51 protein-coding genes, 2 tRNA genes, 3 rRNA genes, 1 other RNA gene and 2 pseudogenes (1 of these 59 cut by a window edge) are annotated in these 57,671 nt (G+C 49.9%); 42 read left to right on the forward strand and 17 right to left on the reverse strand.

The window, feature by feature from the left end; translation table 11 throughout:
* The 5 genes from H4O27_RS03690 to H4O27_RS03710 all read left to right on the forward strand — a co-directional run.
* Positions 1 to 62, forward strand: partial view of an OsmC family protein gene (locus H4O27_RS03690; protein ID WP_165009551.1) — the 3' end only. 484 nt of this gene lie to the left of the window's left edge; only the last 62 of its 546 coding nucleotides appear in the window; its start codon lies beyond the left edge, outside the window; its stop codon occupies positions 60 to 62.
* Positions 63 to 72: 10 nt separating this feature from the next.
* The gene (locus H4O27_RS03695) at positions 73 to 858 is read left to right on the forward strand and encodes an SDR family NAD(P)-dependent oxidoreductase (protein WP_165009549.1); all 786 of its coding nucleotides are present in this window, start codon (positions 73 to 75) and stop codon (positions 856 to 858) included.
* A 112-nt stretch (positions 859 to 970) separates the two neighbouring features.
* Complete coding sequence (locus H4O27_RS03700) at positions 971 to 1,993, forward strand: NAD(P)H-dependent flavin oxidoreductase (protein WP_206224758.1); 1,023 nt, start codon at positions 971 to 973, stop codon at positions 1,991 to 1,993.
* Between the two features lie 83 nt (positions 1,994 to 2,076).
* Entirely contained in the window at positions 2,077 to 2,760 is a 684-nt protein-coding gene (locus H4O27_RS03705; RefSeq protein ID WP_165009547.1) for a DsbA family oxidoreductase, read from the forward strand.
* A 54-nt stretch (positions 2,761 to 2,814) separates the two neighbouring features.
* Entirely contained in the window at positions 2,815 to 3,141 is a 327-nt protein-coding gene (locus H4O27_RS03710) for a thioredoxin family protein (protein ID WP_165009545.1), read from the forward strand.
* A gap of 43 nt (positions 3,142 to 3,184) precedes the next feature.
* Here H4O27_RS03710 and H4O27_RS03715 read toward each other — a convergent pair whose 3' ends face one another.
* The gene (locus tag H4O27_RS03715) at positions 3,185 to 3,337 is read right to left on the reverse strand and encodes a winged helix-turn-helix transcriptional regulator (protein ID WP_206222761.1); all 153 of its coding nucleotides are present in this window, start codon (positions 3,335 to 3,337) and stop codon (positions 3,185 to 3,187) included.
* 210 nt (positions 3,338 to 3,547) lie between these two features.
* Between H4O27_RS03715 and H4O27_RS03720 the strand changes: the two genes are divergently transcribed.
* Positions 3,548 to 4,018 carry an arginase family protein gene (locus H4O27_RS03720; protein WP_165009543.1) on the forward strand — a complete coding sequence of 157 codons (471 nt, stop codon included), beginning with the start codon at positions 3,548 to 3,550 and terminating at the stop codon, positions 4,016 to 4,018.
* A 113-nt stretch (positions 4,019 to 4,131) separates the two neighbouring features.
* Entirely contained in the window at positions 4,132 to 4,404 is a 273-nt protein-coding gene (locus tag H4O27_RS03725) for a hypothetical protein (RefSeq protein ID WP_193004332.1), read from the forward strand.
* Here H4O27_RS03725 and H4O27_RS12945 read toward each other — a convergent pair.
* Positions 4,405 to 5,258 (reverse strand): annotated as a pseudogene (locus H4O27_RS12945) (IS630 family transposase).
* 58 nt (positions 5,259 to 5,316) lie between these two features.
* On the opposite strand from H4O27_RS12945, the gene H4O27_RS03740 reads away from it, so the two are divergent.
* A complete protein-coding gene (locus H4O27_RS03740) occupies positions 5,317 to 6,402 on the forward strand; it encodes an NtaA/DmoA family FMN-dependent monooxygenase (RefSeq protein ID WP_226883496.1) in 1,086 nt (361 codons plus the stop codon).
* A 63-nt stretch (positions 6,403 to 6,465) separates the two neighbouring features.
* Here the strand turns inward: H4O27_RS03740 and H4O27_RS03745 are convergent, their stop codons facing one another.
* Positions 6,466 to 6,810: a hypothetical protein gene (locus H4O27_RS03745; RefSeq protein ID WP_165010704.1), complete on the reverse strand. Its 345-nt coding sequence runs from the start codon at positions 6,808 to 6,810 to the stop codon at positions 6,466 to 6,468.
* 140 nt (positions 6,811 to 6,950) lie between these two features.
* Here H4O27_RS03745 and H4O27_RS03750 point away from each other — a divergent pair, with 140 nt between their 5' ends.
* From H4O27_RS03750 to H4O27_RS03775, 6 genes are all read left to right on the forward strand, one after another.
* On the forward strand, positions 6,951 to 7,901 hold the full coding sequence (locus tag H4O27_RS03750) for an NAD(P)H-dependent flavin oxidoreductase (RefSeq protein ID WP_165010703.1): 951 nt from the start codon (positions 6,951 to 6,953) through the stop codon (positions 7,899 to 7,901).
* A gap of 84 nt (positions 7,902 to 7,985) precedes the next feature.
* Positions 7,986 to 8,567: a class I SAM-dependent methyltransferase gene (locus H4O27_RS03755; protein ID WP_165010701.1), complete on the forward strand. Its 582-nt coding sequence runs from the start codon at positions 7,986 to 7,988 to the stop codon at positions 8,565 to 8,567.
* 148 nt (positions 8,568 to 8,715) lie between these two features.
* A complete protein-coding gene (locus tag H4O27_RS03760) occupies positions 8,716 to 8,859 on the forward strand; it encodes a hypothetical protein (protein ID WP_193004334.1) in 144 nt (47 codons plus the stop codon).
* A 102-nt stretch (positions 8,860 to 8,961) separates the two neighbouring features.
* Positions 8,962 to 9,849 carry a DMT family transporter gene (locus H4O27_RS03765; protein ID WP_165010699.1) on the forward strand — a complete coding sequence of 296 codons (888 nt, stop codon included), beginning with the start codon at positions 8,962 to 8,964 and terminating at the stop codon, positions 9,847 to 9,849.
* 15 nt (positions 9,850 to 9,864) lie between these two features.
* Complete coding sequence (locus H4O27_RS03770) at positions 9,865 to 10,221, forward strand: SpoIIAA family protein (protein ID WP_165010697.1); 357 nt, start codon at positions 9,865 to 9,867, stop codon at positions 10,219 to 10,221.
* A 160-nt stretch (positions 10,222 to 10,381) separates the two neighbouring features.
* Positions 10,382 to 11,188 (forward strand): aldo/keto reductase, encoded by an 807-nt coding sequence (locus H4O27_RS03775; RefSeq protein ID WP_206224770.1) that lies wholly within the window; start codon positions 10,382 to 10,384, stop codon positions 11,186 to 11,188.
* Positions 11,189 to 11,254: 66 nt separating this feature from the next.
* On the opposite strand, the gene H4O27_RS03780 is transcribed toward H4O27_RS03775, so the two are convergent.
* The 4 genes from H4O27_RS03780 to mnmC1 all read right to left on the reverse strand — a co-directional run bounded on the left by H4O27_RS03780 (position 11,255) and on the right by mnmC1 (position 16,359).
* Entirely contained in the window at positions 11,255 to 11,848 is a 594-nt protein-coding gene (locus tag H4O27_RS03780) for a DUF2238 domain-containing protein (protein WP_165010695.1), read from the reverse strand.
* Between the two features lie 91 nt (positions 11,849 to 11,939).
* A complete protein-coding gene (argS, locus tag H4O27_RS03785) occupies positions 11,940 to 13,658 on the reverse strand; it encodes an arginine--tRNA ligase (protein WP_165010693.1) in 1,719 nt (572 codons plus the stop codon).
* Between the two features lie 233 nt (positions 13,659 to 13,891).
* Complete coding sequence (locus H4O27_RS03790) at positions 13,892 to 14,512, reverse strand: excalibur calcium-binding domain-containing protein (protein WP_165010691.1); 621 nt, start codon at positions 14,510 to 14,512, stop codon at positions 13,892 to 13,894.
* A 251-nt stretch (positions 14,513 to 14,763) separates the two neighbouring features.
* Positions 14,764 to 16,359, reverse strand: a complete 1,596-nt coding sequence (gene mnmC1 / locus H4O27_RS03795) for an FAD-dependent 5-carboxymethylaminomethyl-2-thiouridine(34) oxidoreductase MnmC1 (RefSeq protein WP_165010689.1) — start codon at positions 16,357 to 16,359, stop codon at positions 14,764 to 14,766.
* 137 nt (positions 16,360 to 16,496) lie between these two features.
* Between mnmC1 and H4O27_RS03800 the strand changes: the two genes are divergently transcribed.
* From H4O27_RS03800 to scpB, 11 genes are all read left to right on the forward strand, one after another.
* A complete protein-coding gene (locus H4O27_RS03800; protein ID WP_165010686.1) occupies positions 16,497 to 17,132 on the forward strand; it encodes a phosphoribosylanthranilate isomerase in 636 nt (211 codons plus the stop codon).
* Positions 17,125 to 17,718, forward strand: a complete 594-nt coding sequence (locus H4O27_RS03805; RefSeq protein WP_165010684.1) for a DNA glycosylase — start codon at positions 17,125 to 17,127, stop codon at positions 17,716 to 17,718. Before H4O27_RS03800 ends, H4O27_RS03805 begins: the two co-directional genes overlap by 8 nt.
* A 133-nt stretch (positions 17,719 to 17,851) precedes the next feature.
* Positions 17,852 to 19,054, forward strand: coding sequence for a tryptophan synthase subunit beta (trpB, locus tag H4O27_RS03810; protein WP_165010682.1), 1,203 nt, complete (start codon positions 17,852 to 17,854; stop codon positions 19,052 to 19,054).
* A 602-nt stretch (positions 19,055 to 19,656) separates the two neighbouring features.
* Positions 19,657 to 20,562, forward strand: coding sequence for a 4-hydroxybenzoate octaprenyltransferase (gene ubiA, locus H4O27_RS03815; RefSeq protein ID WP_165010680.1), 906 nt, complete (start codon positions 19,657 to 19,659; stop codon positions 20,560 to 20,562).
* Positions 20,563 to 20,910: 348 nt separating this feature from the next.
* Complete coding sequence (ptsN, locus tag H4O27_RS03820; protein WP_165010678.1) at positions 20,911 to 21,360, forward strand: PTS IIA-like nitrogen regulatory protein PtsN; 450 nt, start codon at positions 20,911 to 20,913, stop codon at positions 21,358 to 21,360.
* 2 nt (positions 21,361 to 21,362) lie between these two features.
* On the forward strand, positions 21,363 to 22,325 hold the full coding sequence (gene hprK, locus H4O27_RS03825) for an HPr(Ser) kinase/phosphatase (RefSeq protein WP_165010676.1): 963 nt from the start codon (positions 21,363 to 21,365) through the stop codon (positions 22,323 to 22,325).
* Positions 22,306 to 23,160 (forward strand): RNase adapter RapZ, encoded by an 855-nt coding sequence (gene rapZ, locus H4O27_RS03830; RefSeq protein WP_165010674.1) that lies wholly within the window; start codon positions 22,306 to 22,308, stop codon positions 23,158 to 23,160. Before hprK ends, rapZ begins: the two co-directional genes overlap by 20 nt.
* Before the next feature lie 34 nt (positions 23,161 to 23,194).
* The gene (locus tag H4O27_RS03835; protein WP_165010672.1) at positions 23,195 to 23,434 is read left to right on the forward strand and encodes a protocatechuate 3,4-dioxygenase; all 240 of its coding nucleotides are present in this window, start codon (positions 23,195 to 23,197) and stop codon (positions 23,432 to 23,434) included.
* Between the two features lie 108 nt (positions 23,435 to 23,542).
* Positions 23,543 to 24,490 (forward strand): ribosome biogenesis GTPase YlqF, encoded by a 948-nt coding sequence (ylqF, locus tag H4O27_RS03840; protein WP_165010671.1) that lies wholly within the window; start codon positions 23,543 to 23,545, stop codon positions 24,488 to 24,490.
* Positions 24,491 to 24,750: 260 nt separating this feature from the next.
* Positions 24,751 to 24,957, forward strand: a complete 207-nt coding sequence (locus H4O27_RS03845) for a hypothetical protein (protein WP_226883427.1) — start codon at positions 24,751 to 24,753, stop codon at positions 24,955 to 24,957.
* A 34-nt stretch (positions 24,958 to 24,991) separates the two neighbouring features.
* Complete coding sequence (gene scpB, locus H4O27_RS03850; protein WP_165010669.1) at positions 24,992 to 25,600, forward strand: SMC-Scp complex subunit ScpB; 609 nt, start codon at positions 24,992 to 24,994, stop codon at positions 25,598 to 25,600.
* 183 nt (positions 25,601 to 25,783) lie between these two features.
* Here scpB and H4O27_RS03855 read toward each other — a convergent pair whose 3' ends face one another.
* Entirely contained in the window at positions 25,784 to 26,128 is a 345-nt protein-coding gene (locus H4O27_RS03855) for a transposase (protein ID WP_226883429.1), read from the reverse strand.
* A 688-nt stretch (positions 26,129 to 26,816) separates the two neighbouring features.
* Here H4O27_RS03855 and H4O27_RS03860 point away from each other — a divergent pair.
* The 7 genes and pseudogenes from H4O27_RS03860 to H4O27_RS03890 all read left to right on the forward strand — a co-directional run bounded on the left by H4O27_RS03860 (position 26,817) and on the right by H4O27_RS03890 (position 33,653).
* Positions 26,817 to 28,357: ribosomal RNA gene (locus H4O27_RS03860) — 16S ribosomal RNA — on the forward strand.
* A 132-nt stretch (positions 28,358 to 28,489) separates the two neighbouring features.
* Positions 28,490 to 28,566, forward strand: a tRNA-Ile gene (locus H4O27_RS03865).
* An 11-nt stretch (positions 28,567 to 28,577) separates the two neighbouring features.
* A tRNA-Ala gene (locus H4O27_RS03870) sits at positions 28,578 to 28,653 on the forward strand.
* 424 nt (positions 28,654 to 29,077) lie between these two features.
* A 23S ribosomal RNA gene (locus H4O27_RS03875) occupies positions 29,078 to 31,965 on the forward strand.
* A gap of 120 nt (positions 31,966 to 32,085) precedes the next feature.
* A 5S ribosomal RNA gene (rrf, locus tag H4O27_RS03880) occupies positions 32,086 to 32,199 on the forward strand.
* The 16S, 23S and 5S rRNA genes sit together here with 2 tRNA genes alongside, the layout of an rRNA operon.
* A gap of 193 nt (positions 32,200 to 32,392) precedes the next feature.
* Entirely contained in the window at positions 32,393 to 32,680 is a 288-nt protein-coding gene (locus tag H4O27_RS03885) for a ComEA family DNA-binding protein (protein ID WP_165008812.1), read from the forward strand.
* Between the two features lie 367 nt (positions 32,681 to 33,047).
* A pseudogene (locus H4O27_RS03890) lies at positions 33,048 to 33,653 on the forward strand (IS1595 family transposase).
* Between the two features lie 90 nt (positions 33,654 to 33,743).
* Here the strand turns inward: H4O27_RS03890 and H4O27_RS03895 are convergent.
* Complete coding sequence (locus H4O27_RS03895) at positions 33,744 to 34,547, reverse strand: outer membrane protein assembly factor BamD (RefSeq protein WP_165009446.1); 804 nt, start codon at positions 34,545 to 34,547, stop codon at positions 33,744 to 33,746.
* Between H4O27_RS03895 and rluD the strand changes: the two genes are divergently transcribed.
* From rluD to H4O27_RS03925, 6 genes are all read left to right on the forward strand, one after another.
* Positions 34,546 to 35,670, forward strand: coding sequence for a 23S rRNA pseudouridine(1911/1915/1917) synthase RluD (gene rluD, locus H4O27_RS03900; RefSeq protein ID WP_165009444.1), 1,125 nt, complete (start codon positions 34,546 to 34,548; stop codon positions 35,668 to 35,670). The two genes, H4O27_RS03895 and rluD, sit on opposite strands and share 2 nt — an antisense overlap.
* 78 nt (positions 35,671 to 35,748) lie before the next feature.
* Positions 35,749 to 36,525: a peptidoglycan editing factor PgeF gene (gene pgeF / locus H4O27_RS03905; protein WP_165009442.1), complete on the forward strand. Its 777-nt coding sequence runs from the start codon at positions 35,749 to 35,751 to the stop codon at positions 36,523 to 36,525.
* 195 nt (positions 36,526 to 36,720) lie between these two features.
* Positions 36,721 to 37,200: an LPS-assembly lipoprotein LptE gene (locus tag H4O27_RS03910; protein ID WP_165009440.1), complete on the forward strand. Its 480-nt coding sequence runs from the start codon at positions 36,721 to 36,723 to the stop codon at positions 37,198 to 37,200.
* Positions 37,201 to 38,202 carry a DNA polymerase III subunit delta gene (gene holA, locus H4O27_RS03915; RefSeq protein ID WP_165009438.1) on the forward strand — a complete coding sequence of 334 codons (1,002 nt, stop codon included), beginning with the start codon at positions 37,201 to 37,203 and terminating at the stop codon, positions 38,200 to 38,202.
* A 151-nt stretch (positions 38,203 to 38,353) separates the two neighbouring features.
* Positions 38,354 to 38,773 (forward strand): hypothetical protein, encoded by a 420-nt coding sequence (locus tag H4O27_RS03920; protein ID WP_165009436.1) that lies wholly within the window; start codon positions 38,354 to 38,356, stop codon positions 38,771 to 38,773.
* A 99-nt stretch (positions 38,774 to 38,872) separates the two neighbouring features.
* Positions 38,873 to 39,394 (forward strand): RDD family protein, encoded by a 522-nt coding sequence (locus tag H4O27_RS03925; protein WP_165009434.1) that lies wholly within the window; start codon positions 38,873 to 38,875, stop codon positions 39,392 to 39,394.
* Between the two features lie 101 nt (positions 39,395 to 39,495).
* Here the strand turns inward: H4O27_RS03925 and gloB are convergent, their stop codons facing one another.
* The 3 genes from gloB to purL all read right to left on the reverse strand — a co-directional run bounded on the left by gloB (position 39,496) and on the right by purL (position 45,318).
* On the reverse strand, positions 39,496 to 40,251 hold the full coding sequence (gene gloB, locus H4O27_RS03930; RefSeq protein WP_165009432.1) for a hydroxyacylglutathione hydrolase: 756 nt from the start codon (positions 40,249 to 40,251) through the stop codon (positions 39,496 to 39,498).
* A gap of 13 nt (positions 40,252 to 40,264) precedes the next feature.
* Complete coding sequence (locus tag H4O27_RS03935) at positions 40,265 to 41,299, reverse strand: DUF4238 domain-containing protein (protein ID WP_165009430.1); 1,035 nt, start codon at positions 41,297 to 41,299, stop codon at positions 40,265 to 40,267.
* Positions 41,300 to 41,424: 125 nt separating this feature from the next.
* On the reverse strand, positions 41,425 to 45,318 hold the full coding sequence (gene purL, locus H4O27_RS03940) for a phosphoribosylformylglycinamidine synthase (protein WP_165009428.1): 3,894 nt from the start codon (positions 45,316 to 45,318) through the stop codon (positions 41,425 to 41,427).
* A 215-nt stretch (positions 45,319 to 45,533) separates the two neighbouring features.
* Here purL and H4O27_RS03945 point away from each other — a divergent pair, with 215 nt between their 5' ends.
* Both H4O27_RS03945 and H4O27_RS03950 read left to right on the forward strand, forming a co-directional pair.
* The gene (locus H4O27_RS03945; RefSeq protein ID WP_165009426.1) at positions 45,534 to 45,872 is read left to right on the forward strand and encodes a P-II family nitrogen regulator; all 339 of its coding nucleotides are present in this window, start codon (positions 45,534 to 45,536) and stop codon (positions 45,870 to 45,872) included.
* Positions 45,873 to 46,004: 132 nt separating this feature from the next.
* A complete protein-coding gene (locus H4O27_RS03950) occupies positions 46,005 to 46,601 on the forward strand; it encodes a hypothetical protein (RefSeq protein ID WP_165009424.1) in 597 nt (198 codons plus the stop codon).
* A 68-nt stretch (positions 46,602 to 46,669) separates the two neighbouring features.
* On the opposite strand, the gene H4O27_RS03955 is transcribed toward H4O27_RS03950, so the two are convergent.
* From H4O27_RS03955 to H4O27_RS03975, 5 genes are all read right to left on the reverse strand, one after another.
* Complete coding sequence (locus H4O27_RS03955; RefSeq protein WP_165009422.1) at positions 46,670 to 47,980, reverse strand: sulfate adenylyltransferase subunit 1; 1,311 nt, start codon at positions 47,978 to 47,980, stop codon at positions 46,670 to 46,672.
* Positions 47,981 to 48,140: 160 nt separating this feature from the next.
* A complete protein-coding gene (locus H4O27_RS03960) occupies positions 48,141 to 49,592 on the reverse strand; it encodes a P-loop ATPase, Sll1717 family (RefSeq protein WP_165009420.1) in 1,452 nt (483 codons plus the stop codon).
* Between the two features lie 117 nt (positions 49,593 to 49,709).
* Positions 49,710 to 50,969, reverse strand: a complete 1,260-nt coding sequence (locus tag H4O27_RS03965) for a glutamate-5-semialdehyde dehydrogenase (RefSeq protein WP_165009418.1) — start codon at positions 50,967 to 50,969, stop codon at positions 49,710 to 49,712.
* Between the two features lie 635 nt (positions 50,970 to 51,604).
* A complete protein-coding gene (gene waaF, locus H4O27_RS03970) occupies positions 51,605 to 52,621 on the reverse strand; it encodes a lipopolysaccharide heptosyltransferase II (RefSeq protein WP_165009456.1) in 1,017 nt (338 codons plus the stop codon).
* A gap of 103 nt (positions 52,622 to 52,724) precedes the next feature.
* Positions 52,725 to 56,555: a DUF3683 domain-containing protein gene (locus tag H4O27_RS03975; protein WP_165009416.1), complete on the reverse strand. Its 3,831-nt coding sequence runs from the start codon at positions 56,553 to 56,555 to the stop codon at positions 52,725 to 52,727.
* Positions 56,556 to 56,839: 284 nt separating this feature from the next.
* Here H4O27_RS03975 and ffs point away from each other — a divergent pair.
* Both ffs and H4O27_RS03985 read left to right on the forward strand, forming a co-directional pair.
* Positions 56,840 to 56,936: signal recognition particle sRNA small type (gene ffs / locus H4O27_RS03980), an RNA gene on the forward strand.
* A 493-nt stretch (positions 56,937 to 57,429) separates the two neighbouring features.
* Entirely contained in the window at positions 57,430 to 57,573 is a 144-nt protein-coding gene (locus H4O27_RS03985; protein ID WP_165009414.1) for a hypothetical protein, read from the forward strand.
* Positions 57,574 to 57,671: the final 98 nt, after the last annotated feature.

The following is a 57,671-nucleotide window of genomic DNA, read 5'->3' on the forward strand; positions in this document are numbered from 1 at the left end:
ATCATTCGCCCATTTATGATTTGTTTACCAATCCGACCCCTGTGGTTAACCGTATTGTTTAAGGAGAGAAAAATGAAACCTTTTGCACAACATAAATTATTGGTGGTCGGCGGTACAAGCGGTGTCGGCTTTGAAGTGGCAAAACTGATTTTAGAACAAGGCGGTTCGGCGGTGATTGTCGGCAACCGACCTGAAAAAGCCGAACAAGCCCGTCAGGAACTCTCCCGAATCGCAGGTGTTGATAAAGTGGTTGCTTTAACGGCAAATCTGCTGGATATGACCAGCGTTAATGCTTTGATTGGCAAATTAAAAGCCGAACACAGCGATGTTGACTTAGTGGTCAATTCGGCGGGCGTATATTTTCCTAACACTTTTTTACAGACTGATGAAAAGGCGTATGACGGTTATTTGGATTTGAATAAGGCAGTATTTTTTATCAATCAGGCGGTCGCCAAAAATTTAATCAACCGCAAAAAATCAGGCTCAATCGTCAATATCACCGCTGCACTTTCGCAATTGCCAGTCAAATCAACACCAATGGCGGCTTATTCAATGGCGAAATTCGGCTTGGAAGCCCTAACAAAAAATGCTGCCGCCGAGCTTGCCGAGCATGGTATCCGTGTCAACGCCTTGCCGATTGGTATTATTGAAACCCGCATTTTTGAGCGTTTTGCAGATGCCGGGCAAGTGGACTCTACTTTGGAAAATTTTAAAAAATATCACGCTTTGGGTAGAAACGGTAGCCCGAGAGACGTTGCCGAAACTGCGGCTTTCTTGCTTTCTGATAAGGCTTCATGGATAACAGGGGCAATTTGGAATGTAGACGGCGGAGCGATGACACGCCGCGATGATGTGTAAGTTATAGCTATCAGGTGGTTATGCCTGATAACAAAGCATATGGAAAGAAACATTTTCTAAACCGATTAAAGGTTTGGTTGTTTTGATAAAGTTTAACCTAAATACAGCCTAGATGGTTTGCCAGCTTGATGTCCATAATAGGCTTTTGATGGAGAACATTATGCAAAATCGTATCACACAGATTTTGGGTACTGAAAAGCCATTGGTACAAGGTCCAATGTCATGGGTAACCAATGCTGAATTTGTGGCGGCAGTAAGTAATGCGGGTGGTTTGGGTGTGTTAGGCCCGAATGCGGGTCAAACTGAAATGACGGCAGATCCGATTGAAACCGCCGAACGTATGCGTCGTGAAATACAAAAAACCAAGGCGTTGACTGATAAGCCTTTTGGTGTCAATCTTGCCCCCAATCCCGATCAAAGCAAAGACCCTTGGACACGTCCTATTTTGGACGTAATCAAACAGGAAAAAGTGTCGGCAGTGGTATGGATGGGAGTGGGCGGTGGCACGGTATTGCCGGACATTTTTGCCGAACTCAAGGAGGCGGGCATTAAAATAATTTTTCGTGCCATTACCCCGACCATAGAAAACACCCGCAAAGCCGAACAGGCAGGGGCAGATATTATTGTTGCTACTGGTTTTGACGAGGGTGGTTTAATGCCCGAAAAAGCAATTGGTACTTTTGCGATTGTGCCGATGATTGTGGATGCAGCCAAAAATGTACCTGTCATGGCAGCGGGAGGCATTGCTGATAGCCGCACTGCCAAGGCAGCTTTCGCATTGGGTGCAGAAGGGATTTTTGTCGGTACCGCTCTGCTTGCCACTATTGAAAACCCTGCTCATGAGCGTGTTAAGCAAGGCATTATCAACAGTAATGCCGATGATTTACTGTTGTTTAAGGCTCCGCCGACTTATGCTCGTTCACTGGCAGGATCATTACCGCAAAAACTGGTAGAAATGACCCAAAACGGAGCTGAAGATGCTGAGTTTGGCAAAGCAATGGCAGGACTTTCAGGTTTTGGTGCAGGCATGATGCAAGGCGATTTTGACAAAGGCTGGGGCTGTATCGGCTTAGGTATCGGCTCAATTCATGAAATAAAAAGTGTCAAAGAAGTGATTGATGACTTATTGGCTTAATTACTTGAAATAAAAGAGCGGCCGATTTTGCAAAAGAATCAGCAAAATCGACTGCTCGTATACTGATTTTAGGAACAGTTCAAATGAAAATTGAAATTTGGTCGGATTATGCCTGCCCGTTTTGTTATGTGGCAAAACGCCATTTTGAGCAGGCCTTAGCCGAATTTGCGGGCAAAGATGACGTTCAAATTGTCCACAAGACTTTTCGCCTTGACCCCAACGCAGGGGATACGCCAAGCTATTCCATGCTTGAAAAATTGCAAAAAAATTATGGTAAAAGCCGTGATGAAGCGGTGTCGATGATGAAGTACATCAATCAAGCAGGAGAGCGGGCCGGCGTAGAGATCAATGTGGAAAACACACAAAATACCAATACCTTAAACGCCCATCGTTTGCTAAAATTTGCCGAAAATCACGGTCTGGGAGAAGCGTTAAACGATAAGCTGTATTTTGCCTATTTTGCCAAAAATCAAAATCTGGCAGATAAATCGGTGCTGGCGGATTTGGCAGAACAAATCGGTCTGAACCGTGATGAATCTATCCGAATGTTGTCGTCTGATGAGTATGTTGATGAATGCTTGGCAGATGAGCAAGAAGCCCGCCAAAAGGGTATCCAAGCCGTGCCGATGTTTGTGTTTGATAAAAAATATGGCGTATCGGGAGCTCAGCCCAGAGAGCTGTTTTTGCAGGCATTGACCCAAAGCTATGACGAACATCAAGCCCAAAATTTGGTAGGGGCAAGCTGCGGTATTGACGGATGCGAATAATTATTTTGCCTAAATTTTTGCCTGAAATTTGCCTAATCCAACAAAAGGATAGTAATGCATACATTTGACACTATAGACGCTGTTTTTGCCTTTATCCGCCAAACCCCCGTAGCAGTACTGTACGTTTCCGCCCCAAATTGTGGCGTTTGCACGGTGATGAAACCTAAAATCGCCCGTATCGTTGATGAATTGGACGGTGTGGCAATGGGAGCGGTGAGCATTGCCGATGTGCCAAGTTTGGCAAGCGAGTATCACGTTCTGACCGCCCCTGCGGTGCTGGTGTTCGCAGGCGGTAAAGAGATTTGGCGTGGGGCAAGGTTTATTGATGTGGAGCAGTTGGAGCAAGCCTTAGCGTCTGCTGAGTTGTATTTACAGGATTGAATAAATGCCGTCTGAAAGTATTTTTTCAGACGGCATTTTATTTTCAGGCAGTTTGAAACTTACCGATACTGCCCGCCCATTTGCACATCACCTGCATAACCGGATACAGCGATTTACCCTTGTCCGACAGGCTGTATTCCACTTTGGGCGGAATTTGCGGGTATTCGGTGCGTATAATCAGTCCGTCTTTTTCCATGTCTTTTAATTGCGTGCTTAGGGTCGGTAAGTGATTGGACCGAGAGCCGTTGCAGTTCATTAAACCGCACGCAATCGCATTCTACAAGCCAATACAAAATAATCAGCCGCCGTTTGCCTTGTATCATACCAAGCGTGTGACCGAAGGGCGTTTGGGTAATGTCGTTAGGATGGCTACACGGGCTTTCACGCAATGGCACTTGCCTAAATATTGGGAAAAGGCGATAAAAACATAACCCACAGCCTGCCTGCTTTTGCCCAACCGCAAAACTGCTTATTGGTCGGTTTACGTTATTTTGTCGAACCTGCCGAAAAGCGCAGAAAAAATTGGCAAATCCCAATGGTGTCTTGCCAAAGTGCCAATCAATCATCAGATGAGGTGATAAATTGGCTTAAAAATAGCAGAAAAACCAAAGTGCTGATTCATTCGGATTTGGACGTGTCAGACCCAAACGAACTCAAATTTGCAGTCGGCACGGATCCGGACGGCATGACCTTGCAAGCGGTAAGCCGCGTGATTAACGGTTTTGCCAAAACCGCCGATATTGTCGGCTTGACTGTTGCCGAACCCATGCCAAGAGAAGTGTTGAAATTAAAAAGCTTGCTCGATAATTTGCCGATGTTTTTTAAGTGTATTGGCTATTTAATTAATACTAATACGGACAGGCCGTCTGAAAATTAAATTTCAGACGGCCTGTCTTTTCATATTTCAAAAATATATTCTCAAAAACAAGCATTCTTTTCTAAAAAATAAAACTCTATACTTAGTTCGTACTTTATTCCGGAGAAGAAAAAATGGCTGATTATCTTGATAATTCCAACAAACAAATCAAACTCGCCCTGCAACTGGTTTCAGGCTACGGCGGAGAATTCCAGTCATGGCGGCTTGCCGACAGTAACGAGCGAGCCTATACCGACATTGATTTTTATGTGGAAATGGCAAAAACTGCCGAACAAGGCAAAATCCACACGCTTTTTATCGCCGATACGCCGTCTTTTGGCGGGGCGGGCGGTGGTACGGACATCAGCACCCGCTCGCCTGCGTTTCCCCTTGAGCCGATGGTATAGTTAATTAAAATAAAAACTACTCATTAATGCAGCCATAAAATTGCCTATTTCAGGCAGCACTTTTCGTAGATGCTTTTTAATGTTCGCCCATGCTTTTTCAATCGGATTAAGCTCTGGCGAATAAGGTGCAAGAGCTAAGATTTTATGCCCCTCTTTTTCTGAAATCTCTGCTAAAACAGACATCCGATGAAAGCGAGCATTATCCATCACAATAACAGATTGTTCAGTTAATTCAGGCAGCAATACGCCTTCAAACCATGCTTCAAATAAACGACTATCCATCGTGCCTGAATAAATCATGGGTGCAATTAGATTACTTTGGTCTTTGATTTGAGCTGCAACCAGTGATGTGCGCTGGTATCGTTTACCACTGATTTGCGCTTTAACTGGAAGCCCTTTTGGTGAATAGGCATAAGGACGGTAGTAAAAAGTATCAAATCCTGTTTCATCAAGGAAAACAACTTGATAATCAGCATATTGATTTAATGCTTGTTGATAAGTGGCTACCTGTTCTGGTTTTTGTTCTTTGTAGCTCGTGGTCTTTTTTTACGCGTAATACCCAATACTTTGAACAAATAACAAATATTAGCCGGCGTACACCCAAAATGAGCTGCAATTTCATGCTGGTATGCATCAGGGTGTTCTTTAACATATTTTATGAGCAGGTTTTTATTGACTTTGGTTGCATTGCCACCTTTGACTTGATGTTCAAATGAACCGGTTTGCTCATAGCGTTTTCTCCAACTTCGAAATGTTTTTGGGTCAATTTGGTATGCTTTGCAAACTTCGCTGGCATTTTTGCATGCCTGATAGTATTGGTATGCTTTTTCTCGTAGTTCTATTGAGTATGACATTTTGGACTCTAAATATTCAGTGTTGATTTGGGAATTCTTATTTTAATATACTATAATACTGTCTGCCGTTGCCTATGCCACGCAAAAAATCGGTATGGTGGCGACCTTTTCCACCACTTACAATCTGCCCTACAATTTGGCTCGCCAATTAAAAACGCTCGACACCCTAAGCGGTGGGCGGGTTGGCTGGAATGCGGTAACGACTGGCACGCCGTTTACCGCCTATAATTTTGGCAACAAGCCCCTGCCTGACACCACAACCCGCTACGAAATGGCACATGAAATGGTGGAAGCGGTGCAAACCTTGTGGGGCGGTTTTGGCGAACATGCCTACATCACGGACAAAGAGTCAGGCGTGTTTGCCGATATGAGCCAAATCAAGCCTGCCAATTACAAAGGCAAACATTACCAAGTCAAAGGGGCATTGCCCATTCCTGCCACACCGCAAGGGCAACCACCGGTTTTTCAGGCAGGCCCAAGCCCCGAAGGCGTTGAGTTGGCAGGGCGTTTTGCCAGTGGCGTGTATGCCAATCCCTTTACGATTGACGAAGCCCGGGCCTACCGCAATGTGCTGAAACAAAGTGCCATACGGCACGGCAGAAACGCTGGCGACATCAATATGTTTTCAGGATTTATGTTCACCATTGGCGATACTTACGAAGAAGCACTCGCTCGCAGAATGCAGTTGATTGATTTTATGAGCGATGAGGAGTTTTACGGACAAATCCGCTATTTATCGGCGATGATTGGCATAGATTTACAGCACTTAGATGTCAATCAACCTTTGCCGAGCCATTTACAAAAGCAAGCCACGCCACATCCGCACGATCCGCGTTCGCCAAGAGCAGTGGAGCTGATTAAACAAGGCTTATCGCCCAAAGAAGCGCTTGCCAACGGCGTGATTAACTATCATCCTGTGGTGGTCGGCACGGCAGAAGATGTCGCCGATTTTATGGAAGAATGGTTTAAAGCAGGGGCGACAGACGGCTTTTCGCTTGCCCCCGACAGTCAAAAAGGCGTGAAAGATTTTGTGGAAAAAGTCGTGCCGATTTTGCAGGAGCGTGGGATTTACCATACCGATTATGAAGGCAGTACCTTGCGTGAGCATTTGGGTGTGCCGTACCAGTATGGATTAAATACATAACCTATGCCGTCTGAAACCTTTCAGACGGCATAGGTTTATTTGCTTGATTCGGATAAAAAGCGTTCAAAGGTCGGATTCATATTGTTCCATAAAGTAATCCATCACCGCCCGTACATTGCGCGGCGGTTTTTGCACATTGGGTAAATCATTGCGATGTGAATGGGCTCGGGGACGGTGAACCATGGGTATTGCGCCAGAATCGGCAGCATTTGCCTTGTTTGACGATTGTATGGACAGCCAATTGGGACGCATGGCAATGCCGATAACGGATTCGGCGGCAGTCAGCAGGCTTTTTCCGCAGTATTGGGAAAAATCAACCCGTCTTCCGTAGGCGATGCCGATCGGGTGTTGCGATAAGCAGCGATGCGTCCAGTGCTTCTTCAAGCCGGCGATGGTGCGGGAAATCATGGAGTCGGAAACCTTTCAGATGGCCTTTTTATGATTTGAAACTTCCAATAATGAAAATTATATTTCGACTTATCGCTATTCTTATTTTTATTTTAGATAAATAAAATACACCCATCCTAATCAAGCAACGAGAAAATATCATGCAAAACCGCATTACCGGAATCCTGAATATCAAATACCCGATTGTGCAAGCGCCGATGTCTTGGCTGACTGATGCGCGCTTGGCGGCGGCGGTGGCTGAAGCCGGCGGTTTGGGCTTTCTGGCGCCACACGCAGGGCAGACCACGAATCCGACTTCCAATGAAGATGTGATTGAGCGCATGCGCAATGAGATTCGCAAAGTGAAGGCGCTGACGGATAAGCCTTTCGGTGTACCGTTTATTTTGTCTTACGATTTTTCGCTGATTCCGCACATGGTGGATTTGTTTATCGAAGAGTGCGTGCCGGTGGTGTTGGACAACGGTTTATTAAACGCAGATATTTACGCCAAATTCAAACAGGCAGGTATTAAAATCATTTGCCGCTTGCCCAACCCGAATTTACCCGATGCTTTGAAAGCGCAGGAATTGGGCGCAGACGTTTTGGTGTTGACCGGCTTTGATGAAGGCGGCACTCTGCCGATGAAAGAAACGGGCAGTTTTTCCGTATTGGCCGAATTTGTCGGTAAAGTCGATTTGCCGATTATGCTGGCGGGCGGCATTGCCGATAAACGCAGTGTGAAAGCAGCTTTCGCTTTGGGTGCGGAAGGCGTGTGGATCGGCACGGCCTTTATCGCCACCACCGAATGCCGCGCCAGCGAAAAAGTGAAAGATTGGATTGTGGATTCAAGCGCCAATGATTTATTGTTGTTCCGCACCGAGCCTTATTACTACCGCTCGCTGCCGACCGAATTGGCAAAACAATGTTTTGCATTAAGCGAAAGCGGCGCGCCGCGCAGCGAAGTCGCCAAGCTGATGAACGCAGGCATAGGCATGCGCTTAGGCATGCTGGAAGGCAATTTTGAGCATGGTTATGTATCAGTGGGCAACGGTATTTCCGCCATCGATAAAATCAAAACCGTGCAGGAGTTGGTTGATGAATTGATGAACTGAAACGCTTAAATCGAGGCCGTCCGAAAGTGATTTTTCAGACGGCCTTTTGCGTTAAAATACGCTTTTGCCGATGGAAAGACTGCTATGAACAAATGGGATGAACGTTACGCTGCCGATGAATTTATTTTCGGCACCGGGCCGCATGAGTTTATCCGCCGTATTCAGCCGTATTTGCCCAAAACAGGGCGGGCATTGGATTTGGCGACCGGCGAAGGGCGCAACGGTGTGTTTCTGGCGCAGCAGGGTTTGCAGGCGGAAGGAGTGGATTTGTCGGCGGTGGGTATTGCCAAGGCACAAAAGCTGGCGGCGTTGAAAGGCGTGGATTTTGCCGCACGCGTGGCCGATGTTGCCCAGATGGCGATGCCGTCTGAAACGTATGCGGTGATTAGTTCGGTCAATTGCCATTTTGCCGAACCGGTGCGCAGCCGTGTGGCGCAGAATATTGTCAATGCGCTGGTTTCAGACGGCCTGTTTGCCGGTGTGTTTTTTCATCCTGAGCAAGCGGCATTGGCCAAAGGACCGGGTGATGCGGCCATGCTGGCTGATTTGCCTGCACTTCAGACGGCCTTTTGCGGTTTGGATTGGTTGATTGCCGAACATCATCGCACCGGACAAGGCGATGATGCCAAATCGGTGATTTATTTATTGGGGCGAAAGGCTGTCTGAAAATAAAAGCTTTCATTTTAGACGGCTTCTGCATTTTATCGGCAAGCCAACCGCGTTATCGTGCCAGTCATGACGAATTAGATGTGAATCAATATGGAAAAACTGTTCGACATCAATCAAATTGATTCTGCACGGTACGGCGGATGAGATGATTGATATCAGTGTTTCGAAAACGTTTGCCGAAAATAATGTGGTCGAACTGATTGCAGTGGAAGGCGCGGATCATCCGTTTTCCAAACCGAAACACATGGACGTTTCGATTCAGAAAATTATCGGTTTTTTCTCGGATTGAGGCCGTCTGAATGTGGCTGATGATTCGCCTGAGCGATGGAACCGCATATTTTCAGACGGCCTTTGTTATAATATTAACCGATTAATTTCTTGAACTGTCAACATGACCGAAAGCAACAAAGACCTGCTCGGCTCTGCTTGGATTATTGCGGCAGCGGTGGGTTTTACCATTATGAACCTGTGCATCAAAGCGGCTTCGCAGGAATTTGGCTTGAATAGCGGCGAGCTGGTATTTTGGCGCATGAGTTTTGCCGCGTCGGTGTTGGGCTTGACGGCCAAAATACGCGGCGAGCAATTCGGCTCGCCGCATTGGAAGCTGCATCTCAACCGCAGTATAGTCGGCACTTTGGCGATGTTGTGCCTGTTTTATGCAGTGATGCATTTGCCGTTAGCCACAGGGGTGACGCTCGGCTATACCTCGTCGATTTTTTTGGCAGTGTTTTCGTTTTTGGTGTTGAAAGAACGCATCGCGCTGTATACGCAGGCGGTGCTGGTATTGGGCTTTATCGGCGTAGTGGTGTTGCTGAATCCGTCGTTTGAAAGCGGTCAGGTGTTTCCGGCACTGATTGGTTTGGCCGGCGGAGCGATGTCGGGCTGGGCATATATGCAGGTGCGCGAATTGTCGCTTTTGGGCGAACCCGGTTGGCGGGTGGTATTTTTTCTGTCGGTTACCGGTATGGCGGTGTCGTCGGTGTGGGCAAGTTTTTCCGGCTGGCATGCTTTATCGTGGGACAGCGTGCCGTATTTGCTGGGCATCGGTGTCAGCGCGACGGTGGCGCAGTTGTGCATGACCCATGCTTATAAGGCGGGCAACAAATTTACCGTGGCATCGTTGTCTTATCTGACGGTGGTGTTTGCCGCTTTGTCGGGCATGTGGCTGTTGGGCGATAAAATCACTTGGCAGGAAGTGCTCGGTATGATTATTATTGTGGCTAGCGGTGTATTAAGCGGCATTAAGCCGGCTTGGATAAAGCGGCTTTTTTTCAAATAAAACGAGGAGCAAAACATGATTTCTATCCGCGAGCAGTCTTACGGTCTGAATGTGGCCTTATATAACGAATTTACTTTAGATGATTTCCGCGAATTGGAGCAGGCTTTGCTCGACTGCAAACAAAAAATCCGCTTGCCCGATATGCTCTTGGATATGACGCTTTTGAAAGATTTCACCATCGATATGGCGGTGGAGCAGATTAAATTTTTAAACGAACACGAAGATGATTTCGGCCGCGTGGCGGTGGTGACCGACGATATTTGGATTAAACTCGGCGCGCGTTTATCCAGCCTGATCACCAACCAGCATCCGAAATATTTTGATGATGTGGCTGAAGCACAAGCTTGGTTGTTGGAACATAATTCGAAATAATGATTTAAAGGCCGTCTGAATATGATTCAGACGGCCTTCGCTTTGTAAACCTAAAGGAACGATATGCATTACCATACCGTTAACCAAGATTTAAACATGAGCCGTTTGGTACACGGCTATTGGCGTGCGCATGAATGGCGATTTAGATGCGTGAGGCTGTTTGAAGCTGATTCATGAAGTTTTGGGTGTGGGTATCAACACGTTTGAGCATGCGGCCTGTTACGGAGGTTCCATCAACGAAGGCCGGGTTGGCCAAGCGCTGAAATTGGAAAAAAGCCTGCGCGATCAAATGACGATTGTGAGCAAATGCGGTATTTCTTTCCCCAACGAAGCCTTGCCGAAGATGAAAAGCAGATACTACGACAACAGCGCCGAACACATTATCCGGTCGGCCGAACGTTCGGTAAAAGAATTGAATTGCGACCATCTCGATTTATTGCTGATGCACCGCCCATCACCTTGCCTGAACTCCGAAGAAGCCGCAGCGGCATTTGACAATCTGCGTTCGCGCGGCTTGGTGCGCCATTTCGGCGTGTCGAATTATCCCACTCAAAAATTCAACATGTTGCAATCGTACGTCAATCAACCCTTGGTTACCAAACAAATCGAGATTTCTCCTTTGCATATCGCGCCGTTTGAAGACGGCAGCCTGGATTATCTCTTGGAAAAACTTGCCAAACCGATGACATGGTCGCCTTTGGCCGGCGGTAAATTGTTTGACGGCAGCAACGGACAAAGCCAACGCGTAGCACAAGCCTTGTTGCAAGCAGGAGAAGCCTACGGCGAAACCCGCATCGACACACTGGCCTACGCTTGGATGCTTAACCATCCGAGCGGTATGATGCCGATAGTTAGCACCGGTAAAATCGAGCGTGTGAAAAATGCAGTTGATGCGCTGACCATCCACTTCAGTGAAGAAGCATGGATTAACGTGTATTCCGCCGCGTTGGGGCATGAAGTGCCTTGAATATTTGAGATGAATAGGCCGTCTGAATATTTTTGTTCAGGCAGCCTTCATTTGTTCGGTGTAATTTCAACGCATTGTCTTAAAATGATTTTTAGACACCAAACAAGCCAACATCACACAGGCGCCGATGCCGCACCACATCATGTCGGACTGAGTATCCCACTCATAACCTTGCGTGCCTAAAAACGCTTCTGCACTTTGGCCGCTCAATACTGCCACCGACCATTCAATCAATTCATACGCCGCACTGATGGCCATGCACACGCAAAAGCTGAGAAAAACCAACCAGTTGCGGCCGGTAACCACTTGGTTGCGCCACAAAATTTCCGCCGCGATAACCGCCGGTGAGAAGCCCTGCATGAAGTGGCCCAGCTTGTCGTAATTGTTGCGCTCCCAGCCCAAAGGCTCTTTCAGCCAGTCAAACAACGGCACTTCGGCATAAGTGTAATGCCCGCCGACAATCAACACCACCGCGTGAAACGTCATCACCCAATAGGCAAAATCACTGAAGCGGAAGCGGCGGTAAGTAGCCGGCAGCAAAACTGCACCGATAACGGCCGGAGCCACTTCCAAGCCCCAAGTCGGGTAGTCTTTGGGGTTGATGCCCGACCAAATCAGGGTAGCGACGACAATCGCCGGCATCAGATGATAACGGTTCATAAGTATCTTAAAGAATTAAAAAGGCATAATAGCAAAAAGGCCGTCTGAAAAATATCTTTTCAGACGGCCTTGATGATAATTAACCTGTTAATTACATTACGTCCAGCGTGTCAATGCCGAGCAAATCCAAGCCTTGTTTCAGCGTGTTGCCGGTGAGTTTGGCCAACTGCAAACGCGTGTTGCGCGCTTGGCCTTCGGCTTTCAAAATCGGGCAGGCTTCGTAGAAGCGCGAGAACAGTGTTGCTACTTGGTAAAGATAGGCGGCCAAGTAATGCGGGTGGCTGCTCTCGGCAGTATTGCGCAACACATCTTCAAATTTCAGTAATTCCAGCGCCAGTTGTTTTTCCAAAGGCTCTGCCAAGGCCAAAGACGCGGCCGCGTCCCAATCGCCGGCTTTTTTAAATACGCTCTGCACGCGGGTGTAGGCGTATTGCAGGTAGGGGGCGGTGTTGCCTTCGAAGCTCAGCATCGCGTCCCAATCGAACACATAATCGCTGGTGCGGTTTTTGCTCAAATCAGCGTATTTTACTGCGCCGATGCCGACGGTTTGGCCGATTTGTGCGACTTCTTCCGCGCTTAAATCAGGGTTTTTGCTTTGCACCAATTCGGTGGCGCGTTCTACCGCTTCATCCAGCAAATCCACCAGCTTCACCGTGTCGCCCGAACGGGTTTTGAACGGCTTGCCGTCTTTGCCCATCATGGTGCCGAAGCCGATAAATTTCGCTTCTACGTTTTGCGGCAGGTAGCCGGCTTTGCGCGAAGTGGTGAAAAGCTGTTCAAAATGCAAACCTTGGCGGTGGTCAACGACATACAGCAAACGTTCGCCTTTCAGACGGCCGACACGGTGGCGCACGCAGGCCAAATCGGTGGACGCATACAAAAAGCCGCCGCCTTGTTTTTGCACGATAAATGCTGCCGGTTCGCCTTCTTTGTTTTTAAATTCGTCCAAAAACACCACTTTCGCGCCGTCGTCTTCGACCGCCAAACCCTGAGCCACCAAGTCATCGACTACAGGCTGCAAATCATCGTTGTAAATCGATTCGCCCGCCACGTCTTCAGGGCGCAGCTTCAGGCCAAGCATGTCGTAAACGGCTTGCGCGTGGCTTAAGGAAATTTCGACAAACTGCTTCCACAGGGCCGACACGGTTTCGTCGCCGCCTTGCAGTTTCACCACATATTCGCGGGCGGTGTCGGCAAATTCCGGGCTTTCGTCAAAGCGCACTTTGGCGGCGCGGTAGAATTGTTCCAAATCGGCAAGCTCAAACGCGGCATTGTCTTTTTGCTGCTCCACCATATAGGCCACCAGCATGCCGAATTGTGTGCCCCAGTCGCCGACGTGGTTTTGGCGGATAACTTTGTCGCCTAAAAATTCTAATACGCGCGAAATGCTGTCGCCGATGATGCTCGAGCGCAAATGGCCGACGTGCATTTCTTTGGCCAAATTCGGCGAAGAATAGTCGATAACCACGGTTTTCGGCCCGGCATTTTCAGCCACGCCCAAGCGGGTGTCGTTTAAGGCCGTCTGAATGTTTTGTGCCAAAAAATCAGCGTGTAAACGCAGGTTGATAAAGCCGGGGCCGGCTACTTCGGCGGATTCGATAACGGCGTTGCCGGCCAGCGCATCGGCCACTTTTTGCGCCAACTCGCGCGGATTTTGCTTGGCCTGTTTGGCCGCACCCATCACGCCGTTGATTTGGAAATCGCCGAAGTCGGCATTTTTGGCCGGTTGCAACACAACAGGCGCACCGGCAATACCGGCGGCGGTGAAAGCGGCTTCGGCTTCACGCGCTACGGTTTGGTGTAAATTCATAGTGTTTCAGTCTCTTAGATAAATGCAAATCATGCGGTCATTTGTTCAGGCGGTATTTTAAGGGAAACCGGTGTTTTAAGACAGCATAAAGGCCGTCTGAAAGGATTATTTTTTTAGACGGCCTTTATAAATATATTGAGAACTGTGCAAAACCGCCATTTTTGGCACATTTCTCGGTTATGCGTTGCGCCTGCTTCGAGCTACACTCAAATTAAGGTTTGAAAGGCTTCAGGCTACCAGCGGTTTTCGCACGGAATGCCGTCGTTGTCGCCATCCATTTTGGTGTTCGGACAATGGCGGATAAAGAATTCGGCTTCTTCGCGCGAGTTCATTTGCGAACAATATTGTCGCCCGTCGCAGCTGAATTTGGCCGACGGCTTAGCCGAAGCGGGTGATTTGACGGCCTGATTCCATGCTTTGCGCTCGGCTTTCATCTGCGCGGCAATGGTGGCGACCATGGAATCGGGCTGCGGGGTGGTGTGAACAGTTTGCGTGTGGTGGCTTTGCCAAGCCTGCCGGCCGTACCAACCGCCGCTGAGCAGCGCTGCGACCAATGCAATCGTCAGCAACACACCGCCTGCGCGCGAAGAACCGTTACCTTGCTTGCGGTAATCGGCATAGGATGGTGATGAGGCATCATCAAAGTCATCGACAAAGCGGACATCTTGAGCCTCGCTGCGGCCTTGCCGGCCGTTGGCGAGATAAAAGGAAACCCGTTGGCCTTCAAAAGGGCCTTCGGTGTCGCCGTTGAATGCAGAAAACGCAACAAAAATTTCGTTTTCGGTGCTTTCCTCCCGTATTGCACCGAAGCGTCGGCTTTCGTTCCAACGGACAATAGTACCGTAATAACGCATGATTTTTTAAGATATGAATAATTATTCGGAATATTGTAAATCAATCTGCCCGATAATGTGCTGCTTATTTCGTTGCCAGACGTTTACTCAGACCTGATTTTATGCGTAAAGGTTTCCAAGGCCGTCTGAAAAATATTGATTCTGAGAGAAAATCACTGGTTTGCCATGATTTCCTTATTCATAGTGTCAAACGCAAGTATCTGGCGGGTAAGTTGTGGGATGGAGACAGACGGGTTTCAGACGGCCTATCTTCATAACAGCGGCTGATGGCGCACAATCGCCCGAATTACGGCACGGTTGGGGTGCAGCGCGGCTTTCAGGCGTGGCGACAAAGGTTGCGGCAGGTTTAAGATTTCCGCCGCCAGAGATGCGGCGCAAATCGGTGCAGTCGCTAAGCCGCGCGTGCCGTGGGCAGTGTTAAGCCAGGCGTTGGGCAGGTAAGGGCAGGGGTCATTTAGACGGTAATGTTTGTCTAAAGCCAGTTTTGCGTACACCTCCTGCATGGCGGCAATGTCGCCCACCGCGCCGACCATCGGCAAATGATCCAAACTGTCGCAACGCAAAGCCGTGTGGCCTTTGGATTCGGCCAAAGGGTTAAGGCCGTCTGAAAACAGCGAATCGGCCAAAGTGGGATTTAAATCATGCAAGGCGGCGCGGTTTTGTGATTCTTCGTGTTGATGCCACGTTTCATCGCTGCTGTTTAACACAAAAGTCGCACCATAGCAGTGTTGCCCCTGCCAGCTCGGGCTGATGTAGCTTTCGCCCGATACTGCGCAACGCAGCTTGGCCGACAACGCGCTTGCAGCAGCAATACCGGTTTGACCGCGGATTTGGCGGAACGGCAGTGCGGAAACGTTGCGCTCGGGCGCTTTTGGGCTGTGTGCGCCCATGCAGTAAATTAGATGGCCGGCGTCGAAACGGCCTTGTACAGTGTGTGCCGTCCAAGCTGTGCCGTCAAATTCGGCTGAAAGCAGCGGTGTGTATTCATGCACGTCAATCAAGGGATGATTCAATAAAGCATGCACCAAAGCAGGCGGATTGAGCCACACGCCTTGCGGCCAATAGAGGCCGTCTGAACCGATATCAATCCCTGCGATTTCTGCCGCTTCTTGTTGGGAAACAGTGCGGTATAAATGCGCATGATGGCGCTGCAAACCCAATGCCTGATTGCGTTTGCGTTCGGCCTCGTTGAAATTGATGTGCAACACGCCATTGCCGCCCCAAGTGTGCCGGCCGTACGGCAAATCGGCCAACAACCGCCGCGTGTAGCCGTAGCCCGCCAACAGCAATTCAGTTTGCTCGGTCTGGTGCGGCGAGATTTTGGCATACAGCAAACCTTGGCGGTTGCCCGAGCCGGCATTGGCGATATGCTTGGCTTCAAGCACGGTCACGCGTACGCCGTGTCCGGCCAGCTCCCGTGCGGTGGCCGCACCGGCTATGCCTGCGCCGATGACGATGGCGCAGGCCGGTTTTGACTTGCGTTCAATCGGACTGAACCACGGTTTCAAAGCGGTTTCCCGTTGCATTATCGGTGCGGTTTGCCATTGCAGGGCTTGAGGAAAATGCGTTTGGATATCGGCTGCATGTTCAGACGGCACCAGCCACAAATGCACATCAGGCAACACGTTGGCCAACACATTCACTGCATTGAATTGCAGGCAGCCGATTTTGCGCTCAATAGCTTCGGCCAGCATTTGTTCTAAAGCGCCGGCGTTTTCAGACGGCCTGAATACCGGTATTTCCCGCGCAGGCAGACACACTGCCCAATAAAGCGGTTTGGCATGGCTGTCGAGCGTGCGCATGAGCTCGGCAAGTGTAGGGATGCTGTTCCAAGCAAGGTAATTCATAATGAGGCCGTCTGAATAAAAAGCGTATTGTAATGCGAAAATGCGCTTTATCGATTGCGCCGCCGCAAAACCGCTTATTTTTCAGACGGCCTTTGCTTTATAATAGGCTTCTGCAAGCTGAAATCTAAGGAGCACGCATGACCCGAATCCGAACCAAAATCTGCGGCTTTACCCGCCCCGAAGACGCACGCGTTGCGGCGCAGTTGGGCGTAGATGCCGTCGGGCTGGTGTTTTTTGCCGACAGCAAACGCGCGGTCGATATTCAACAGGCGCAAGCGGTCGTGGCTGCTTTGCCGCCGTTTGTGACGGTGGCGGCACTGTTTGTCAACGAAACGGCCGGGCAAATCCGCGAAACGCTGCGCCAAGTGCCGATTGATGTGATTCAGTTTCACGGCGATGAGGACGATGGATTTTGCCGCCAGTTTGACCGCCCCTATTTAAAAGCCGTGCGCGTGCAAAGCGCGGCAGACATTCAGACGGCCTCAAGCAGATTCCCCCATGCCCGCGCAGTGTTGTTTGACGCATATCACCCCGACGAATACGGCGGCACGGGTTTGCAGTTCGACTGGAAACTGCTCGCCGATTACCGCGACAAACCGTGGGTGTTGGCAGGCGGCTTGAATGCCGGCAATGTGGCCGAAGCGGTTCAAATCAGCGGCGCGGCGGCGGTAGACGTGTCCGGCGGAGTGGAAAGCAGCGGCGGCATTAAAGATGCGGAAAAAATGGCGGCGTTTTTGCGAGCCGTGGCAAAAGCGGGGCGCGGTGATGAGTAGCAAATCCATCGTTGAAACCCATCCTTTCCCGCCGATTCTGCCGCCCAACGCCACGGCGATGATGATGGGCACGTTTCCGCCCAAAGACGACAAACGCGCTATGCAGTTTCATTATCCGAATTTTCAGAATGATATGTGGCGCATTTACGGCGAAGTGTTTTTCGGCGACAAAACGCATTTCCAAAGGCCGTCTGAAAAAGCCTTTGATGCAGAAAAGATTATTGCTTTTTTGCATGAGCGCGGCATTGCGTCTTGCCCGACGGTGTGCAAAGCCGTGCGCGAACAGGACAACGCTTCGGATAAGTTTTTGAAAGTGGTCGAAGCGGTGGATTTGGCGGCGGTGTTGCACAAGCTGCCGCATTGCAGGCATTTGTTCACTACCGGCGGCAAAGCCACGGAAGTGTTGCTCGGTTTGCTGCCGGAGAAGACTGTATTGCCGAAAACAGGCGAAACCATCGATTATGTGTACCAAGGCCGCGCTTTAACGCTCACACGATTGCCGTCTACTTCACGCGCGTATCCTTTGGGTTTTGACAAGAAAACGGCGGCGTATCGGGCGTTTTTTGAGTTTGCCGGGTTATTATAAAACGTGGGTTTTTGCACGCAGATACACGCGTTTACACGGAAAATAAGTGTATAATCGGCATTCATTAAAATTATTGTTTTCAGACGGCCTGAATATAAATCAGGCTGTCCGAACCCCGCAAAGGAATTCATTCATGCAAAATTATCAAGCACCCGACCAACAGGGATTTTTCGGCGAACACGGCGGTCTGTATGTATCGGAAACGCTCATTCCCGCGTTGGAAGAGTTGAAACAGGCTTACACCGAAGCGAAGCAGGATCCTGAATTTTGGGCGGCATTCGAGCATGATTTGAAACATTATGTCGGCCGCCCGAGTCCTGTTTATCATGCCGAGCGTTTGAGCGGGCATTTGGGCGGTGCGCAGATTTGGTTGAAACGCGAAGACTTAAACCACACCGGCGCGCATAAAGTCAACAACACCATCGGTCAGGCTTTGCTGGCCAAACGCATGGGCAAAAAGCGCGTGATTGCGGAAACAGGCGCCGGCCAGCACGGCGTGGCTTCGGCTACCGTAGCGGCGCGTTTCGGCATGACTTGCGACGTGTACATGGGCGCCGACGATATTCAGCGTCAAATGCCGAATGTGTTCCGCATGAAATTATTGGGTGCCAACGTAGTCGGCGTGGAAAGCGGCAGCCGCACGTTGAAAGATGCGATGAACGAAGCCATGCGTGAATGGGTCGCACGCGCGGACGATACTTTCTATATCATCGGCACCGCCGCCGGCCCTGCGCCTTATCCTGAAATGGTGCGTGATTTCCAATGCGTTATCGGCAACGAAGCGAAAAAACAAATGCAGGAAGCCATCGGCCGCCAGCCTGATGTGGCCGTGGCCTGTGTGGGCGGCGGCTCGAATGCGATTGGCTTGTTCCACCCCTATATCGGCGAAGAAAACGTGCGCTTGATTGGCGTGGAAGCGGGCGGCCATGGTGTGGATACGCCGGAACACGCCGCGCCGATTAGTTCTCGCGCACCGATAGGCGTGTTGCACGGCTTCCGCAGCTATCTGATGCAAGATGAAGATGGCCAGATTTTGGGCACACATTCGGTATCGGCCGGTTTGGATTATCCGGGGATTGGTCCCGAACACAGCCACCTGCACGACATCGGCCGCGTGGAATACACCGTTGCCAATGATGAAGCGGCTTTGAATGCGTTTGATTTGTTGTGCCAATTCGAAGGCATTATTCCGGCCTTGGAATCCAGCCATGCTTTGGCTTGGGCAGTGGAAAATGCGCCGAAAATGGACAAAAGCCAAGTGATTTTGGTGAACTTGTCCGGCCGTGGCGACAAAGACATCAATACCGTGGCGACATTAAAAGGCATTGAATTGTAATTTTGATGGTTTATCGGCAAGGTCTTTCATCTTCGCCGTCACCTCTTTCCACTTGGCCTCAGCGTCCTTCGCACCTTTCAAGACTTTCTGGCCGGACAGTTTGCCGGTAATATTGCCAATCGCAGACGGGAGCGCAAGCCATCGGCCGTCGTCCCGCTTGGGCGGGAGCGGATACTAAACAATGTTGTGGTGCAGATACGCCTACGGCATTGGGTGCGCTTGCCTGTACACCCTGAACCTCCACTTTAATTATAGTGGATCCGCTTTAAAATAGTACGGCGTTGGTTCGCCCGGCCGTATTATCTATACTGTCTCCGGCTCGCCGCCTTGTCCTATTTTAAAGTGAATCCACTATATCTATGGTTTTGCTTCCGCCATCTGCGTCTTTCGCGTCGGCAGAATTTAAAGAGGCCGTCTGAAACGTTCGGACGGCTTTTTTTATCGGTTTCAGACGCTGCTCCTTTGTAACCAAAAGTAAAAAATGATGATATCGCCATAGCAAAAACGGATAATGCCACGCAGTTTAGACTATAATGTCAAATAAAACGCGTTTGAAAACATAATATTCCGTTTGCCATGATTTCTTGATTTCCCATTCGCACATGAACATTAGACGATTACTCCTGCGCTTTTTACCGCGCTATGCCGTTGGGCGTATTTTGATTTACTCGCGGCTGATGCGTGTGGAAAAACCCATCGGCACCTTATTATTGCTGTGGCCGACTTATTGGGCGATGTGGGTGGCTGCCGAAGGTCATCCCGGATACATCATTTTTCTCTCCTTTACCATCGGCACGTTTCTCATGCGCAGTGCCGGTTGCGTGATTAATGATTATGCCGACCGCGATTTTGACGGCGCAGTCGAGCGCACCAAAAACCGCCCGTTTGCGCGCGGACAAGTCAGTAAAGCCGAAGCTTTGCTGTTGACCTTGATTTTGTGTTTGCTGGCGGCGATGTGTTTGGTGCCGATGAACTCGCTGACTTGGCTGATGAGCTTGCCGGCCTTGTTTTTGGCGATGACTTACCCGTTTACCAAGCGTTTTTTCCCGATTCCGCAATTTTATTTGGGCTTGGCATTTTCATTCGGTATACCGATGGCGTTTGCCGCGATTACCAATGACGTGCCGCCGGTTGCATGGCTGATTTTTGTCGCCAATGCCTTATGGACTTTGGCTTACGACACGATTTACGCCATGGCCGATAAGGAAGACGATTTGAAAATCGGCATCAAAACATCAGCCGTCACTTTCGGCCGGCATGATATTGAGGCGGTGATGTTGTGCCATTTTTGGTTTACTGCGCTGATGGTGGTACTGGGTTTGCAAATCGGCGCCACATGGCCTTATTGGCTGATGCTGCCTGTGACCGCTTGGTGGCAGGTTAACCAATACCATGCGATTAAAACGCGCGACCGCCAAGTATGTTTCCGCACTTTTTTGGAAAACAACCGCATAGGCTTGGCTTGGTTTTTAGGTTTGGTCGGCCATTATTTGTGGAAGTTGGTTTGAGTAAAAATGGATTGGAGGCCGTCTGAAAAATACCGGCCGCTAAGGCGGGTATTTTTGTTGACGGGTGATGATGGGGCGTGAAAATCGATTAACGTAATTTAAAAATTCTATTGTTTTAATCTCGAGAAATAGTGCATATAATGATATGCATATTGATTAAATATTTAAATAATTATTTAATTTTAATGAGTTAAGATAAAACTAAAATGAGACGACGATGTTAAGGATCATTAAAATGCCGTCTGAAAGCGTAAGGCTTTTAATGTAAATTGTACGCTTGGGATTGAGATTTGTGCCGACTGTCGGTACAATTCCATCTTGTTTTGCTACCTCTTAAAAGAGATTCCTATGAGCCTGATTGGCGAAATTCTACCGTTGTCCCATATTGAATTGGATGTGGAAGTCAGCAGCAAAAAGCGCTTGTTCGAGCAAGTCGGCTTGTTGTTGGAAAACGAAGCAGGGCTGCCGCGCGCAGATGTATTCGAATGCCTGTTTGCCCGCGAAAAATTAGGCACTACCGGTTTAGGACAGGGCGTGGCGATTCCGCATGGCCGCGATGCCTGCGTGCAAAAAGCAGTAGGCGCGTTTATCCGTACCAAAGAGCCGATTTCTTTCGACGCACCCGACGGCAAACCGGTTTCGCTGGTGTTTGTGCTGCTGGTGCCGGAAAACGCCACCGGTGAGCATTTGGAAGTATTGTCGAAACTGGCCGGCAAGTTTTCCCAAAAAGCCGTACGCGAAGCCTTGATGACGGCTTCCGATGCCGAAGAAGTGCAAAAATTATTAACTGAAGAGTAACTATGCCGAGTATATCCGTCCGCCGTCTGTATTCCGATAATCAGCACAAGCTGCAATTGGCTTGGGCCGCAGGTAATTCAGGCGCGGATAACCGTATCGGTGTTGAGGCCGACAAGCCCGTTTTGGCGCTGGTCGGCCATTTGAATTTTATCCACCCCAATCAGATTCAAGTGGTGGGGGTGGCCGAAGCCGAATACCTTAATCGCTTGGAATCGGGCGAGCTCAATTACGATTTTGGCGAATTATTTGATATTCCGATGGCCTTGGTGATTGTTGCCAACGGCTTGCCCGTGTCGTCGAAATTGCGCGATTATTGTCACACCAACAGCATTCCGCTACTCACTTCCAAGTTGGAAAGCCCGTATTTGATGGATGTGTTGCGGATTTACCTGCAACGCACGCTGGCTACATCGGTCACCAAACACGGCGTATTTTTGGATGTATTTGAAATTGGTGTGTTGATTACCGGCCATTCCGGCTTGGGTAAAAGCGAACTGGCTTTGGAGCTGATTTCACGCGGCCACAGCCTGATTGCCGACGATGCCGTCGAATTGTTCCGTACCGGTCCCGAAGTATTGGAAGGCCGCTGCCCGCCGATGTTGCGTGACTTTTTGGAAGTTCGCGGCTTGGGCGTGTTGAATATCCGTCATATTTTCGGCGAGACCTCGATTCGTCCGAAAAAGATCCTACAATTAATCATTAACCTCATTCCGGCCGACGACGAATACATGAAGCAGCTTGACCGCTTGAGTATTCGTACCGAAACCGAATCCATTCTCAACGTCAATGTCCGATCGGTCATGCTGCCTGTGGCAGTGGGTCGAAACTTGTCGGTATTGGTTGAAGCTGCGGTGCGCAATTATATTTTGCAGTTGCGCGGAAAAGACAGCACGCGAGAATTTTTAGAACGCCATCAAACACTGCTGAAAGAAAACGAACAAAGCCATGAAAATAGTATTAATTAGCGGTCTTTCCGGTTCGGGAAAATCTGTTGCCCTCAAGCAACTGGAAGACTTAGGTTATTACTGTGTCGACAATCTGCCTCTGGAGTTAATGCCCTCATTGGTGTCGCATCACGTTGCGCGCGATGAAGTGGATAGCTTGGGCGTGAGTGTCGATATCCGTTCCAAAATTGATATTGATCAGACCGAAGAGCAAATCCAATATTTGCGCGAACAAGGCCATCAAGTTGAAGTGTTGTTCATTGAAGCAGAAGAGAGCGTGTTGGTGCGTCGCTTTTCCGAAACCCGTCGAGGCCACCCATTATCCGGCCACAATTTAACCTTGCTCGAAAGCCTGCGCGAAGAACGCGCATGGTTGTTTCCATTGCGTCAGATGGCCTATTGCATCGACACATCAAAAATGAACGCGCAGCAATTGCGCTATGCCGTGCAACAATGGCTCAACATTGAGCGCCACGGTTTATTGGTGATTTTGGAATCGTTCGGTTTCAAATACGGCGTGCCGAACAATGTCGATTTTATGTTCGACATGCGCAGCCTGCCCAACCCTTATTATGACCCTGAATTGCGCCCATTTAACGGCATGGATAAAGAAATTCAGGATTATCTCGACCAGCAGCGGCTGGCGCAAGAAATGGTGAACGACATCGACCAATTTATTAACCGCTGGTTACCGCGCATGCAGCAGGAAAGCCGCAGCTATGTCACCATCGGCATCGGCTGCACCGGCGGGCAACACCGCTCTGTGTATGTGGTGGAAAAACTGGCCGAACGTTTGGCCGGAAAATACGAATTACTGGTGCGCCACCGCCAAGCGCAAAACCTTTCCGGCCGTTAATTTTCAGACGGCCTCGATAAAAAGGACAAAATTCATGACTGCAAAAATTGTATTTCCATTATGCGCTGCCTTAGTGCTGGCTGCCTGTAACACCACCACCGTCAGCCCTTACCGTTGGCACCAGGTCGGCATGAGCGAAAGCGATGTTGCCCGCCAGCAGCGCACCTGCATTTCACAAGCTAATCAGGATGCCAAACAAGGCAAGCAGCCTAAATCGCTGGAACAATGCATGGATGAGGCCGGCTATTACCGCTACATTACCGGCAATATGTAAGCACGAAACATACCAAAGGCCGTCTGAAAAGGTTAAAATCCCTTTTCAGACGGCCTTTCATGCTGAATCGGCCGCCTTAAAAAATATCCAATTACAGAAAGCAATAACATGGCAATCCAATGGTTCCCCGGCCACATGAACAAAGCCAAAAAAACCATCGGCGACCGCATCAAATCCATCGATATGGTCATCGAAATGCTTGACGCGCGTTTGCCCGCTTCAAGTGAAAATCCTTTATTGGCGCAATTGTCGCGCGGTAAGCCCAAGCTCAAAATCTTAAATAAACAAGACCTTGCCGACCCCGAACGCACACAAGTTTGGCTCAATCACTACAACAGCCAAACCGATACCCAAGCCATCGCACTCGATTCGTCTGAAAGAGGCGCACATGGAAAAATCACCCGAGTCTGCCGCAAAATGATGCCCAACCGCGGTGGTTTGGATAAACCCTTGCGCGTATTGATTTGCGGCATTCCCAATGTCGGTAAGTCCACCTTAATCAACGGCATGATCGGCAAAAAATCAGCCAAAACCGGTAACGAACCCGGCATCACCAAAGCCGAACAGCGTCTGTTCCTCGCCGATGATTTCTGGCTGTACGATACACCCGGCATGCTGTGGCCGAAAATCATTGTCGAAGAATCCGGCTACAATCTGGCTGCCAGCGGTGCCGTCGGCCGTAATGCCTTGGACGAAGAAGAAGTCGCGCTTGAACTGTTAGACTACCTGCGCCGCCACTATCTGCCGCTTTTGCAAGAGCGTTATCAAGCTGACAAAGCCCCAAGCAGCCATTGGGACGATGTCGCATGGTTTGAATGGATTGCCAAAAAACGCGGTTCCTTACTCGGCGGCGGCCGCATCAATTACCAAAAAGCTGCTGAAAACATCCTGACCGATTTCCGTGACGGCCAAATCGGCCGCATTACCTTGGAAACGCCAAACCAATGGGAGGCATGGCTGAAAAAAGCCCGCCAAAAAGAAGCCGAGCTCAAAGCCATGCGCGAAGCGAAAAACGCAGAACGCAAAGGACATAAGCTGCAGAACCATGGTGAATAAGTTTCAGACAGTCTTGAATTTACAAAGGCCGCCTGAAAAATTAGGGCAGGTGTAACCCGCCATTTAAATATAAGAATGGACGTGGCGGGGTTACCATCCACCCTGCTAAATGAGAATGTTATGCCTTTCAAGTCTTTACTTTTTTGTGCACCGCACTGCTTTTAACTGCTTGTGCAGTTTCAGATGGCCAATCTATCCATGCGGAACGTGTTTCGGTATATAAATCCGATGGGCCGCACCAATGTGGAAGCGGCAGTGGTGTGAGTGCACAAGAAATGTCGGGTGAATTGGACGGCATTAAGGTTCATGCGGTGCAAGCGGATGTGTTGCACGGCATGGTGTTTCCGGTGGTTTGCGGCGGTAGTACGCCAAACATCAATGTTTATGTGATTGATGCGAAAAATCTGAAAAAAGCGCGGCAGCGTAGATTTCATCTGTTGCAAAACAAGGGCTTTGGTGTATTTTGACAGTTGAGGCCGTCTGAAAAGATTGATGATTAAAATGAACGAAAAAATTTCCCCTGATGCGCTGATTGAAGCGGCTTTGCTGACACAAGTCGAGCCTTTAAGCGAAAAAGCGATGCGCGAATTGTGTGTGCCGCCGTTGTCGCAAGATAAGTTAATTGATGTGTTGTCGAATTTGAAAGCGCGTTGGCAAAACCGTGCGTTGCAATTGGTGCATACGCATGAAGGCTGGCGCTTTCAAATTGCGCAGGCGGCGTTTGAGCGATTAGGCAGTTTGCAAGAGCAGCGTGCGCCGCGCTATTCGCGTGCGGTGATGGAAACGCTGGCAATCATTGCTTACCAGCAACCGGTCACGCGAGGCGACATCGAAGGCATTCGCGGTGTGGCGGTGTCACAAAACGTGATGCAGACTTTGCAGGATCGGGGCTGGATTGAAGTCATCGGGCATCGTGATTCTGTCGGCAGACCATCTCTTTGGGCAACCACGGCACGTTTCTTAAGTGATTTGAATTTAGACAGCTTGGAAGATCTGCCGCCGTTGACCGAATTGGGCGGGCTGGTGTTGCCTGATTTAATCGACACACTGCCGACAGGTGATGAAGACGAAGAGCAAACAGAATTCCCCGGCATTCAGGGCAGCTTTTAAATTAAGGCCGTCTGAAACAAATCCTGTTTCAGACGGCCTAAAACCTTTGCAAAATTCCCTTTTTCAAACCATAAAGGTTACTTGAGTTATCAAGCAACCTTTATTTCTCCTCCAAGCACACAGATTTCCCTAAGTTTCCAAATCCTGCCACCCAAGCCCCCGATTTCCCGGGTACTCCCCTTTTCAGGCAGCAGGCGCAGCGAGGTTAAATTTGTTTGCCGTTTTGGGCAAATTCAAACACACCGCTTTCAAATGACTTTGCGCATTCGCTTTCCGTAAGCCGAAATATGTTGCCCTATGGCAGCGGAACTTGCGGTGCAATGTACCGAAACCCTGTTCCGCCGCATAACGGGTATTTGATAAGTATCGGTTGCGTTGTTTGCCTTCGTCTGTTAAGAGGCAGCCACGGTGGGCTTTACGCATAATGCCGTCCGAAAGTTTTTTGTTGTTTAAGCATTGCAGCCTTTGCCGGCATATAAGGCGGTGTATTCGGTTATGCCGTTCAATAAAGGTTCGAAGTAGCGGCACTTGTGTTCGTTGGCGGGGCTGACAGGCAGTCGGCCGGTATAGCCTTCTTGGCCGGTACGGGGGTGTTGTTTACAGCTGGTTTGAATTTGCCGTCTTTTTTATCCGACGGGCATCTTTGCCTTTGCCGGGGGCGATTTCGCCGGCGATACCCTCCACAGACGACAATGATGGTTTGAGCGGTTTGTTGGGAGAAGCTGCTTATGGGAAATCCTCTAAATCCAGTTTAGGGGAATTTAGAGGTTTCTTTTGGGGGACAAAGGTCTCGGCCTTTATTGCAAGGACGAGGTTGGGGATTGGGATTTAAGGTTTTGAAGATTTATGTCATTTGTTTGGAACTAAATCCGGTTGTAAAACAGGTGGTTGTCGGTTTGGGTTAAAATTTATTGAGGATATGGGTTGACGGGTATTGGGGCGAGGGGTATAGTTCGGTTCTTCGCTGCTTCGGCGGTGAATAACCGAACTGACAATTATAGCACGGTTGATTTGGATTTTCGATAGATTTTGAAAAAAGAGTTGACAAGCAGTTTAGGTGTTATATAATTCGGTTTTTGCTCTTTAACAAACAGATTACCGATAAGTGTGAGTGCGACAAGCCTCACACTGTTGAAAAAGACAGACAAGACAAATGTTTAAAACATTGACTTGTCAGTTTCTTTGAAGCAGACCAGAAGTTAAAAAGTTAGAGATTAAACATAAGAGTTTGATCCTGGCTCAGATTGAACGCTGGCGGCATGCTTTACACATGCAAGTCGGACGGCAGCACAGAGAAGCTTGCTTCTTGGGTGGCGAGTGGCGAACGGGTGAGTAACATATTGGAACGTACCGAGTAATGGGGGATAACTAATCGAAAGATTAGCTAATACCGCATACGCTCTGAGGAGGAAAGCAGGGGACCTTCGGGCCTTGCGTTATTCGAGCGGCCAATATCTGATTAGCTAGTTGGTGGGGTAAAGGCCTACCAAGGCGACGATCAGTAGCGGGTCTGAGAGGATGATCCGCCACACTGGGACTGAGACACGGCCCAGACTCCTACGGGAGGCAGCAGTGGGGAATTTTGGACAATGGGCGCAAGCCTGATCCAGCCATGCCGCGTGTCTGAAGAAGGCCTTCGGGTTGTAAAGGACTTTTGTCAGGGAAGAAAAGGTTTGTGTTAATACCATAAACTTATGACGGTACCTGAAGAATAAGCACCGGCTAACTACGTGCCAGCAGCCGCGGTAATACGTAGGGTGCGAGCGTTAATCGGAATTACTGGGCGTAAAGCGAGCGCAGACGGTTAGTTAAGCAAGATGTGAAATCCCCGGGCTCAACCTGGGAACTGCGTTTTGAACTGGCTGACTAGAGTGTGTCAGAGGGGGGTAGAATTCCACGTGTAGCAGTGAAATGCGTAGAGATGTGGAGGAATACCGATGGCGAAGGCAGCCCCCTGGGATAACACTGACGTTCATGCTCGAAAGCGTGGGTAGCAAACAGGATTAGATACCCTGGTAGTCCACGCCCTAAACGATGTCAATTAGCTGTTGGGCAACTTGATTGCTTAGTAGCGTAGCTAACGCGTGAAATTGACCGCCTGGGGAGTACGGTCGCAAGATTAAAACTCAAAGGAATTGACGGGGACCCGCACAAGCGGTGGATGATGTGGATTAATTCGATGCAACGCGAAGAACCTTACCTGGTCTTGACATGTACGGAATCCTTCAGAGACGGAGGAGTGCCTTCGGGAACCGTAACACAGGTGCTGCATGGCTGTCGTCAGCTCGTGTCGTGAGATGTTGGGTTAAGTCCCGCAACGAGCGCAACCCTTGTCATTAGTTGCCATCATTAAGTTGGGCACTCTAATGAGACTGCCGGTGACAAGCCGGAGGAAGGTGGGGATGACGTCAAGTCCTCATGGCCCTTATGACCAGGGCTTCACACGTCATACAATGGTCGGTACAGAGGGTAGCCAAGCCGCGAGGCGGAGCCAATCTCACAAAACCGATCGTAGTCCGGATTGCACTCTGCAACTCGAGTGCATGAAGTCGGAATCGCTAGTAATCGCAGGTCAGCATACTGCGGTGAATACGTTCCCGGGTCTTGTACACACCGCCCGTCACACCATGGGAGTGGGGGATACCAGAAGTAGGTAGGCTAACCGCAAGGAGGCCGCTTACCACGGTATGCTTCATGACTGGGGTGAAGTCGTAACAAGGTAGCCGTAGGGGAACCTGCGGCTGGATCACCTCCTTTCTAGAGAAGAAGAGGCTTCTCGCATTCACACTTATCGGTAAACTGTAGAAGATGCAGAAGATATTGAGAAAACAAAGTAACGGATCGGCAATAAGGCCTGGTTTGGTGAAACGGTTTCAAAATAACGACCTTGGGTTTGTAGCTCAGCTGGTTAGAGCACACGCTTGATAAGCGTGGGGTCGGAGGTTCAAGTCCTCCCAGACCCACCACAACTCATACTGGGGGCATAGCTCAGTTGGTAGAGCACCTGCTTTGCAAGCAGGGGGTCATCGGTTCGATCCCGTTTGCCTCCACCAAATACTTTCCAAATCAAAGTCAGTTGGCAGAATTTAAATAAAAAAGCGCATAGCGCTGATTTTTTGTTTAATGACTGAAAAAGCTTGACTGCAAGAAGAAGGCTGATATAATGGCCAGCTCATTTTGATTTGCGAAGTCAATAGCAATATTGAAAAGCATCGATCTTTAACAAATTGGAAAGCCGAAATCAACAAACAAAGACAATGTCGGTTTACTTTAACGATTGGCCAGTTGCAAACGGCTAATCGTTACCAAGAAGTAAACCGCAGTATTTGGGTGATGATTGTATCGAGTTGCTCCTGAAACACAAAAGGCAGGAGCGACACACAACAAAGCAGTAAGCTTTATCAAAGTAAACACCTTAAGCCAAGTTACCTAGTCAACGGGAACAAAGCGAAGTCAAAGAGGTTCTTGAAATGATAGAGTCAAGTGAATAAGTGCATCAGGTGGATGCCTTGGCGATGATAGGCGACGAAGGACGTGTAAGCCTGCGAAAAGCGTGGGGGAGCTGGCAATAAAGCTTTGATCCCGCGATATCCGAATGGGGAAACCCACTGCATTCAGTGCAGTATCCTAAGTTGAATACATAGACTTAGAGAAGCGAACCCGGAGAACTGAACCATCTAAGTACCCGGAGGAAAAGAAATCAACCGAGATTCCGCAAGTAGTGGCGAGCGAACGCGGAGGAGCCTGTACGTAATAATTGTTGAGATAGAAGAACAAGCTGGGAAGCTTGACCATAGTGGGTGATAGTCCCGTATTCGAAATTTCATCAATGGTACTAAGCGTACGACAAGTAGGGCGGGACACGAGAAATCCTGTCTGAATATGGGGGGACCATCCTCCAAGGCTAAATACTCATCATCGACCGATAGTGAACCAGTACCGTGAGGGAAAGGCGAAAAGAACCCCGGGAGGGGAGTGAAACAGAACCTGAAACCTGATGCATACAAACAGTGGGAGCGGACTTGTTCCGTGACTGCGTACCTTTTGTATAATGGGTCAACGACTTACATTCAGTAGCGAGCTTAACCGGATAGGGGAGGCGTAGGGAAACCGAGTCTTAATAGGGCGACTAGTTGCTGGGTGTAGACCCGAAACCGAGTGATCTATCCATGGCCAGGATGAAGGTGCGGTAACACGCACTGGAGGTCCGAACCCACGCATGTTGCAAAATGCGGGGATGAGCTGTGGATAGGGGTGAAAGGCTAAACAAACTCGGAGATAGCTGGTTCTCCCCGAAAACTATTTAGGTAGTGCCTCGAGTATGAGACTGATGGGGGTAAAGCACTGTTATGGCTAGGGGGTTATTGCAACTTACCAACCCATGGCAAACTAAGAATACCATCAAGTTGCTCCTCGGGAGACAGACAGCGGGTGCTAACGTCCGTTGTCAAGAGGGAAACAACCCAGACCGCCAGCTAAGGTCCCAAATGATAGATTAAGTGGTAAACGAAGTGGGAAGGCCCAGACAGCCAGGATGTTGGCTTAGAAGCAGCCATCATTTAAAGAAAGCGTAATAGCTCACTGGTCGAGTCGTCCTGCGCGGAAGATGTAACGGGGCTCAAATCTATAACCGAAGCTGCGGATACCGTAAGGTATGGTAGGGGAGCGTTCTGTAGGCCGAAGAAGGTGCATTGTAAAGTGTGCTGGAGGTATCAGAAGTGCGAATGTTGACATGAGTAGCGATAAAGCGGGTGAAAAGCCCGCTCGCCGAAAGCCCAAGGTTTCCTACGCAACGTTCATCGGCGTAGGGTGAGTCGGCCCCTAAGGCGAGGCAGAAATGCGTAGTCGATGGGAAACAGGTTAATATTCCTGTACTTTGATTCAATGCGATGTGGGGACGGAGAAGGTTAGGTTAGCAAACTGTTGGAATAGTTTGTTTAAGCCGGTAGGTGGAAGACTTAGGCAAATCCGGGTCTTCATAACACCGAGAAGTGATGACGAGTGTCTACGGACACGAAGTAACCGATACCACGCTTCCAGGAAAAGCCACTAAGCTTCAGTTGAATCGGAACCGTACCGCAAACCGACACAGGTGGGCAGGATGAGAATTCTAAGGCGCTTGAGAGAACTCGGGAGAAGGAACTCGGCAAATTGATACCGTAACTTCGGGAGAAGGTATGCCCTTCGATGTGAAAGACTTGCTCTGTAAGCATTGGAGGGTCGCAGAGAATAGGTGGCTGCGACTGTTTATTAAAAACACAGCACTCTGCTAACACGAAAGTGGACGTATAGGGTGTGACGCCTGCCCGGTGCTGGAAGGTTAATTGAAGATGTGAGAGCATCGGATCGAAGCCCCAGTAAACGGCGGCCGTAACTATAACGGTCCTAAGGTAGCGAAATTCCTTGTCGGGTAAGTTCCGACCCGCACGAATGGCGTAACGATGGCCACACTGTCTCCTCCCGAGACTCAGCGAAGTTGAAGTGGTTGTGAAGATGCAATCTACCCGCTGCTAGACGGAAAGACCCCGTGAACCTTTACTGTAGCTTTGCATTGGACTTTGAAGTCACTTGTGTAGGATAGGTGGGAGGCTTAGAAGCAGAGACGCCAGTCTCTGTGGAGCCGTCCTTGAAATACCACCCTGGTGTCTTTGAGGTTCTAACCCAGGTCCGTCATCCGGATCGGGGACCGTGCATGGTAGGCAGTTTGACTGGGGCGGTCTCCTCCCAAAGAGTAACGGAGGAGTTCGAAGGTTACCTAGGTCCGGTCGGAAATCGGACTGATAGTGCAATGGCAAAAGGTAGCTTAACTGCGAGACCGACAAGTCGAGCAGGTGCGAAAGCAGGACATAGTGATCCGGTGGTTCTGTATGGAAGGGCCATCGCTCAACGGATAAAAGGTACTCCGGGGATAACAGGCTGATTCCGCCCAAGAGTTCATATCGACGGCGGAGTTTGGCACCTCGATGTCGGCTCATCACATCCTGGGGCTGTAGTCGGTCCCAAGGGTATGGCTGTTCGCCATTTAAAGTGGTACGTGAGCTGGGTTTAAAACGTCGTGAGACAGTTTGGTCCCTATCTGCAGTGGGCGTTGGAAGTTTGACGGGGGCTGCTCCTAGTACGAGAGGACCGGAGTGGACGAACCTCTGGTGTACCGGTTGTGACGCCAGTCGCATCGCCGGGTAGCTAAGTTCGGAAGAGATAAGCGCTGAAAGCATCTAAGCGCGAAACTCGCCTGAAGATGAGACTTCCCTGAGGATTTAATCCTCCTAAAGAGTCGTTCGAGACCAGGACGTTGATAGGTGGGGTGTGGAAGTGCGGTAACGCATGAAGCTAACCCATACTAATTGCTCGTGAGGCTTGACTCTATCATTTGAAGGACTTCAAAGATAAAAGCTTACTGATGATTCAGTCATCACCAAAAGTTGGTTAAACAATAAATAACTGCAGGAAACTGCATAACGGCTTAACAATTTGTACAGTTTAAGTTTGGCGGCCATAGCGAGTTGGTCCCACGCCTTCCCATCCCGAACAGGACCGTGAAACGACTCAGCGCCGATGATAGTGTGGTTCTTCCATGTGAAAGTAGGTCACTGCCAAACACCCATTCCGAAGCCTCCGACTCCTGTCGGAGGCTTCTTTACGTCATACGTTAAAAGCAGCGGTAATTGAATAAAAGCGTGGTCATGATGAAACAGTCATGAAATAATCGGCAGAGAAAATTTGCATTATTAATATTGGGTAAATATAATCTACGGTATTATCAACACGTTCAGGAGAAAACGTATGAATCCGATGAAAAAAATCATCTTCTGCGCACTGACCACTTTGGTCGCTTCCGTCTCTGCAGCAGCAGTCAACATCAACACCGCTTCCGAAAGCGAACTGACGGCACTGCCGGGTGTAGGCCCGGCCAAAGCCAAAGCCATTGTGGAATACCGCAAACAGCATGGCAGCTTTAAGACTTTGGACGAACTGAAAAACGTCAAAGGCATTGGGGAAGGGATTTTTGCGAAATTGAAGAATGAAGCGTCGGTTGCCGCCCCTGCCAAGAAGGCTGCCCAGCCTGTGGTTAAAAAGTAGTAGGGGCAGTGCAGCAGGTAACATAGCATGTAAGAGGTAGGCCGTCTGTTGTAGAAAATCCTATCGTTGTTTACATTTTTTCTTTTTTACCTGAAGACCCATTTGGGGATTTTCGAGCGTTGTCAAGAATACTGAAAGGCACGGCAAAGCCGCATGGTTCTTGATAACGCCCGAAAATCCTAAAACAATCGTTCAGGCAAAAAATAAAAGCTGTTTTGCATAAAAAGTATAAACAACCAGGTGATTTCCTATATTATGTCTGTTTCAGACGGCATTTTTCTTTTGGGGCTGACGTAGATTAGCAGTTAGGTTACACTCAAAAAATGAAGATAACCCATTACAACACAGTAAATCTACACAGCAAAAGTTGCTTCAGTTTTTTGTATTAGAAGTTACTGCTCGTTCAGCAGCGGATATACTCGGTATTCAACCTAATTGTGCTATGTTGTTTTACCGCAAAATCCGTCAAGTGATTGCCTGCCATTTGGCACTTCAAGCAGACGAAGTTTTTGACAGCTCTATTGAGCTGGACGAAAGCTATTTTGGCGGACAACGCAAGGGTAAACGCGGTCGTGGTGCAGCCGGTAAAGCGGCTGTTTTTGGTATTTTAAAACGCAATGGCAAGGACCGTTGTGGTTGAAAACACCAAACAAGATACTTTACTACCTGTTGTTAAAAGAAAAATCATGCCTGATAGTATTGTTTATACGAACTGTGTTACAAAAGCTGTGATGTGCTTGATGTGAGCGAATTTATTCATTACCGCATCAATCATTCACAGATTTTTGCAGAGCGTCAAAACCACATTAACGGCATTGGGAATTTCCGGAACCAAGCAAAACGTGTTCTGAGAAAATACAACGGAATTGACCGTAAATCTTTTCCCTTATTCTTGAAAGAATGCGAATTTCGTTTTAATTTTGGCACACCAAAAGAGCAGTTAAAAATTCTGCGAATTTGGTGTGGTGTTTAGGGCTAATCTACGTCAGCCCCTTTCTTTTAGTAAATACACATCAAAAAAAATCAGCCTGAAATATTCAGGCTGATTTTTTGTATCGATACATCACTTCCAATAACGCCACCAAGGCATGTCGCCATTGCGCCATTCATGGGTTAAGAAAGGGCTTTCCGGGAAGTTTTGCTGCAAAATACGACGGGTATCTTGAGCCAGTTGCGGTTTTTCCAGTTTCTTATAGGCCAGTTCCATCATGGCTAAAGATTCTTCAACATAACGTGTATTTTGGTATTGTTGAACAATTTTTTGTGCGCGGTTAATGGCTGCAACGTATGCGCCGCGTTTCATGTAATAACGGGCAACTGCAATTTCGTTGCCGCCCAATGCGTCAACCAATTTGGTCATGCGTGAAGTGGCATCAGGCGCATATTTACTGTTCGGATAGCGTTCTACCAGTTGTGCAAAAGCATGGTAGGCATCACGGTTGGCTTTAGGGTCGCGGTCGGACCAGTCTTGTGACGCCAATTTATTTAAGAAAGACTGATCTTCATTAAACAATACCAAGCCTTTTAAATATAAGGCATAATCCATGTTCGGATGCTGCGGGTGATGGCGTTGGAAGCGGTCGATAGCGGCCAAGGCTTTTTCAGGCTCATCATCTTTATAGTATGCGTAGGCTGTGTCTAATTGAGATTGCTGCGCGTAGCGACCATTAGGGAAACGTGATTCGAGCAGTTCATATAACTTGATGGCTCGCGTATAATTGTTGCTGTTCAATTCATCCTGTGCTTCAGCATAAAGCTGTTCCACACTCCAATCCTGAGTAATTTGAGCGTCTTTATCGATGGTGCCTTTATTGGCACATGCGCTGAGTGCCAAACTTAAAGAAACTAATAAAAGAATTTTTTTCATGCAGAATACTTCCTTTGATAATGAAGCTGATTATAGCGATGATTTAGATTTTGCGGCAGTCCCTGAAGCAGAAAGTTGTGTTAAATTGACCGTTTCTGTCGAGATGGCCGGATTGCGTTTGGACGCGGCACTGGCCAAACTCATGCCCGATTATTCGCGCAGCCGCTTGGCCACTTGGATTAAAGACGGTGATGTCATGGTAAACGGCAAACCGGCCCAACCGAAAGCGAAAATGATTGGCGGAGAGTTTATCACAGTTACCGTGCGTCCGAGAGAAGAAAATCTGGCGTTCACCCCTGAAGCGATGAATTTGGATATTGTTTACGAAGACGATACCGTGATTGTTATCAACAAACCTGCCGGCTTGGTGGTGCATCCCGCAGCGGGCAACTGGACGGGCACGCTGTTAAACGGTTTGCTTGCACATTGTCCAGAATTAAGCCAAGTACCCCGCGCAGGGATTGTTCACCGTCTCGACAAAGAAACCAGCGGCTTGATGGTGGTGGCGAAGAATTTACCGGCGCAAACTTCTTTGGTGCAGCAGCTTCAGGCACGCACGGTAAAACGCATTTACCGCGCCGTAGCCAATGGCCTGGTGCCGTTTGACGGTAAAATCGACACTTTAATCGGCCGCGATCCGCACAACCGCTTGAAAATGGCGGTGGTAAAATACGGCGGCAAACCGGCTGTGACCCATGTAAAAGTGCTGGAACGCTATTTGTCTCACAGCTATATCGAATGTGCTTTGGAAACCGGCCGTACCCACCAAATCCGTGTGCATATGCGCGAAGCCAATCATCCACTGGCGGCTGATCCGGTTTACGGCAATCCGCGCCATCCGTGCAGCGAAGGCGTGAAAGAAGCAGTAAAGGCTTTGGGCGCACGCCAAGCCTTGCACGCTTACCGTTTGAGTTTTATCCATCCGAAAACAAATAAAACCGTGTCGTTTGAAGCGCCGTTGCCGGACGATATTTACCATCTGCTTTCGATTTTACGCTTGGAAGCCGGATTGGATTCTTCTTTGAGCCATGAAGAAGAATGGCAGGAAAAGCTTGATAGTGATGACAACGATGATTGGAACGAAGACGATTACGATGTTGAAGTCGTTTATGTACGAGAATAAGTTGAAGTTGTTTATGTACGAGAATAATGTTCAGACGGCCTATTAATGAGACACAGGCCGTCTGAAAAAAGGAGGCGCATGAAAACCTTAAGTGAAACGTTAGGCATTAAAGCACAAAACAAAACTTTTCTCACCGCCGATTGGCCTGCGCCTGCCAATGTGAAAACCTTAATCACCACGCGCAACGGCGGGGTGAGCAAAGCGCCGTTTCACAGCCTGAATGTCGGGGCGCATGTCGGCGATAATCCCGAGTATGTGGCGCGCAACCGCGAAATCGTACAAAACCAAACCGGTCTGCCTGTTGCCTATCTCAACCAAATTCACAGCGATATCGTGGTGAACGCGACTGATGCGTTGGCAACACTTATCGATGCCGATGCCAGCGTCGATACCACCGGCCAAACTGCTTGCGCCAGCATGACCGCCGATTGCTTGCCGGTTTTGTTTTGCGATAAGGCAGGTACGGTTGTGGCAGCGGCACATGCCGGTTGGCGCGGTTTGGCAGGGGGCATTTTGCAAAATACCGTGCGCGCCATGCAAGTAGCGCCTTTAGAAATCATGGCTTATTTGGGGCCGGCGATCGGACCGGAAGCCTTTGAAGTGGGACAGGACGTATTTGATGCGTTTGCCGCACAAATGCCCGCCGCCGAAAGCGCGTTTGAATCCATCGGTGGCGGCAAATATCTGGCCGATATGTATGCTTTGGCGCGAATGGTATTGCAGCACGAAGGCGTGGGCATGATTTATGGCGGTGAACATTGTACCGTGTTAGAGCGTGACAGTTTTTTCTCTTACCGCCGTGATGGGCAAACCGGGCGCATGGTGAGCTTAATTTGGCTGGATAATGATGTATAGTGTTTTAATAAGTCGAAACCATTGCGAGGCCGTCTGAAAAGGTTATTGCTTTTCAGACGGCCTAGATTTAATAAGATTACATAAAATCTCATGTATACCCTAAAACTCATCAGGCCGTCTGAAGCCTAACGATTTCAGACGGCCTGATAATCCGCTATAATCCAGCTATTCCCGTCTTGAAAACGAAAGCCTGATATGAAGAAAATCATCCTGACCACCGCTGTATTGCTGTTGGCTTCCTGCGGTTTCCATTTGAAAGGCACGGCCGGTACATCGCAGCCGCTGCCGTATCAAAATTGGTATGTCAACGGCGGTGCACTGCAACAGGCTTTGGAAAACTCCCTGCGCCGTTCAGACGGCCGTCCGGTCGGTATGGAGCAGGCGCAAATGGCGGTGAATGTGACCCACATCGAAACCCGCCGCGATATTTACACCATTACCCGTGCTGCCGACATCAATGAATATCTGCTGATGTTGCGCGTGGATGCGCAAGCGACACGCAACGGCGAGCTGGTGGGCGAACCGATGAGCGTGGTGGTACGCCGCACCATGGATTACGCCGACAGCGAAGTGTTGGGTAAAGCCGAAGAGGAACAAACCATCTGGTCGGAAATGCGCACTGATGCCGCCGACCAAATTGTCCGCCGACTGACCTTTTTGAAAGCGGCGCAGTAAATGGCGGCGATGAATATCGAGCAGCTTAGCGCCGATATGCCGCTCAAACCGCTGTATGTGGTTCATGGCGAAGAAGATTTATTGCGGATTGAAGCGCTCGATACCTTGCGCACGGCCGCGCGTCGGCAGGGCTATCTCAACCGCGAAGTGCATACCGCCGAAAACAATTTTGATTGGGATGAGTGGTTGCAATCGGCGGGCAGCATGGGTTTGTTCGCCGATTTAAAATTGCTCGAATTGCATATTCCCAACGGCAAACCGGGCAAAAACGGCGGCGAAGCGCTGCAGTATTTTGCCCGGCAATTGCCCGAAGATACCGTCACCGTCATCATGCTGCCCAAGTTGGAAAAATCGCAAACGCAAGCCAAATGGTTTGGTGCGCTGGCGGCAAACGGCGTGATGCTGGAGGCCAAAGCGGTGGGTGCCGCTGCCTTGCCCGCATGGATTCGAGGCCGTCTGAAAAAATGGGGCTTGGAAATTGAAAACGATGCGCTGGCTTTGTTTGCCGAACGCGTTGAAGGCAATCTACTGGCCGCCAGGCAGGAAATCGACAAGCTGGCCTTGCTGCACCCGAAAGGCCATCTGCTGAACATGGCTGATGCCGAAGCGGCGGTGGCCAATGTGGCGCGTTTTGATGTGTTCCAACTGGCAGGTGCCTGGATGAAGGGCGATGCACAACGCGTGGCGCGTTTGCTCGATGGTTTGGAGGCCGATAGTGAAGAACCGGTATTGCTGCTGTGGGCGGTGGCTGAAGACATCCGCACGCTGATTCGACTGACCGCCGCTTTAAAACAAGGGCAGAATATCCAATCGCTGCGCAACAGCTTGCGCCTGTGGGGCGAAAAACAAACGTTGGCACCTATTGCCGCCAACCGCATTTCCATCAGCCGGCTGCTGGATGCGCTGCAAACTTGTGCCAAAATCGACCGTATGATTAAAGGCGCGGAAGAAGGCGACGCATGGGCGGAATTTAAACAATTGGTGATGGGCTTGGCAGTGTGAAGCCGGGCAGTCCGTCCGAATGAAAAAGCAGCCAATCTTCCCCGTAAGTCTGAAAATACTGTAAAATAGCGTTAAATCATTCCAAGGCCGTCTGAAAAGCTCAACGGAATTTTTTCAGACGGCCTCAAACCGTTTTAAGGAAACACAATTCATGGATACAAAAGCAAAAATCCGCTTAGCCGGCCTGATGATTCTGGCCACCGCCGTTTTGAGCCTGCTGTTGGTGTTAATCGTTGATTCATGGCCGCTTGCAATTTTGATTGCCATCGTGATTATGGTAGCCGCTGCCGGCGGTTTCGTGTGGACTTCGCGCCGCCAGCAACGCCAATTTATCGAGCGCCTGAAAAAATTCGATATCGACCCTGAAAAAGGCCGCATCAACGAAGCCAACTTACGCCGCATGTACCACCGTGGCGGCCAAGCACAAAAAGATGCGATTACGCTGATTTGTCTGTCGCAAAAATGCTCGGTTGACGAAGCGCATGCCATGTTTAAAAAACGCCCGACCCGTCAGGAAATGAACCAAATGGCGATGCAACAAGCCAAAGGCCAAAAGCGCCCGCACCGTTGATTTTTTAACCGGCAGGCCGTCTGAATAGGTCAAAGCGAAGTAAAATATTCCCGGTTTCGCTTCTGCCTTGCAGACGGCCTTTGTATTCGATTTATGCCCATGACCCGATTTCCTACTGTTGCTCTCAAACGCCGTCTTGCTGCCTTGATGTATGAAATGCTGCTGGTCGGCGCCGTTACCGCCGTCGCCGCGATTTTGTCAGGCATATCGGCGATTTTTCTCAATCCGATTTCGACCTATTTATCCAGCTTTGCCACCTGCGTGTTGGTGATTGGTTTTTGGTGGTATTATTTCCGCATGAACTGGCTGCAAAAAGGCCAAACGCTGGCGATGCAAACTTGGAAAATCGGTTTGGCCAATCAGCAAAACGTGCAGCCGCCGTTGCACCAACTGCGCCAACGTTTTATTTGGGCCTGCGTGTTTGTAGTGTTTATCCCCATGCTGGTTTATGCCGGATTGCGTCATTTTCTGAATATTCCGCCTATGCTCGCATTCGGCGCGGCCTTGTTTTGGCTGATTCTGCCGTGGGGCTTTGCGTTATTGAATGCCGACCGCCAGTTTTTATATGATTTCTTGGCCGGTACGCGTTTGGTGGATTTGAAGCAGGATAAGAAAAAATAACAGGCAGTATCGTTTTTTTATATAAAAGGCCGTCTGAAATATGATGTTTCAAACGGCCTTTTTGTGAGTAAAAAAGCGTACAAACTGCTTTTCAGACGGCCTTAAAAATGATTCTTCAATTCACGCAATGCGGCAAACACTTCCAATTCCGTGTCAAATTGCTTACCGCTTAAGCTTTCCACACGTTCCCAAACCTGTGGCAAACCGACACGTAAAAACGGATTGACTTTGCGCTCGTGCAGCAATGTCACCGGCAGGGTCGGGGCGGTGGCGGATTCGGCCTCGCGCAAGGCCGTCCGAATGTCGGTGTTGTCCGGCTCGATGTGGGCGGCAAAGCGCAGGTTAGAAGCCGTGTATTCGTGCGCAGGGTAAAACAAGGTGTTTTCCGGCAATTGATTGAAACGCAAGAAACTGTCAAACAATTCTTCAGTTGTGCCGGTGAATACGCGGCCGCAACCCGCACTGAACAAGGTGTCGCCGCAGAAAACGTGCAGGCCGTCTGAAGTTTCAAACAGATAACTCAAATGATGGCCGGTGTGGCCCGGGGTTGCCCAAACCGTGGCCAAGCCGCCGCCAAACGGAATTTGCAAACCGGCTTCGGCGCGGTGGGTGGCTTCGGGAATGTCGCTGTTGCCGTAAACCGGTGATTCTAAAAATGTGCGCCACAAAGCACCTGCGCCGCCGCGGTGGTCGTCATGGTGGTGGGTAATCCATGTTTGCGCAAGCATCAGGCGGTTGTTGACCAAAAATTTCAATACCGGCGTGGCATCGCCCGGATCAACGCAGACGGCCAGATTGCCTTCCTGAATCATCCAAATATAGTTGTCGCTGAAGGCTTTGACCGGGGTAATTTTCATGTGGTTCCTTTTTTCAGACGGCCTGTTCCTGTACATAATCGCGGTGGTTGCGGCTTAAGCCGTACACGGCCGCCCGTGCTTGATTGATGGTCAAGCGGTTGTAGGTCAGGCGTTGGGTTTGGTTGTGGTCGTAAATATGGATTTCGCCTTGTTTGTGCGTTTGTTTGAGGAAAAACCCGCTTTTCAGCGTGCGCCATAAATCCGGCTTCACATGCACGATGACGAACATGTCGTGGGCGAGATTCACGCCGATGCTGATTTCTTTTTCCGACTCCTGCAGGCAAAACGAACGATCGTTAAACAGGCACAAGCCTGAATTGTCCGGATAGCGGTAAAGCTCGATTTTCACCGCTTCAGGTACATCAAACGCTGCGCGGAACATCTGTTCAAACAACGAAGGCTGCGACACGCCGTCGCTCAACATGCCGTAAAGGTTGGAGAGCCAATTGACGTAGCCGTGAAAATTGAAATCGAAATCCTGCAAAATCGAGCGGAGGCGGTTCGGATCGCGGGCGCGGATTAAATGCACGAATTCACGGCTCACTTCGGGCAATTGGCGGCGGATGGCCTGATGCAGGCGGTGGGCAAACAAGGTTTTGTGGTTATTCGGGTTGCGCAAAATACCCAGCAGCTTCAAGCGCAAAACCCGCCAAATGGCATCGGGCACTTTCAGACGGCCTGAAGGCAGGCTGCGCAGCATTTGGCACGAATCTTCATAGCCGCTTTCATGGCGGTTGAACCAGCTTTCGAGATTGTATTGATTAGGAGAATCGTCAACAAAGGCCAGCGTGTAAAGGTTTTTGGCGGCCAGATTGGTGATGATGTTCACATTATCTGCTTCGCCGCGGTAAGGCTTGTGAAACAGGCTGATCGGCAGGCGGTAAACGTTTTGGTTTTGCGTGCCGACCGACGAATTATGCGCATGCTGCCGCTGCTCGGTTTGCGCGACATAATGGTGCATTTTGGTCGGATTGGCGGTCAGCAACGCAAACGGCTTGGCGTCGCATTCCGGATACTCGCAATCACTGAGAATAAAAGCGTGTTTCATGTTTCAGACGGCCTAGAAAGCAAATCAGGCTTTATCATACCCTATATGGCAGAATGCCAAAAGGCTGAGGCCGTCTGAAAAGTATTTTCAGACGGCCTTGATACTCAAACCGGGGGTTGGGCGGATTAACCCAATGCTTTACGTGCGCCGGCAAAGAGACGTGCCCAGCCGGATTGTTCCGTCCAGTCTTCAGGTTTCCAGCTCATTTGTGCCGCACGGAATACGCGTTCCGGATGCGGCATCATGATGGTGACGCGGCCGTCGGCGTTGGTCACACCGGCAATGCCTTGAGGCGAACCATTCGGGTTGAGCGGATAGGTTTGGGTGACTTGGTTCAAACCGTCGACGTATTGCAGCGCGATTGCCAAATCGGCCGGCACTTGGCCGCCTTTGAGTGCGAAGTCGGCGCGGCCTTCGCCGTGGCTGACGGCTACCGGCAGGCTGGCGCCTTGCATTTCGTTCAAAATCAGCGATGGCGATTTGGTCACGTTGACCATGGTCAAACGCGCTTCAAACTGCTCGCTTTCGTTGCGTTTGAATTTCGGCCATGCGGCTGTGCCCGGAATGATGTCGGCCAAGTTGCTGACCATTTGGCAGCCGTTGCACACGCCCAGTGTGAGCGTATTCGGATTGGCGAAGAAAGCAGCAAACCGGTCGCGCAAAGCAGGGTGGAACAGAATCGATTTCGCCCAACCTTCGCCCGCACCCAATACGTCGCCGTAGCTGAAGCCGCCGCACGCAGCCAGCATTTGGAAGGTGTCGAGATTCACGCGGCCGCCCATCAGGTCGGACATATGCACGTCATACGCGTCGAAACCGGCTTGGGTAAAGGCGGCCGCCATTTCGATTTGGCCATTCACGCCTTGTTCTCGCAATACGGCGATTTTCGGTTTCGCACCGCTGTTGATAAACGGCGCGGCGATATTTTCGTTGACATCAAAAGTCAAATCGGCAAACAGCGCGCTGCGTTGGTTGTCACCGATTAAGGCAAACTCGCTGTCGGCACAGGCCGGATTGTCGCGCAGCTTTTGAACGGCGTGGCTGGTTTCCTGCCATGCGCGTTGCAGGTCGGTGCGGGATTGTTCCAGTAAGATGCCGCTTTGGTTGCGGATAACGATTTTTTCACCGGCAGCCAAGGCGGCGATGTTGTGCACATCAATACCGGTTTGGGCAAACAAGGCTTCTACGGCAGCCAAATCGGCCGCATTCACCTGAATCACGGCACCCAATTCTTCATTAAACAAAGCACAGGCGGCCGCAGCGTTTTGATCTGCTTGTGCGACGGTTAACGGGCTGATGTCCACATCCAACCCCACACGGCCGGCAAACGCCATTTCCGCCAAAGTCGCAAACAAGCCGCCGTCGCCGCGGTCGTGGTAGGCCAAGAGTTTGTCTTCGGCAACCAATTGCTGAATGGCGTTGTAAAACGCTTTCAGACGGCCTGCTTCGATATCAGGGGCGGCGCCTGCCATTTGGTTATACACCTGACCCAAAGCCGAGCCGCCCATGCGTGCTTGGCCGTTGCCTAAGTCCACCAGCAGTAATGCGCTGTCTTGCACGTTTTTCAGTTCAGGCGTGATGGTTTTGCGTACGTCTTTTACCGGCGCAAACGCAGTGATAATCAGGCTCAAAGGCGAAACCACGGATTTTTGTTCCGCTTCGTCTTGCCACACGGTTTTCATCGACAAACTGTCTTTGCCCACCGGAATGCTCAAATCCAAGGCTTGGCAGATTTGCGATGTGGCTTCTACCGTGCGGTAGAGTTTTTCGTCTTCGCCCTCGGTGCCGCAGGCGGCCATCCAGTTGGCGGAAAGTTTGATGTTGCCGATGTCGCCGATATTGACCGCCGCGATGTTGGTGATGGCTTCGCCGACGCACATTCTGCCCGAAGCGGGTGCGTCGAACAGGGCGACGGTCGGTTTTTCACCCATAGACATCGCTTCGCCCCGGTAGGTGTTGAAGCCCATCATGGTCACGGCGCAATCTGCTACCGGTGTTTGGTATTTGCCGACCATTTGGTCGCGATGGGTCATGCCGCCCACGCTTCGGTCGCCGATGGTAATCAGGAAGTTTTTTGCAGCTACGGTCGGCAGGCGCAGCACGCGGTAAGCGGCTTCGGTGATGTCGATGGCAGACGCGTCGAATTGGCTTTCAGACGGTGTAACGGTGGTGTCGTTGCGGGTAGTTTTAGGCGGTTTGCCGAGTAAGACATTCAGCGGCAAATCGACCGGGCTGTTGTCGTACAAATCATCGCGCACCTGCAGATGACCGTCGCCGGTGGCCACGCCGACCACGGCAAACGGGCAGCGTTCGCGTTCGCAAACGGCGCGGAAGGTGTCTAAGTTTTGTTCCAAAACCGCCAACACATAACGCTCTTGCGATTCGTTGCACCAGATTTGCAGCGGAGTGAGGCCGTGTTCTTCCAAAGGTACATCGCGCAGTTTGAATATTGCACCGCGGCCGGCGTCGTTGACCAATTCAGGGAAGGCGTTCGACAGGCCCCCCGCACCCACGTCGTGAATCGAGATAATCGGGTTGTTGTCGCCCAGCTGCCAGCAGCGGTCGATGACCTCTTGCGCACGGCGTTCGATTTCAGGGTTGCCGCGTTGCACGGAGTTGAAGTCCAAAGAGGCATCGTTGGTGCCGGTATCCATAGACGAAGCCGCACCGCCGCCGAGGCCAATCAGCATGCCCGGGCCGCCGAGTTGGATTAACAATGCGCCTTCGGGAATTTCGTCTTTATGCGTTTGCTGCGCCTGAATGTTGCCCAATCCGCCGGCAATCATAATCGGCTTGTGGTAGCCGCGCACTTGGCCGTCGATTTTTTCTTCAAAAGTGCGGAAATAGCCTAACAGGTTCGGGCGGCCGAATTCGTTGTTGAACGCCGCACCGCCAATCGGACCTTCAATCATGATGTCCAGCGGCGAAGCGATGTGGCCGGGTTTGCCGTAGGCTTGTTCCCAAGGCTGTTCCAAACCGGGGATATTCAGGTTGGAAACGGTAAAGCCGGTTAAGCCTGCTTTCGGGCGCGAACCTTTGCCGGTTGCGCCTTCGTCACGGATTTCACCGCCTGCGCCTGTCGCCGCACCGGCAAACGGGGCGATGGCGGTCGGGTGGTTGTGGGTTTCCACTTTCATGATGATGTGGGTATCTTCTTCGTGGAAGCGGTAGCCGTGGTTGTCGGCCGCGTTCGGGTAGAAGCGCTCGATTTTTGCGCCTTCAATCACGGAAGAATTGTCTTTATATGCCACTACCGTACCTTCAGGATGGGCTTCGTGGGTGTCGCGAATCATGCGGAATAGGGATTTAGGCTGCTTTTCGCCGTTTAAAATAAAATCGGCATTGAAGATTTTGTGGCGGCAGTGTTCCGAGTTGGCCTGAGCAAACATCATCAGTTCGACATCGCTCGGATTGCGGCCTAAGGCTTGGTAGTTTTCCGCCAAATAATCGATTTCATCGGGCGATAAGGCCAAGCCCATTTCGCTGTTGGCTTTGACCAGGGCTTCTTTGCCGCCGTTTAACAGATCGACGGTCGAAAATGTTTCCGATTGGATGTGGTGGAACAGTTGCGCCGCCGCGTCAATGCCGGTCAACACGCTTTCGGTCATGCGGTCGTGTAACAGCGCCGCCCATTGTTGTTGCTGCCCGGCAGTCAAACTGCCGCGAATCCACACCGCCATGCCGCGTTCAATGCGCTCGATGCCTTCAAGGCCGCAGTTTTCCGCAATGTTGGTGGCTTTGGAAGCCCAAGGCGAAATCGTACCCAAGCGCGGTGTAATCAAAAATAAATGCAAGCCGCTCGCAGGCTTGGGTGTTTCGGCAACACGTTCGGCTTCCAGCAAGGCTTGCAGTTTTTCAACGGTCGCAGCGTCTAAAGCACTTTTGCTGCTGACAAAATACCAAAATTCGCTTTCCAGCTTCGTTTCAGGCAATCCGGCATCGGCTGCTTTTTGAAACAGTTTTTCAACACGGAAATCAGACAGGGCGGTAACGCCGCGCAAGGGCAAAACAACAGACATGGATTCGGCTCTCAAATGCGGTTGGGAAAACGGTATTATACGCATAATAGGGTTATTTTGCTTGGGTATTTTGCCGTAAAGTGTCAACAATTCACACCGCAAAACACGATTGAATAAAAAAGCGGATTGTGATAATTTCCCAGTCGTCTTTTCCTGTTCAGACGGCCTTAGTGATGCAGCTGTGCCGTCTGAAAAAAACAAATAGAAAGCCAGCCATGAAAAAAATTGAAGCCATCATCAAACCCTTCAAACTCGACGACGTGCGCGAAGCTCTGACCGAAATCGGCATTACCGGCATGACCGTGACCGAAGTGAAAGGATTCGGCCGCCAAAAAGGTCACACTGAAATCTACCGCGGCGCCGAATACGCCGTTGATTTTCTGCCGAAAGCCAAAATCGAGCTGGTGTTGGCCGACCATGATGTCGAGCGTGCCATTGAAGCCATCATCGAAAATGCCCGTTCCGGTAAAATCGGCGACGGCAAGATTTTTGTCTATCCGGTGGAGGAAGCGATTCGCATCCGCACAGGCGAGCGCAGCGAAGCGGCGGTTTAATATCGGAGATGCCGTCTGAAAATAAACTTTTCAGACGGCATGTTTCTGTAATGATCTATGTGTAAAACATAAAATCTTTGTGGTTTTGAAGGTTATAATAAGCGGGTATTCCAACCAAAAAAGGAGATTAAAATGAAGAAATTATTGGCTTTATCTGCCGTATTTTTCACAGCGGCATGTTCGTCCCCTGCACCGGTGTTACAAAAAACGGCCGACTATAACCCGCAAACACAAGCCCGTATCCGCATTTACGGTCAGAATCAAAAACCGTCGACTGTTGAGGCCGGTATCGATTGCAATTCAGGCCGGAAAGGTCAGAAATTCTCAACCGGCGGATCGTTGGGCGAAGCGTTCGGTTCGTTGACAGGTACAGTAAAAAGCCAATCCATCGGCATTGCACCAACCGAAACCAGCAAGCGGCTGGGAGAGAAAAACGGCATTTTGTCGCGCGCCTTTTTCCGTGAATTTGTGATTCCGGCAGGAAAAGCTGCCAATGTGCAGGCGTTTTATGTCGGTCTGACCAATGTCAATGAAACGCCGACTCATGTCATCATCATGAAGGAAGGCTCTTGTCAATCCAAAAAAGGCTCTTTTGTGCCTCAAGCCGGGAAGGATTATGAAGTCATCGGTGTCGACGGTCGGGCTTGCGGTGTTGCTGTTTACGAGGTTTCGTCACAGGGTAATTTAAAAAATATTCCTTTGAATGAAGCGGTCAGCTGCCGTAAATAATCTTGCCGCATAACAATGCTGTCTGAAAGATATGCTTTCAGACGGCATTGTTATTTGGGAAATCGGTTTTAAATCTCAAACGTACCCGCTTCGTCGCCCCCGCGAATCATGCCGGCGGCGACGGTGTGGTTGGTGGCTTCGTCAATCAGGATAAATGCACCGGTTGCCTGATTTTGCTCATAAGTCGTGGCGTTGAGCGGCTGCTGGGTTTTCAGGCTGACGCTGCCGATGTCGTTGAGTTTCAGTTCGGTGGCGGATTGCACTTGGCTTAGGGTGTTCACATCCCAAACGTAGGCGATTCCGCTGATTTTTACGGCGGTGGTTTGGGTGGTGTGTTTCAGCAGGTATTTGCGGTGCGGGTTGAGCGGAATATCGTCAAACCAACACAGTGCGGCTTGGAATTGCCGGCTCGGCTCAATAGGGCTGTCGGCGGCGGCGATGCTGTTGCCGCGCGAGATGTCGATGTCGGTGTCGAGCGTAATGGTGAGTACTTCGCCTGCTTCGGCAGACCGGGTTTTGCCTTTGGCGTTGTAGATTTCGGCGATTTTGGCGGTTTGGCCGTTGGGCAGCACTTTAATGTTGTCGCCGACGTTCAGACGGCCTGCTTCCAAGCGGCCTTGGTAGCCGCGGAAATCGTCGCTGCTGCTGCCGTCTTGGCGTGCCACGCGTTGCACGGGGAAATGGGCGGCTTGGGCAAGCGCGTCTTTGCGGGAAACGGGCAGGCTTTCCAGCAGGGGAAGCAACGGCAAACCTTGATACCACGGCGTTTGCGCACTGGCGTTAACGATGTTGTCGCCTTTCAATGCGCTGATAGGCAGGAAATGCACGTCGGCGGCGAGGCCGATTTGTCGGGCGAGCTTTTGATAGGTGGCGGTGATGGCTTGGTATTTGCCTTCGTCAAAATCGAGCAGGTCGAGTTTGTTGACGGCGACAATGATGTTCGGGCAGCCGAGCAGTTTCAAAATGGCGCTGTGGCGTTTGGTTTGCGGCAGTAAAACCGGCTCTTCGCCGCTGAAATCGACGCGGGTGGCATCAACCAAGACGATGGCGGCATCGGCAGTCGATGCGCCGGTGACCATGTTGCGGGTGTATTGTTCGTGGCCGGGGGTGTCGGCGATGATGAATTTGCGTTTAGGGGTGGCAAAATAGCGGTAGGCTACATCGATGGTGATGCCTTGTTCGCGCTCGGCGGCCAAGCCGTCGGTGAGGCTGGCAAAATCGGGTGTGCCGCCGTTTTCAGAGGCTTTGTTGAGCTTGTCGATTTGGTCGGTCAGCAGGGTTTTGCTGTCGTAGAGCAGGCGGCCGATGAGGGTGGATTTGCCGTCGTCAACGCTGCCGGCGGTGATGAAACGGAGTAATGGGGCGGTGGTGGCGGTCATGTGCATTCCTTCATATTGGGTTTGCCGATACTTTAACGAGGCTGTCTGAAAATGGGAAAGAATGGTTTGTTTATAATAAAGATGATTTTGTTATATCAATAATAAGGCCGTCTGAAACTCGTGCAGTAGTTTCAGACGGCATTGTGATTTTAAAATGCAACTATGAATGACTGAGTTCTAAGGATTCAAAAATGTTGGGTAAGTTATCAGGTTGTAAAGCCCAACGATATGCTGGATGGACTTCCCAATCGTATCCGAAGTCGGCAAACTTATTTGATAAATACCTATTTTCTTCAAAATATTTACGTTCTATTCCTGAGTCTGTTTTTTTACGCGCAGTAATAAAGTTAATTTTATACAAAAAACCAGCTAAATCAGTAGTCTCTGCCTTTTTGCCATTAGCCCATCTAAACATACCTTGTTCCTCAATATCCTTAATTTTTCTGATTAATTTATCTGTTGAATAGATATAATTTTCAGCAGTTTGCTTTTGCTTTTTGGATGGTTTCATACCTAAAACGAGTCGTTCAATATCAGGCAGTTCTGAACGATATTCATTGATAGTATCCTGTAATCTCCCTTGTGAATACTCTTCAAAAATATCTTCTAGATTTTTAGTGGTTATTAACTGTGATTCACACATTTGTGCTTGTCGAGCAGCTAATGTCATTAACTTGACTAAGTCGCGCGGTCTTTTTCGTATAAGAGACATTAATACCCTGTACATTGGCGCATTTTGCCAATGGCCTTTTCCCGTAAATTTTGTTTCAATAATTGGGGATAAATATTCCATTAGCTCTGATTGATGTTTTTTCATCAATTCTTTTTCATCTATGCTTTTGCCAAAATAACTCTCTATACGTTTAACTAATAGAACTAAAATTTCATGATTTGTCCAAGAATACCAAATAACGGAGCTTTCGGTTTTATCGGTTGACTCATCAGAAGTTCTTGATAAGTAATAAACATCAGATCGTAAGCTTACTTTGAAATAAATACCTTGGTTGTCAGATGAAATATCTCGGATAGCATTTAATAATGCTGAAATCCTCTGAATGTCTTTGGGTCTTCCTTGCCAACCACGGTCTAAATCATCAATATAAATAGAAATTTTATTAGATTTTAAAAAATTCGCTAAAATTAATCTTTTCGATTCCTCTAATTTAATTTTTGAAGAAAATTCTCCTTCTAGGCTGTTTGTTAGAAAACTTAAGAGTCCTCCGCCGTACTGATTCAGCTTTGCTCTCCAGCCTTCAAATTGTAAGCCAAAAGAAGATAAGGCTTTCTGAGCAATAATTTCATTAATGCCGCTTTTCCAATCCCTTATTAGCTTTAAAAAATTATCAGTGTCTTCTCCAATATCAATAATGTCATCAGGTTTGATAAGAATAGTTAATCGCTTGTGCAAAGATTTTTCTTCATCCATTGCAACTTTGAAAAGAGCTGATTTACCAATCCCTTTATGTCCAACTAGGATTCTTAAGGGTAAATCTGCGACAACTTGTTCATAAATCTTACTTTTAAAATAGTATGCTTTTAGTCTTTCTTGATCTTCTTGTTCGGCAGCTTCATGGCCAAATAGACGTTGTATTTCAATTTCGTTAAATTCCATTTTTTAGAAACCTCGGCAGTAATTCATTATCTATGCTGTCTAAAAATCATTTTCAGACAGCATCTTATTTGTAGGAAATTGTTGGGTTGTTTACATCTATTTTATACGAACATTTGATTATAAACGAACCTGCCCATTACCCAACACGACCCATTTTTGCGAAGTCAGACCGTGTAAGCCGACCGGGCCGCGCACATGGATTTTGTCGGTGGAAATGCCGATTTCCGCGCCTAAGCCGTATTCAAAACCATCGGCAAAACGGGTGGACGCATTGACCATCACGCTGGCGCTGTCGACCGTGCGCAGGAAGATTTGCGCATCGGTGTAAGACTCGGTGATGATGGCATCGGTGTGGTGGCTGCCGTGGGCGTTGATGTGGGCGATGGCTTGGTTTAAGTTACCGACGATTTTCACTGCCAAAACAGGGGCGAGGTATTCGGTGTCCCAATCTTCTTCGGTGGCGGCGTTGATGTTCGGCAAAATCGCCAAAGTGCGCTCGCAACCGCGCAGCTCGACTTGTTTTTCAGCGTATTTTTCCGCCAGCAACGGCAACATTTCTTCGGCACGCGCGGCGTGAATCAGCAGGGTTTCCATGGTGTTGCAGGTACCGTAGCGCGAAGTTTTGGCATTGAAGGCGATTTCAATGGCTTTTTGCGTATCGGCGGCTTGGTCGATGTACACGTGGCAAATGCCGTCGAGATGCTTAATCACCGGTACACGCGCTTCGGCAGCAATGCGGGCAACCAGCGATTTGCCGCCGCGCGGGATAATCACGTCAATCAGTTCAGGGCTTTGCAGCATGGCACCGACGCTTTCGCGGCTGGTGTTTTCAATCACGCTCGCGGCGGCCGGCGGTAAGCCGTTTTCCGTCAGGGCCCGGCGGATGAGTTTGGCAATCGCCATATTGCTTTCAAAGGCTTCGCTGCCGCCGCGCAATACGCAGGCATTGCCGGATTTCAGGCACAAAGCGGCCGCATCGACGGTGACGTTTGGGCGTGATTCGTAAATGATGCCGATGACGCCCAGCGGCACGCGCATTTTGCCGATTTGCAAACCGTTCGGGCGGGTGCGGAATTCGTCCATTTCGCCGACAGGGTCAGGCAGCGCCGCCACTTGGCGCAAACCTTCGCACATGGATTCGACGGTTTTTTCCGTTAATTTCAAGCGGTCAAGAAGGGCGGAATCCAAACCTTTGGCGGCGGCGTTTTCCATGTCTTGCGCGTTGGCGGCAAGAATGGCGGTTTGGTGTTGCGCAATCAATTCGGCCATACGCAACAGCGCGGCGTTTTTCTGCGCGGTGGTGGCGTTCGCCATCAGATAGAAAGCCTGTTTGGCTGCGGTGGCGGTGTCGCGGACGTATTGTCGGATATCCTGCATGATGCGTGCCTTTGTTGTATGAACGAGATTGAGAACGATGATAAGGCCGTCTGAAAGGTAATTCAAGCAAAAAGCGCGGCTTTGGCGAAAGCCGGCGGGCATAGGTTTGCCCGTCCGATTGATTTATAATCGGATTTTTTTGCACATTTTTTCTAAACACATGACCAAAACCTTTTACTGCCGGCCGGCTGACTGCCGTGAAAAAACGGCCAACGGGCTTTGGCCGGCGCACGCTTATTGGGCGGGTTTCCGCCGTGATTTTTGCGTTTATTGCGCGGTTTTTCGGCGATATGCCGGAAAGGCAATATCGCCTGATATCGAACGCAGCACCTTAGACGCTCTGTTGGGCATTATGGCCTCGGGTATGCTTTCGGTGAGCACGTTTTCGCTGTCGATTATGGCGCTTTCATCGGCGGCCAACAGCCCGACTCCGCGCCATGAATTTATAGTGAATCCACTTTAAAATAGGACGGCGTTGGTTCGCCAAGCAGTATTATCTATACTGTCTTCGGCTTGCCGCCTTGTCCTATTTTTAAAGTGAATTAACTGTAAACATATGATTTAATTAATATATTATAAAAAGCCATGCCGTCTGAAAGTTTCAGACGGCATGGCTTTTTATATGGCGGTTATGATTATTCTGCATGAATTTTGAATAAAGCCCGTTCCACCATTTTCGGCTCAATCTTATTCAAACAATCGGTGTGTCCCAGCGGGCATTCGCGTTTGAAGCAGGGCGAGCAGTCGAGATTGAGGGTGACGATTTCGGCTTTGCCGCTCAAAGGCGGTGTGTGGTCGGGGCTGGACGAGCCGTACAAGGCGGCAAGTTTGCGGTCGAGCGCGGCGGCCAGGTGCATGAGGCCGCTGTCGTTGCAAACCACGTTTTCGGCGCAGGACAGTAAATCGATGGCTTCGGAAAGCGAGGTTTTGCCGCATAGATTGGTGCAGAGGCCGTCTGAAAGTTGGTTGATTTCTTCGGCGATTTCAAAATCTTTTTGTGAGCCAAACAGCCAAACCTGCCAGCCTTTGGCCAGATAGTTTTGCGCCAAACCGGCGAAATGGCGCACCGGCCAGCGTTTTGCAGGGCCGTATTCTGCGCCGGGGCAGAAGGCGATAATCGGTTTATCGGTGTTTAAATTATGTTTCACTAAAGCGGTTTGTCGGCCGGCGGCGTTGATTCGGAACAAAGGCCGGTCGGAATGGCCGTTGAAATCGGCTTGGCTGTGATGGGCAAGCGCGGTGTAGCGGTCAACCATGAGCGGCAGGGCGGCTTTGTCGAGCTTGCGGATGTCGTTGAGCAGAATGTAGCGCGATTCGCCCACATAGCCGGTTCGCTGTTTGATGCCGGTGGCCAAGGCGATGATGGCGGATTTGAGCGAGCCGGGCAGCACGATGACTTGGTCGTAACCGCGTTTACCCAGCTCACGTCCGATTTGCCAGCGTTTTTTCAAATCCAATGTGCCGTGGCCGAACGGGTTTTCCATAACCTCGTTCACTTCCGGCATGCGCTCGAAGACCGCCATCGACCATTTCGGGGCGAATACGTCGATGAGGCAGCCCGGATGCAGTTCGTGCAAGCGGCGGTAAAGCGGCTGGGTCATGACGCAGTCGCCAATCCAGCTTGGGGAAATGATGAGGATTTTTTTAGACATGGTTTGCGGGCGGTGATTGGTGAAATAGGGCATTATTTTAATGCAGAACAGGAAAGGCCGTCTGAAAAAAATATTTCAGACGGCCTTAGGGTTCAGACGGCCTTTACAGCAGCACTTTTTCCACGCCGCCGTTGTTGGCTTTGTCGACAAACTCGTTCAGCCAGTTGTCGCCCAAAATGTGCTTGGCCATTTCGATGACGATGTAGTCGGCCGGCATGTCGTTGTCGTCACGGTAGCGGCTCAAACCTTGCAGGCAGGCAGGGCAGGAAGTGAGCATTTTCACCGGTTGGCCTTGCGGCAATTCTTTAAGGTTTTTCTCGATTTCTTCCTGTTTGCGGAATTTTACCTGTGAAGCGATGTCGGGGCGTTTCACGGCAAACATACCGGATTCGCCGCAGCAGCGGTCGCTCAATACGACTTTTTGCCCCATCAATTCGCTGGCCATTTGGGTGGCGTTCATGGTTTTAATCGGGCTGTGGCACGGGTCGTGATACAGGTATTGCCGGCCTTCCACGCCGTTGAGTTTCACGCCTTTTTCCAACAGGAATTCGTGAATGTCGATGATGCGGCAGCCGGGGAAAATTTCCTCGAAGCGGTATTTTTCCAACTGGTCGTAACAGGTGCCGCAGCTGACAACCACGGTTTTGATGTCGAGATAGTTCAGCGTGTTGGCCATGCGGTGGAACGATACACGGTTGTCCGTGCTCATTTGCTCGGCACGTGCTTTGTCGCCGCCTGCATCTTGCGGATAGCCGCAACACATATAGCCCGGCGGCAATACGGTTTGCACGCCGACATACCACAGCATCGCTTGAGTGGCCAAACCGATTTGGCTGAACAAACGCTCGGAGCCGCAACCCGGGAAGTAGAACACGGCTTCGCTGTCTTCGGCAGTTTGCGGATTGCGGATAATCGGGATGCTCTTGTCGTCTTCAATGCCCAATAATGAGCGCGGCGTTTTGGCCGGCACGCCTTTGGGCAGCGGGCGGTTAATAAAGTGAATCACCTGCTCTTTAATGGTCGGTTTGTTGACGGTAGCGGCCGGTGCGGCTTTTTCTTTTTTCACAATCGGGAACATTTTGCCCAATTTATAGGCAAAATTCTGCGCCGGAAAGCCGGTTTGAATCATCGCGCCGCGCAGGGCTTTGATGGCTTTCGGGTCGGTCGCGTTCAAAAATGCCATGCCCATCGCTGCGGCCGGCACAGTGGTGCTGTGGCCGGTTTCGTTCAGATAATTGCGGATGGCCACGGTCACGTCGCCGAAGTCGATGTTGACCGGACATGGTTTCACACAACGGTGACACACGGTGCAGTGGTCGCCGATGTTGGTCAGTTCGTCAAAATGCTTCAAAGACACGCCGCGGCGGGTTTGCTCTTCGTAAAGGAAGGCTTCGGTAAGCAGGCCGACGCCGAGAATTTTGTTGCGCGGGCTGTAAAGCAGATTGGCGCGCGGCACATGGGTAGAGCATACCGGTTTGCATTTGCCGCAGCGCAAGCAGTCTTTTACCGATTCGGCAATCGTGCCCAAAGACGATTTTTCCATAATCAGCGATTCTGCGCCAAGCAATTCAAACGACGGCGTGTAGGCGTTACGCAGATCTGCTCCTTTCATTAATTTGTGGCGGTTGAAGCGGCCTTCGGGATCGACTTTCGCTTTGTAATCCCAAAACGGCTGCATATCTTCATCGCTCAAAAATTCCATTTTGGTGATGCCGATGCCGTGTTCGCCGGAAATTACGCCGTTTAAGCTGCGGGCGATTTTCATAATGCGGTCGACGGAATAATAGGCCGTCTGAAGCATTTCGGCATCATCGGAATTTACCGGAATATTGGTGTGCACGTTGCCGTCGCCCGCGTGCATATGCAGCGCGACAAACACGCGGCTGCGTACGATTCTGCCGTGGATTTTGGCCAAGTCTTCGAGAATTTTCACATCGGTTTTGCCGCTGAAAATTTCGCTCAAAGGCTTCATCACGTCGGATTTAATCGATACGCGCAAACGGAAGTCGCGGAAGGCGATAAAGCAGCTTTCATCATCGTGTGCTTCCGGATCTGCAAAGACTGCTTTGCCGTAACGCGCTTTGTATTCGCCCAACGGCGCATCGAGATTGACCAGCAGCCATTCCCAGCGTTCTTTAACTGCAGAAACATGATTCAGCGCGTGGGTAGCACGGTCGCCCAATAATTCTTTACTCGGCAAGCCGGTACCCATGGCATCGACTGGCAGACGGCCTTGCAGGTAATCGAGAAGGGCGGTGCACAGGGTGAGTTTGTTTTTAATCGACAATTCGATGTTGATGCGTTCAATGCCGTCTGAATATTCTCCCAGTCGTTCGAGCGGAATCACCACGTCTTCATTGATTTTAAAGGCATTGGTGTGCTTGGCGATGGCGGCGGTGCGGCTGCGGTCGAGCCAGAAGGTTTTGCGCGCTTCAGGCGTGATGGCGATAAAGCCTTCGCCTTCGCGTTTGCGCGTCATTTCGACCATGTGTTCGGCCACTTCCTGCACGGCTTGTTCATCGTCAGATACTACATCGGCGAGCAACACCATTTTCGGGCGGCCTTTGCCGGCGGCTTTGGTGGCATAGCCGACCGCGCGCACATAGCGCCAGTCGAGATGTTCCAAGCCTGCCAATTGCACTTTTTCATGGCCGAGCAGGTAGTCGCGGATTTCAACGATGGAAGGCGTGGCGTTGGCAACGGTGCCGAAAAATTCCATGCAGACGGTACGGGTATGTTTCGGCATTTTGTGCAACACAAAGGCTACGCTGGTAATGATGCCGTCGGTACCTTCTTTTTGGATACCCGGCAGGCCGCTCAAGAATTTATCGGTTACGTCTTTGCCTAAGCCGACTTTGCGGAATTTGTGGCCGGGAATTTCCAAACGTTCGGTTTTGACGATATTGTTGCCGCCGGTGTCGAGTGTGTGCACATCGAAAATAGCGGTTTCTTCATCGTGGATTTTGCCGAAATTATGGCGCACACGTTCGATGCGCAGCCATTCGCCTTTCGGGTTAACCATTTGCCAGTAGGCCAGATTGTCGAGCGCCGTGCCCCACAATACGGCTTTTTTACCGCCGGCATTCATGGCAGCATTGCCGCCGACGGTAGAGGCATCAGCGGAAGTCGGGTCAACGGCAAAGACCAGACCGGCTTTGTGGGCGGTTTCTTCCACGCGCCGGGTCACCACGCCGGCGCCGCAATGGATAATCGGATGCGTGCCGTCCAAACCCGGCAGGGTGACGAATTGCACGCCGTTGTGTAAATCGAGCTTTTCGGTATTGATGACCGCGCTGTTGGCATCCAGCGGAATCGCGCCTCCGGTATAGCCCGTGCCGCCTCCGCGCGGGATAATCACCAGATCCAACTCAATCAGTGCGCGCACCAAAGGCGCAACTTCGGCTTCGTTATCGGGGTTAATCACTACAAACGGATATTCCACGCGCCAGTCGGTGGCATCGGTGACGTGGGTCACGCGTGCCAAACCGTCAAACATAATATTGTGCGGCTTGGTGATTTGGCTCAAACGCTCGAGAATCTGTTTGCGTTTTTGCTTGGTGATGTCGAAGCCGGCATCAAAATCCTGTACCGCACTCAGGGCGGATTGCACCAAGGTTTCGACTTGCCGATTGTCGTCACGGCGGTTTTGAATTTCAGTCAGGCGGTGACGCATTTCGCGCACCAAAGCTTCACGGCGCTTGGGATGCTCGAGCAGGTCGTCAACCAAGTAAGGGTTACGCACCACCACCCACATGTCGCCCAACACTTCGAACAACATACGTGCCGATCGGCCGGTGCGGCGTCGGCTGCGCAAATCCTGCAGGATTTGCCAAGCTTCTTCGCCCAACAGACGGGTGACGATTTCGCGGTCGGTATAAGAGGTATAGTTGTAGGGGATTTCGCGGATGCGTTGCGGAGCAGCAGTCGTGGTCATGGGGTGTGGTCCGTATCTTTTTATTTTGACGATTTTTGGTTTTTCAGGCCGTATGGAATTTCAGACGACGTGTGGCAAGGTGTGTTAATGTAGTTTAAATACCATTATTTTTCAATGGAAAAAGACCGTTCATTTTATACTGAAATCGGTTTTGATGGAATTCATTTTGTTGACAATTTTGATGATTTTTTGATTGTATTTTCCAGCTGATTTTCTGTTCGGACGGCCTTACGCCAGAATAGGCTTGAAATTTATCCGAAAAACGTTATAATCATGGCTTCTTTGGCGGGTCTCCCCGCATGGTTATTTGGAACACCGGGTCAGGGGCGGAAGCCAGCAGCCCACTCTGATGCGCCAGTGCCGGGGGTTCGGCTCGCCACCTTATTTGAAAAACACCGTAAGTTTTGCTTGCGGTGTTTTTTTGTCCGGCCGTCTGAAAAAGCAGGTAGTTTGCTGTAATGAAACTAAGGAAAATATTATGCATGAATAAATAAGTTTTGATTTAAGTTGATTTGTCAAACTATAAATGAAATATTATAAATATTTGATAAATATATAAATTATTTAATTCTTATAAATTTGGTTATTTATTGCTAAGAACTTTCCAAAATGTTTTGGCCCGCCTAAGCTGCATGAAAAATATTTCTCATTCCAATCAGAAAAGGACGCTTCTTTTGGGAAAATTTATCCATGACGATACTCGAAGCATTTGTCTGAGAATTTCTCGCTGAGAAGTGCGCGGCCGGCGGTGGCCGGTTGGCGCGGTTTGATAATTACCTTTGGTGCCGCGCTGTTGGGTTTCGGCCTTTACTTATAGTCTGCCTTACGAGGCTGAGGCGAATAAGGGTTTGGCGATTTTGCTGTTTGTCGGCATATGTGGCTGGGGGAGGCGGTACGCATTACTGCCATCGGCAGGGTGATTGCCTTAATTGAATTGCCGCTGCTCAGGGTCATTTGGGGTGCACTCGGCCGGTGCGAAGTGATGCGTAACGCGGATTTGGGTGTTGAGCTTGTTTAGCGTGGTCATTATTACGATTTGGCCGTATTTCTTCCTGATTTGAAAGATCTTTGTTCAAAGGCCGTCTGAAATGTTCAGACGGCCTTTACTTCATGATG

The sequence above is a fragment of the Neisseria yangbaofengii genome, from assembly GCF_014898075.1.
Lineage (GTDB): Bacteria > Pseudomonadota > Gammaproteobacteria > Burkholderiales > Neisseriaceae > Neisseria > Neisseria yangbaofengii.

Coding starts and splice junctions, on each gene's coding strand:
- H4O27_RS03695 (WP_165009549.1), top strand. CDS start 73: ATGAAACCTTTTGCACAACATAAATTATTGGTGGTCGGCGGTACAAGC.
- H4O27_RS03700 (WP_206224758.1), top strand. CDS start 971: ATGGTTTGCCAGCTTGATGTCCATAATAGGCTTTTGATGGAGAACATT.
- H4O27_RS03705 (WP_165009547.1), top strand. CDS start 2,077: ATGAAAATTGAAATTTGGTCGGATTATGCCTGCCCGTTTTGTTATGTG.
- H4O27_RS03710 (WP_165009545.1), top strand. CDS start 2,815: ATGCATACATTTGACACTATAGACGCTGTTTTTGCCTTTATCCGCCAA.
- H4O27_RS03715 (WP_206222761.1), bottom strand. CDS start 3,337: ATGGAAAAAGACGGACTGATTATACGCACCGAATACCCGCAAATTCCG.
- H4O27_RS03725 (WP_193004332.1), top strand. CDS start 4,132: ATGGCTGATTATCTTGATAATTCCAACAAACAAATCAAACTCGCCCTG.
- H4O27_RS03745 (WP_165010704.1), bottom strand. CDS start 6,810: ATGATTTCCCGCACCATCGCCGGCTTGAAGAAGCACTGGACGCATCGC.
- H4O27_RS03750 (WP_165010703.1), top strand. CDS start 6,951: ATGCAAAACCGCATTACCGGAATCCTGAATATCAAATACCCGATTGTG.
- H4O27_RS03755 (WP_165010701.1), top strand. CDS start 7,986: ATGAACAAATGGGATGAACGTTACGCTGCCGATGAATTTATTTTCGGC.
- H4O27_RS03760 (WP_193004334.1), top strand. CDS start 8,716: ATGATTGATATCAGTGTTTCGAAAACGTTTGCCGAAAATAATGTGGTC.
- H4O27_RS03765 (WP_165010699.1), top strand. CDS start 8,962: ATGACCGAAAGCAACAAAGACCTGCTCGGCTCTGCTTGGATTATTGCG.
- H4O27_RS03770 (WP_165010697.1), top strand. CDS start 9,865: ATGATTTCTATCCGCGAGCAGTCTTACGGTCTGAATGTGGCCTTATAT.
- H4O27_RS03780 (WP_165010695.1), bottom strand. CDS start 11,848: ATGAACCGTTATCATCTGATGCCGGCGATTGTCGTCGCTACCCTGATT.
- argS (WP_165010693.1), bottom strand. CDS start 13,658: ATGAATTTACACCAAACCGTAGCGCGTGAAGCCGAAGCCGCTTTCACC.
- H4O27_RS03790 (WP_165010691.1), bottom strand. CDS start 14,512: ATGCGTTATTACGGTACTATTGTCCGTTGGAACGAAAGCCGACGCTTC.
- mnmC1 (WP_165010689.1), bottom strand. CDS start 16,359: ATGAATTACCTTGCTTGGAACAGCATCCCTACACTTGCCGAGCTCATG.
- H4O27_RS03800 (WP_165010686.1), top strand. CDS start 16,497: ATGACCCGAATCCGAACCAAAATCTGCGGCTTTACCCGCCCCGAAGAC.
- H4O27_RS03805 (WP_165010684.1), top strand. CDS start 17,125: ATGAGTAGCAAATCCATCGTTGAAACCCATCCTTTCCCGCCGATTCTG.
- trpB (WP_165010682.1), top strand. CDS start 17,852: ATGCAAAATTATCAAGCACCCGACCAACAGGGATTTTTCGGCGAACAC.
- ubiA (WP_165010680.1), top strand. CDS start 19,657: ATGAACATTAGACGATTACTCCTGCGCTTTTTACCGCGCTATGCCGTT.
- ptsN (WP_165010678.1), top strand. CDS start 20,911: ATGAGCCTGATTGGCGAAATTCTACCGTTGTCCCATATTGAATTGGAT.
- hprK (WP_165010676.1), top strand. CDS start 21,363: ATGCCGAGTATATCCGTCCGCCGTCTGTATTCCGATAATCAGCACAAG.
- rapZ (WP_165010674.1), top strand. CDS start 22,306: ATGAAAATAGTATTAATTAGCGGTCTTTCCGGTTCGGGAAAATCTGTT.
- H4O27_RS03835 (WP_165010672.1), top strand. CDS start 23,195: ATGACTGCAAAAATTGTATTTCCATTATGCGCTGCCTTAGTGCTGGCT.
- ylqF (WP_165010671.1), top strand. CDS start 23,543: ATGGCAATCCAATGGTTCCCCGGCCACATGAACAAAGCCAAAAAAACC.
- scpB (WP_165010669.1), top strand. CDS start 24,992: ATGAACGAAAAAATTTCCCCTGATGCGCTGATTGAAGCGGCTTTGCTG.
- H4O27_RS03885 (WP_165008812.1), top strand. CDS start 32,393: ATGAAAAAAATCATCTTCTGCGCACTGACCACTTTGGTCGCTTCCGTC.
- rluD (WP_165009444.1), top strand. CDS start 34,546: ATGCAGAATACTTCCTTTGATAATGAAGCTGATTATAGCGATGATTTA.
- H4O27_RS03895 (WP_165009446.1), bottom strand. CDS start 34,547: ATGAAAAAAATTCTTTTATTAGTTTCTTTAAGTTTGGCACTCAGCGCA.
- pgeF (WP_165009442.1), top strand. CDS start 35,749: ATGAAAACCTTAAGTGAAACGTTAGGCATTAAAGCACAAAACAAAACT.
- H4O27_RS03910 (WP_165009440.1), top strand. CDS start 36,721: ATGAAGAAAATCATCCTGACCACCGCTGTATTGCTGTTGGCTTCCTGC.
- holA (WP_165009438.1), top strand. CDS start 37,201: ATGGCGGCGATGAATATCGAGCAGCTTAGCGCCGATATGCCGCTCAAA.
- H4O27_RS03920 (WP_165009436.1), top strand. CDS start 38,354: ATGGATACAAAAGCAAAAATCCGCTTAGCCGGCCTGATGATTCTGGCC.
- H4O27_RS03925 (WP_165009434.1), top strand. CDS start 38,873: ATGACCCGATTTCCTACTGTTGCTCTCAAACGCCGTCTTGCTGCCTTG.
- gloB (WP_165009432.1), bottom strand. CDS start 40,251: ATGAAAATTACCCCGGTCAAAGCCTTCAGCGACAACTATATTTGGATG.
- H4O27_RS03935 (WP_165009430.1), bottom strand. CDS start 41,299: ATGAAACACGCTTTTATTCTCAGTGATTGCGAGTATCCGGAATGCGAC.
- purL (WP_165009428.1), bottom strand. CDS start 45,318: ATGTCTGTTGTTTTGCCCTTGCGCGGCGTTACCGCCCTGTCTGATTTC.
- H4O27_RS03945 (WP_165009426.1), top strand. CDS start 45,534: ATGAAAAAAATTGAAGCCATCATCAAACCCTTCAAACTCGACGACGTG.
- H4O27_RS03950 (WP_165009424.1), top strand. CDS start 46,005: ATGAAGAAATTATTGGCTTTATCTGCCGTATTTTTCACAGCGGCATGT.
- H4O27_RS03955 (WP_165009422.1), bottom strand. CDS start 47,980: ATGACCGCCACCACCGCCCCATTACTCCGTTTCATCACCGCCGGCAGC.
- H4O27_RS03960 (WP_165009420.1), bottom strand. CDS start 49,592: ATGGAATTTAACGAAATTGAAATACAACGTCTATTTGGCCATGAAGCT.
- H4O27_RS03965 (WP_165009418.1), bottom strand. CDS start 50,969: ATGCAGGATATCCGACAATACGTCCGCGACACCGCCACCGCAGCCAAA.
- waaF (WP_165009456.1), bottom strand. CDS start 52,621: ATGTCTAAAAAAATCCTCATCATTTCCCCAAGCTGGATTGGCGACTGC.
- H4O27_RS03975 (WP_165009416.1), bottom strand. CDS start 56,555: ATGACCACGACTGCTGCTCCGCAACGCATCCGCGAAATCCCCTACAAC.
- H4O27_RS03985 (WP_165009414.1), top strand. CDS start 57,430: ATGTGGCTGGGGGAGGCGGTACGCATTACTGCCATCGGCAGGGTGATT.